General features: G+C 66.0%; 59 protein-coding genes (1 of these 59 cut by a window edge). 30 read left to right on the forward strand and 29 right to left on the reverse strand.

Annotated elements, in window-relative coordinates:
* Positions 1-127 precede the first annotated feature (127 nt).
* Positions 128-673, reverse strand: a complete 546-nt coding sequence (locus Mspo_RS09160; RefSeq protein ID WP_159728995.1) for a hypothetical protein — start codon at positions 671-673, stop codon at positions 128-130.
* Between the two features lie 268 nt (positions 674-941).
* On the opposite strand from Mspo_RS09160, the gene trpB reads away from it, so the two are divergent.
* On the forward strand, positions 942-2,180 hold the full coding sequence (trpB, locus tag Mspo_RS09165; RefSeq protein ID WP_159728997.1) for a tryptophan synthase subunit beta: 1,239 nt from the start codon (positions 942-944) through the stop codon (positions 2,178-2,180).
* 427 nt (positions 2,181-2,607) lie between these two features.
* Here trpB and Mspo_RS09170 read toward each other — a convergent pair whose 3' ends face one another.
* Entirely contained in the window at positions 2,608-3,507 is a 900-nt protein-coding gene (locus Mspo_RS09170; protein ID WP_159728999.1) for a dihydrodipicolinate synthase family protein, read from the reverse strand.
* An 8-nt stretch (positions 3,508-3,515) separates the two neighbouring features.
* Positions 3,516-3,968 carry a cupin domain-containing protein gene (locus tag Mspo_RS09175; protein WP_159729001.1) on the reverse strand — a complete coding sequence of 151 codons (453 nt, stop codon included), beginning with the start codon at positions 3,966-3,968 and terminating at the stop codon, positions 3,516-3,518.
* A gap of 111 nt (positions 3,969-4,079) precedes the next feature.
* Here Mspo_RS09175 and Mspo_RS09180 point away from each other — a divergent pair, with 111 nt between their 5' ends.
* The 11 genes from Mspo_RS09180 to Mspo_RS09230 all read left to right on the forward strand — a co-directional run bounded on the left by Mspo_RS09180 (position 4,080) and on the right by Mspo_RS09230 (position 15,515).
* Complete coding sequence (locus tag Mspo_RS09180) at positions 4,080-4,970, forward strand: LysR substrate-binding domain-containing protein (RefSeq protein ID WP_159729003.1); 891 nt, start codon at positions 4,080-4,082, stop codon at positions 4,968-4,970.
* Positions 4,971-5,042: 72 nt separating this feature from the next.
* Positions 5,043-5,939, forward strand: coding sequence for a tryptophan synthase subunit alpha (trpA, locus tag Mspo_RS09185; RefSeq protein WP_159729005.1), 897 nt, complete (start codon positions 5,043-5,045; stop codon positions 5,937-5,939).
* A complete protein-coding gene (gene accD, locus Mspo_RS09190) occupies positions 5,936-6,796 on the forward strand; it encodes an acetyl-CoA carboxylase, carboxyltransferase subunit beta (RefSeq protein ID WP_159729007.1) in 861 nt (286 codons plus the stop codon). The genes trpA and accD overlap by 4 nt, the downstream gene beginning before the upstream one ends.
* 114 nt (positions 6,797-6,910) lie before the next feature.
* Positions 6,911-8,215: a folylpolyglutamate synthase/dihydrofolate synthase family protein gene (locus Mspo_RS09195; protein WP_159729009.1), complete on the forward strand. Its 1,305-nt coding sequence runs from the start codon at positions 6,911-6,913 to the stop codon at positions 8,213-8,215.
* A 292-nt stretch (positions 8,216-8,507) separates the two neighbouring features.
* On the forward strand, positions 8,508-9,689 hold the full coding sequence (locus Mspo_RS09200) for a (5-formylfuran-3-yl)methyl phosphate synthase (protein ID WP_159729011.1): 1,182 nt from the start codon (positions 8,508-8,510) through the stop codon (positions 9,687-9,689).
* Complete coding sequence (locus Mspo_RS09205) at positions 9,667-10,446, forward strand: aspartate kinase (protein ID WP_159729013.1); 780 nt, start codon at positions 9,667-9,669, stop codon at positions 10,444-10,446. Before Mspo_RS09200 ends, Mspo_RS09205 begins: the two co-directional genes overlap by 23 nt.
* Entirely contained in the window at positions 10,443-11,012 is a 570-nt protein-coding gene (locus tag Mspo_RS09210; RefSeq protein WP_159729015.1) for a flavoprotein, read from the forward strand. The genes Mspo_RS09205 and Mspo_RS09210 overlap by 4 nt, the downstream gene beginning before the upstream one ends.
* Positions 11,005-12,399: a DUF6513 domain-containing protein gene (locus tag Mspo_RS09215; protein ID WP_159729017.1), complete on the forward strand. Its 1,395-nt coding sequence runs from the start codon at positions 11,005-11,007 to the stop codon at positions 12,397-12,399. The genes Mspo_RS09210 and Mspo_RS09215 overlap by 8 nt, the downstream gene beginning before the upstream one ends.
* Before the next feature lie 11 nt (positions 12,400-12,410).
* Positions 12,411-12,980, forward strand: coding sequence for a DUF447 domain-containing protein (locus tag Mspo_RS09220; RefSeq protein WP_159729019.1), 570 nt, complete (start codon positions 12,411-12,413; stop codon positions 12,978-12,980).
* Between the two features lie 170 nt (positions 12,981-13,150).
* A complete protein-coding gene (locus tag Mspo_RS09225) occupies positions 13,151-13,717 on the forward strand; it encodes a DUF4337 family protein (protein ID WP_159729021.1) in 567 nt (188 codons plus the stop codon).
* A gap of 205 nt (positions 13,718-13,922) precedes the next feature.
* On the forward strand, positions 13,923-15,515 hold the full coding sequence (locus Mspo_RS09230; RefSeq protein ID WP_159729023.1) for an ATP-binding protein: 1,593 nt from the start codon (positions 13,923-13,925) through the stop codon (positions 15,513-15,515).
* Between the two features lie 4 nt (positions 15,516-15,519).
* Here the strand turns inward: Mspo_RS09230 and Mspo_RS09235 are convergent, their stop codons facing one another.
* From Mspo_RS09235 to Mspo_RS09260, 6 genes are all read right to left on the reverse strand, one after another.
* Positions 15,520-16,542 (reverse strand): hydantoinase/oxoprolinase family protein, encoded by a 1,023-nt coding sequence (locus Mspo_RS09235; protein WP_159729025.1) that lies wholly within the window; start codon positions 16,540-16,542, stop codon positions 15,520-15,522.
* Positions 16,543-16,614: 72 nt separating this feature from the next.
* Entirely contained in the window at positions 16,615-17,124 is a 510-nt protein-coding gene (fae, locus tag Mspo_RS09240) for a formaldehyde-activating enzyme (RefSeq protein ID WP_159729027.1), read from the reverse strand.
* Between the two features lie 119 nt (positions 17,125-17,243).
* Entirely contained in the window at positions 17,244-18,134 is an 891-nt protein-coding gene (locus tag Mspo_RS09245) for an NAD(P)-dependent methylenetetrahydromethanopterin dehydrogenase (protein ID WP_159729029.1), read from the reverse strand.
* 227 nt (positions 18,135-18,361) lie between these two features.
* Complete coding sequence (locus tag Mspo_RS09250; protein ID WP_159729031.1) at positions 18,362-18,598, reverse strand: hypothetical protein; 237 nt, start codon at positions 18,596-18,598, stop codon at positions 18,362-18,364.
* A 107-nt stretch (positions 18,599-18,705) separates the two neighbouring features.
* The gene (locus Mspo_RS09255; RefSeq protein WP_244613274.1) at positions 18,706-19,032 is read right to left on the reverse strand and encodes a type II toxin-antitoxin system YafQ family toxin; all 327 of its coding nucleotides are present in this window, start codon (positions 19,030-19,032) and stop codon (positions 18,706-18,708) included.
* A complete protein-coding gene (locus Mspo_RS09260; protein ID WP_201281665.1) occupies positions 19,010-19,291 on the reverse strand; it encodes a type II toxin-antitoxin system RelB/DinJ family antitoxin in 282 nt (93 codons plus the stop codon). Before Mspo_RS09260 ends, Mspo_RS09255 begins: the two co-directional genes overlap by 23 nt.
* A 148-nt stretch (positions 19,292-19,439) precedes the next feature.
* Here Mspo_RS09260 and queF point away from each other — a divergent pair, with 148 nt between their 5' ends.
* Positions 19,440-19,901, forward strand: coding sequence for a preQ(1) synthase (queF, locus tag Mspo_RS09265; protein ID WP_159729033.1), 462 nt, complete (start codon positions 19,440-19,442; stop codon positions 19,899-19,901).
* A 9-nt stretch (positions 19,902-19,910) separates the two neighbouring features.
* On the opposite strand, the gene kdsA is transcribed toward queF, so the two are convergent.
* The 4 genes from kdsA to Mspo_RS09285 form a co-directional block, all read right to left on the reverse strand.
* Entirely contained in the window at positions 19,911-20,765 is an 855-nt protein-coding gene (kdsA, locus tag Mspo_RS09270) for a 3-deoxy-8-phosphooctulonate synthase (protein ID WP_159729034.1), read from the reverse strand.
* Between the two features lie 55 nt (positions 20,766-20,820).
* On the reverse strand, positions 20,821-21,321 hold the full coding sequence (locus Mspo_RS09275; protein ID WP_159729036.1) for a hypothetical protein: 501 nt from the start codon (positions 21,319-21,321) through the stop codon (positions 20,821-20,823).
* Positions 21,322-21,401: 80 nt separating this feature from the next.
* On the reverse strand, positions 21,402-21,701 hold the full coding sequence (locus Mspo_RS09280) for a hypothetical protein (protein ID WP_159729038.1): 300 nt from the start codon (positions 21,699-21,701) through the stop codon (positions 21,402-21,404).
* 326 nt (positions 21,702-22,027) lie between these two features.
* A complete protein-coding gene (locus Mspo_RS09285) occupies positions 22,028-22,687 on the reverse strand; it encodes a uracil-DNA glycosylase family protein (RefSeq protein WP_244613275.1) in 660 nt (219 codons plus the stop codon).
* A 210-nt stretch (positions 22,688-22,897) separates the two neighbouring features.
* On the opposite strand from Mspo_RS09285, the gene Mspo_RS09290 reads away from it, so the two are divergent.
* Together Mspo_RS09290 and queC are read left to right on the forward strand one after the other, a co-directional pair.
* Positions 22,898-24,454: a HAMP domain-containing sensor histidine kinase gene (locus Mspo_RS09290; protein ID WP_159729042.1), complete on the forward strand. Its 1,557-nt coding sequence runs from the start codon at positions 22,898-22,900 to the stop codon at positions 24,452-24,454.
* Positions 24,455-24,623: 169 nt separating this feature from the next.
* The gene (queC, locus tag Mspo_RS09295) at positions 24,624-25,349 is read left to right on the forward strand and encodes a 7-cyano-7-deazaguanine synthase QueC (protein ID WP_159729044.1); all 726 of its coding nucleotides are present in this window, start codon (positions 24,624-24,626) and stop codon (positions 25,347-25,349) included.
* A gap of 97 nt (positions 25,350-25,446) precedes the next feature.
* On the opposite strand, the gene Mspo_RS09300 is transcribed toward queC, so the two are convergent.
* The 4 genes from Mspo_RS09300 to Mspo_RS09315 form a co-directional block, all read right to left on the reverse strand.
* Positions 25,447-25,938: a GNAT family N-acetyltransferase gene (locus tag Mspo_RS09300; protein ID WP_159729046.1), complete on the reverse strand. Its 492-nt coding sequence runs from the start codon at positions 25,936-25,938 to the stop codon at positions 25,447-25,449.
* A gap of 27 nt (positions 25,939-25,965) precedes the next feature.
* Positions 25,966-26,307: a DUF1491 family protein gene (locus Mspo_RS09305; RefSeq protein ID WP_159729048.1), complete on the reverse strand. Its 342-nt coding sequence runs from the start codon at positions 26,305-26,307 to the stop codon at positions 25,966-25,968.
* A gap of 130 nt (positions 26,308-26,437) precedes the next feature.
* Positions 26,438-27,115 carry a peptidoglycan-binding domain-containing protein gene (locus Mspo_RS19880; RefSeq protein ID WP_244613276.1) on the reverse strand — a complete coding sequence of 226 codons (678 nt, stop codon included), beginning with the start codon at positions 27,113-27,115 and terminating at the stop codon, positions 26,438-26,440.
* On the reverse strand, positions 27,108-28,907 hold the full coding sequence (locus Mspo_RS09315) for an ATP-binding protein (RefSeq protein WP_244613278.1): 1,800 nt from the start codon (positions 28,905-28,907) through the stop codon (positions 27,108-27,110). Before Mspo_RS09315 ends, Mspo_RS19880 begins: the two co-directional genes overlap by 8 nt.
* Before the next feature lie 280 nt (positions 28,908-29,187).
* Between Mspo_RS09315 and Mspo_RS09320 the strand changes: the two genes are divergently transcribed.
* The 5 genes from Mspo_RS09320 (at position 29,188) to Mspo_RS09340 (ending at position 32,589) form a co-directional block, all read left to right on the forward strand.
* Positions 29,188-29,517 (forward strand): hypothetical protein, encoded by a 330-nt coding sequence (locus Mspo_RS09320; protein WP_159729050.1) that lies wholly within the window; start codon positions 29,188-29,190, stop codon positions 29,515-29,517.
* A gap of 81 nt (positions 29,518-29,598) precedes the next feature.
* The gene (locus Mspo_RS09325) at positions 29,599-30,021 is read left to right on the forward strand and encodes a SufE family protein (RefSeq protein WP_159729052.1); all 423 of its coding nucleotides are present in this window, start codon (positions 29,599-29,601) and stop codon (positions 30,019-30,021) included.
* A 141-nt stretch (positions 30,022-30,162) separates the two neighbouring features.
* Positions 30,163-31,149: an ABC transporter substrate-binding protein gene (locus Mspo_RS09330; protein ID WP_159729054.1), complete on the forward strand. Its 987-nt coding sequence runs from the start codon at positions 30,163-30,165 to the stop codon at positions 31,147-31,149.
* On the forward strand, positions 31,146-31,901 hold the full coding sequence (locus Mspo_RS09335; protein ID WP_159729056.1) for an ABC transporter permease: 756 nt from the start codon (positions 31,146-31,148) through the stop codon (positions 31,899-31,901). The genes Mspo_RS09330 and Mspo_RS09335 overlap by 4 nt, the downstream gene beginning before the upstream one ends.
* Positions 31,852-32,589 carry an ABC transporter ATP-binding protein gene (locus Mspo_RS09340; RefSeq protein ID WP_159729058.1) on the forward strand — a complete coding sequence of 246 codons (738 nt, stop codon included), beginning with the start codon at positions 31,852-31,854 and terminating at the stop codon, positions 32,587-32,589. The genes Mspo_RS09335 and Mspo_RS09340 overlap by 50 nt, the downstream gene beginning before the upstream one ends.
* A 31-nt stretch (positions 32,590-32,620) precedes the next feature.
* Here the strand turns inward: Mspo_RS09340 and holA are convergent, their stop codons facing one another.
* The 3 genes from holA to leuS all read right to left on the reverse strand — a co-directional run bounded on the left by holA (position 32,621) and on the right by leuS (position 36,897).
* Complete coding sequence (gene holA, locus Mspo_RS09345; protein ID WP_159729060.1) at positions 32,621-33,649, reverse strand: DNA polymerase III subunit delta; 1,029 nt, start codon at positions 33,647-33,649, stop codon at positions 32,621-32,623.
* A 76-nt stretch (positions 33,650-33,725) separates the two neighbouring features.
* Positions 33,726-34,214, reverse strand: a complete 489-nt coding sequence (locus Mspo_RS09350) for a hypothetical protein (protein WP_159729062.1) — start codon at positions 34,212-34,214, stop codon at positions 33,726-33,728.
* A gap of 67 nt (positions 34,215-34,281) precedes the next feature.
* Positions 34,282-36,897 (reverse strand): leucine--tRNA ligase, encoded by a 2,616-nt coding sequence (gene leuS, locus Mspo_RS09355; protein WP_159729064.1) that lies wholly within the window; start codon positions 36,895-36,897, stop codon positions 34,282-34,284.
* 408 nt (positions 36,898-37,305) lie between these two features.
* On the opposite strand from leuS, the gene Mspo_RS09360 reads away from it, so the two are divergent.
* Positions 37,306-37,980 carry a YggS family pyridoxal phosphate-dependent enzyme gene (locus Mspo_RS09360; RefSeq protein ID WP_159729066.1) on the forward strand — a complete coding sequence of 225 codons (675 nt, stop codon included), beginning with the start codon at positions 37,306-37,308 and terminating at the stop codon, positions 37,978-37,980.
* Here Mspo_RS09360 and Mspo_RS09365 read toward each other — a convergent pair.
* On the reverse strand, positions 37,965-38,525 hold the full coding sequence (locus Mspo_RS09365) for a L,D-transpeptidase (protein ID WP_159729068.1): 561 nt from the start codon (positions 38,523-38,525) through the stop codon (positions 37,965-37,967). The two genes, Mspo_RS09360 and Mspo_RS09365, sit on opposite strands and share 16 nt — an antisense overlap.
* Positions 38,526-38,597: 72 nt before the next feature.
* On the opposite strand from Mspo_RS09365, the gene Mspo_RS09370 reads away from it, so the two are divergent.
* The 4 genes from Mspo_RS09370 (at position 38,598) to Mspo_RS09385 (ending at position 42,113) form a co-directional block, all read left to right on the forward strand.
* A complete protein-coding gene (locus tag Mspo_RS09370; protein ID WP_159729070.1) occupies positions 38,598-39,269 on the forward strand; it encodes a winged helix-turn-helix domain-containing protein in 672 nt (223 codons plus the stop codon).
* A 47-nt stretch (positions 39,270-39,316) separates the two neighbouring features.
* A complete protein-coding gene (locus Mspo_RS09375; protein WP_159729072.1) occupies positions 39,317-39,757 on the forward strand; it encodes a cyclic nucleotide-binding domain-containing protein in 441 nt (146 codons plus the stop codon).
* A 373-nt stretch (positions 39,758-40,130) separates the two neighbouring features.
* Entirely contained in the window at positions 40,131-40,637 is a 507-nt protein-coding gene (locus Mspo_RS19595; RefSeq protein ID WP_201281666.1) for a hypothetical protein, read from the forward strand.
* Between the two features lie 144 nt (positions 40,638-40,781).
* Positions 40,782-42,113 (forward strand): DUF3422 family protein, encoded by a 1,332-nt coding sequence (locus Mspo_RS09385; protein ID WP_159729074.1) that lies wholly within the window; start codon positions 40,782-40,784, stop codon positions 42,111-42,113.
* A gap of 104 nt (positions 42,114-42,217) precedes the next feature.
* Here Mspo_RS09385 and Mspo_RS09390 read toward each other — a convergent pair whose 3' ends face one another.
* The 4 genes from Mspo_RS09390 to Mspo_RS09405 all read right to left on the reverse strand — a co-directional run bounded on the left by Mspo_RS09390 (position 42,218) and on the right by Mspo_RS09405 (position 46,150).
* Entirely contained in the window at positions 42,218-43,495 is a 1,278-nt protein-coding gene (locus Mspo_RS09390; RefSeq protein WP_159729076.1) for a site-specific DNA-methyltransferase, read from the reverse strand.
* Between the two features lie 9 nt (positions 43,496-43,504).
* Positions 43,505-44,368, reverse strand: a complete 864-nt coding sequence (locus tag Mspo_RS09395; RefSeq protein ID WP_159729078.1) for a bstEII — start codon at positions 44,366-44,368, stop codon at positions 43,505-43,507.
* Positions 44,369-44,561: 193 nt separating this feature from the next.
* A complete protein-coding gene (locus Mspo_RS09400) occupies positions 44,562-45,023 on the reverse strand; it encodes an META domain-containing protein (RefSeq protein ID WP_159729080.1) in 462 nt (153 codons plus the stop codon).
* A 131-nt stretch (positions 45,024-45,154) separates the two neighbouring features.
* The gene (locus tag Mspo_RS09405; protein WP_159729082.1) at positions 45,155-46,150 is read right to left on the reverse strand and encodes a D-glycerate dehydrogenase; all 996 of its coding nucleotides are present in this window, start codon (positions 46,148-46,150) and stop codon (positions 45,155-45,157) included.
* 243 nt (positions 46,151-46,393) lie between these two features.
* Here Mspo_RS09405 and Mspo_RS09410 point away from each other — a divergent pair, with 243 nt between their 5' ends.
* Positions 46,394-46,930, forward strand: a complete 537-nt coding sequence (locus Mspo_RS09410; RefSeq protein ID WP_159729084.1) for an SH3 domain-containing protein — start codon at positions 46,394-46,396, stop codon at positions 46,928-46,930.
* Positions 46,931-47,000: 70 nt separating this feature from the next.
* Here Mspo_RS09410 and Mspo_RS09415 read toward each other — a convergent pair whose 3' ends face one another.
* On the reverse strand, positions 47,001-47,381 hold the full coding sequence (locus Mspo_RS09415) for a VOC family protein (RefSeq protein ID WP_159729086.1): 381 nt from the start codon (positions 47,379-47,381) through the stop codon (positions 47,001-47,003).
* Positions 47,382-47,423: 42 nt separating this feature from the next.
* On the reverse strand, positions 47,424-47,879 hold the full coding sequence (irrA, locus tag Mspo_RS09420; RefSeq protein ID WP_159729088.1) for an iron response transcriptional regulator IrrA: 456 nt from the start codon (positions 47,877-47,879) through the stop codon (positions 47,424-47,426).
* A 200-nt stretch (positions 47,880-48,079) separates the two neighbouring features.
* On the opposite strand from irrA, the gene fabA reads away from it, so the two are divergent.
* The 3 genes from fabA (at position 48,080) to fabI (ending at position 51,236) form a co-directional block, all read left to right on the forward strand.
* A complete protein-coding gene (gene fabA / locus Mspo_RS09425) occupies positions 48,080-48,598 on the forward strand; it encodes a 3-hydroxyacyl-[acyl-carrier-protein] dehydratase FabA (protein ID WP_159729090.1) in 519 nt (172 codons plus the stop codon).
* 101 nt (positions 48,599-48,699) lie between these two features.
* On the forward strand, positions 48,700-49,923 hold the full coding sequence (fabB, locus tag Mspo_RS09430; protein ID WP_159729092.1) for a beta-ketoacyl-ACP synthase I: 1,224 nt from the start codon (positions 48,700-48,702) through the stop codon (positions 49,921-49,923).
* A gap of 491 nt (positions 49,924-50,414) precedes the next feature.
* A complete protein-coding gene (gene fabI / locus Mspo_RS09435) occupies positions 50,415-51,236 on the forward strand; it encodes an enoyl-ACP reductase FabI (RefSeq protein ID WP_159729094.1) in 822 nt (273 codons plus the stop codon).
* Here fabI and Mspo_RS09440 read toward each other — a convergent pair.
* Both Mspo_RS09440 and Mspo_RS09445 read right to left on the reverse strand, forming a co-directional pair.
* Positions 51,181-51,867, reverse strand: a complete 687-nt coding sequence (locus Mspo_RS09440) for a response regulator transcription factor (protein ID WP_159729096.1) — start codon at positions 51,865-51,867, stop codon at positions 51,181-51,183. The two genes, fabI and Mspo_RS09440, sit on opposite strands and share 56 nt — an antisense overlap.
* Before the next feature lie 3 nt (positions 51,868-51,870).
* A complete protein-coding gene (locus tag Mspo_RS09445) occupies positions 51,871-53,016 on the reverse strand; it encodes a sensor histidine kinase (RefSeq protein WP_159729098.1) in 1,146 nt (381 codons plus the stop codon).
* Between the two features lie 184 nt (positions 53,017-53,200).
* Here Mspo_RS09445 and addB point away from each other — a divergent pair, with 184 nt between their 5' ends.
* A protein-coding gene (gene addB / locus Mspo_RS09450) for a double-strand break repair protein AddB (RefSeq protein WP_159729100.1) crosses the window boundary here: on the forward strand, positions 53,201-55,063 show its 5' portion. 1,242 nt of this gene lie beyond the right edge of the window; the window shows 1,863 of its 3,105 coding nt (coding positions 1-1,863); it begins with the start codon at positions 53,201-53,203; its stop codon lies beyond the right edge, outside the window.

The following is a 55,063-nucleotide window of genomic DNA, read 5'->3' on the forward strand; positions in this document are numbered from 1 at the left end:
CGAATCATTCTCCGATGCTTCGGAACCCCAGAATCACGCAACTGCGGCGCGAACAAGAAACTTTTGGGTCAGGTTCTTACGAGGCCGAGCATCCGCAAACCACATGAGGTTTGCTGACCATCGCTAATCACGGCTCATGAATAACGCCATCCACCTTCACCTGCGGGGCAACATGCACCTGAACATTGTCCCCAATCACCTTCAGCCCCTTCAGCATCAACATAGCTCCGTTGACCGCCTGGCTATCGCTTGTAAACCAAGTCGGCCCGCTTATCTTGGAGTGGCTCAACTGAACGGCAGTAGTCCCATTATATTTAAATGTAACATTCTCGAACTGACAATCGGTGTACGAAAATCCATCGAGCAAAACTTCTCGATTCCGGAACACTTTTCCTACTATCTGCGTAGGAAAGTACGGCTCTGGCCAGCTGCTGGAGATTTTCGCTTCCGCTTGCGCCCCTCCCAAAACGTCAAATTCACGCAATAAATATATTGTCGTTCCAAGAGTGAGGCAGATCAACGGTATATAAGACCATAACTTGAAATTCAACAACGACCCGATAGAGCTTCCAAGCGAAGCCGTGCCTTTTATGGCAGCGTCAGCGGCAAGAACAATCGCAGCAACCCAGATTGAGCTGAACGCCAACCAATCCCAAGCTCCCCAGCCTTTCATTTCGACTCCTTGGATGCCGTGCGAAAATCAAACACAGTGCAATCACCTCGATACTACTATCGACTTATAGAATAAAAGCGCCTTCGACACTTGGCCAGCAGTTCGAAGCGGCATCTGGAAAAATCGGTGGATAATTGTCCGGGCGCGGTCCTATGTTCGATTTGAACGACGAAGGCTTCTGGCCCGAGGCCTGAGCGCGCTCTCCCGCTTTCATCGGAACGGCGGAGGGTCTAAGAGTGCGCCGCAGCCGAGGCGAGGAGGAACGACATTGAACGAGCACGCACCCAACTCCTTCCGCAACGGCCCGGACGAGAACGGCCGCTTCGGCCTCTTCGGCGGCCGCTTCGTCGCCGAGACCTTGATGCCGCTCATCCTCGACCTCGAGCGCGCCTATGGGGAGGCCAAGGCCGATCCCTCCTTCCAGGCCGAGCTGGACAGTCTGCTGAAGCACTATGTCGGCCGGCCGAGCCCGCTCTATTACGCCGAGCGCATGACCGAGCATCTGCGTTCCCTGGCTGGCGGGGAGGGCGGCGCCAAGATCTATTTCAAGCGCGACGAGCTCAATCACACCGGCGCGCATAAGATCAACAATGTGCTCGGCCAGATCCTGCTCGCGCGGCGCATGGGCAAGAAGCGCATCATCGCCGAGACGGGCGCCGGCCAGCACGGCGTGGCCACCGCCACCGCCTGCGCGCGCTTCGGCCTGGAATGCGTCGTCTATATGGGCGCGGTCGATGTCGAGCGGCAAAAGCCCAATGTCTTCCGCATGAAGATGCTGGGCGCGGAAGTCCGCCCGGTGCAGTCCGGCGCGCGCACGCTGAAAGATGCGATGAATGAGGCGCTGCGCGACTGGGTGACCAATGTCGCCGACACTTTCTATTGCATCGGCACCGCCGCCGGCCCGCATCCCTATCCCGCCATGGTGCGCGATTTCCAATCGGTGATCGGCAAGGAGGCGCGCGAGCAGATGTTCGAGGCCGAAGGTCGGCTTCCCGATTCGCTCGTCGCCTGCATCGGCGGCGGCTCCAACGCCATCGGCCTGTTCCACCCCTTCCTCGACGATGCGTCGGTCGAGATTTACGGGGTCGAGGCCGCCGGCCATGGGCTCGATGTCGAGAACGGCCATGCCGCCTCTCTGGCGGGCGGACGGCCGGGCGTGCTGCACGGCAACCGCACCTATCTCTTGATGGACGACGACGGCCAGATTCTCGAGGGTCATTCGATCTCTGCCGGCCTCGACTATCCGGGCATCGGCCCGGAACACTCCTGGCTGAGGGACGTCGGCCGCGTGACCTATCTCTCGGCCACCGACAAGGAGGCGCTCGCCGCCTTCCAGCTCTGCTCCAAGCTCGAGGGGATCATCCCGGCGCTCGAGCCCTCCCATGCGCTGGCCAAGGTCATGGAGCTTGCGCCGCAGAAGCCGCAGGATCACGTCATGGTGATGAATCTCTGCGGACGCGGCGACAAGGATATTTTCGCCGTGGCGGAGCATTTGGGCGGTATGTGAAGGAGCGGCGGCCGCCGGGCCGCCGCCGGGAGCGGCGTCTATGTGGTCGACGCGCCGGCGCGCGAAGCTCCTTCGACCGACGTCTCTCCCTTTTTCGTGAGCCGCCAGCGTCGCGTCATCCGCATGGCCGCGACGCAGCGCGGTCCGCAGGGATTATTGCAGCAGCCGTCCTCGACCTCGCCACGCAGCGCATAGAGTCTTTCCGTGTTTCATTGAAACACGGAAAGACTCTATGCTTTTGTTTTCACGCGTTTCCGACGCCGAACCGGCGTCCACTTCGGCTGGAAACGCTCTAGGTGGTCCAGAGCGCGCCGGCGATTCGCTCGAAATCCTCCTGCGAAAGGCCGAACTCGGCCCGCAGTCGGTCGCCTGTCGCCGCCGCCTCCTCGTTCGCCCGCGCGGGGCGCGGCGCGGGCCAACTCCGTGGTCATGCCGCCACCGGCTGGACGGCGAGCGCGGCCAGATATTCGGCGAGCTTCTTGCGATCCGCCTCGACGAGAGGCTTCAGCGGCGGCCGCGGCGCGCCGGCCGGCAGTCCGCGTAGCGCGAGGCCCGCCTTCACTGTCGTCGGCAGGCCGCCGACCACGATGAATTTCAGCACTGGCAGAATGTCGTAGAACAGCGTCCGCGCTCGCACGATGTCGCCCGCCTGCACCAGATCGAACAGGCGCGCCGGCCGATCGTCGAGCAGATTGGGCGCAGCGGTGCACCAGCCGGAGGCGCCGGCGGCGATCGCCTCCAGCGCCATGTGATTGGCGCCGTTGTAGAAGGGGATCGAGCCGCCCGACAGCTTGTGGATCGCATGCATGCGGTCGAGATCGCCGCTGCTCTCCTTGATGAAGCGCACCGTGTCGAGATCGCGCACCAGCCGCACCAGAAACTCCGGCGCCATGTCGACGCCGCTGGTGCCCGGATTGTTGTAGGCCATGATCGGCAGATCGGTCGCGGCCGCTATGGCCGCGTAATGATCGAAGATCTCGGCCTCGGTCAGCTTCCAATAGGACACGGGAATAACCATCAGCATGTCCGCGCCGATATGCTGGGCGTAGCGCGCCTTGGCGACGGCGGCGGCCGTGGTCAGCTCGGCGATGCCGACGATCACCGGGACGCGGCGGGCTACCGTCTCGACGCCGAGGCGGGCGCCATGGCGCCATTCCTCGTCGGTCAGATAGGCGCTCTCACCGGCGCTGCCGAGGAACGCGATCGCCGCAGGCTGCGAACGCAGCAGATTCTCCGTCACACGACGGAAGGCGTCGTCGTCGATCGCTCCGTCGGCGGAAAAGGGCGTGACGGGATAAGCGACAATGCCGCGAAGCAATTTGGTCATGGCGATCCTCACTCGGCTTCTTCGCGGATCGCGAGGCGACCGGCGTTCTGGAGCATGGGGGCGTTCTCGCAGGCGAGATAGCGCGCGGGCTTGTCGGGATCGGCGTTTACGTGATGGTGCCAAGCCCACACCGGAATATAGACGGCGTCGCCCTTCTCCCATTCGATGCGGCGGTCCTCGATCATCGAATAGCCGCGCCCCTCGAGCACATAGAGGATGGTCTCATAGGTGTGGCGGTGGCGGTTGGAGCGGCCGCCCGGCGTCAGCCCGCCGACCGTGAGGCTGATGGCGTGCGAGGGCAGATCGACGAAATGCACCGGATGCTTGCGCTCGGCCGAATAAGCGGCGCGTGCGTCGTCGCGCTCGACGCCGCGATGCGCGAGCCGTTCCGGCAAAATCACCTCGAACGTCGGCGGAGTCTTGTCGAAATCGGCCGAATGGAAAACCCGCTGGGCGGACATGGCCCGTCTCCCTTTTGGTTGCGACGGCTTTTTCTTCATTCAAATACTAGAATAGGTCCAAGACCTATTTTCGATACTGAAAATAGGAATTGCCTATGATATAGGAATCCGATGGATTTCCGACGGCTCCGCTATCTGATCCGCGTCGGCGAGGAGCGTAGCTTCACCCGCGCCGCCCGTTCGCTGAATGTTTCGCAGCCGACGCTCTCCCAGCAGATTCAGGACCTCGAGGCGGAGCTCGGCGTCACTTTGTTCACGCGGACTGCGCATAAGGTCGAGCCGACCGAGGCCGGCTTGCTGACGATCGACTGCGCTCGCCGGGTAATGGCGGAGGCCGAGCGGCTTCGCGAGGCGGTGCTCGAATACCGCGGGCTGAAGCGCGGCCGGCTCGGCATCGGCGTGACGCAGACCTTCAACGCCCTCTATCTGCCGGGAATCGTCACCGCCTTCGCGCGCGACTATCCGGCGATCGACCTGGAGATTCTGGAACTCGCCAATGACGAGATCGACGCCGGCGTCGAAGCCGGGGCGCTGCATCTCGGCGTCGGCCTTCCCCGCGCGCATACGAGGAGCCGGGCCGAGCCGCTCTACGCCGACACGCTGATGTTCGTCTGCGCGCGCGGGCACAGGCTGGCCGGGGCCGAGAGCGTCCCGGCGGCGCGCATCGCCGAGGAGAGCATTGCTCTTCTCGGCCACGGCTTTCGCACGCGCGCGGCGGTCGACGACTATCTCTCGGAAGCGGCGGTGACGCCGTTGCGCGTGATCGCTTTCAATACTTTCGCGGCCATTCTCAATGTCGTCGCCTCGGGCGACTATGTCTCCATCGTGCCGGCCGACGTGCGCCATGTCTCGGGCGTTGCCGCGCTGCATTTCGCGAGGCTGGAGCCCGGCCCCGACAGTCGCACGATCTGTCTGCTGAGCGCGCCACAGGAGCGGGCGACGCCGGCCGCCGCCTGCTTCGCCGCGCGCATCCGCGATTATTTCGCCGCGACGGCGCGATGAGACGGCGGAACCGCCGAGCTCCCCAATCCCCGCCATTCCCCTTCGCCCGGCCCTATGCTATCGCCTGCCGCCATGACCACACGCATCGACGCCCGCTTCGAAGCCCTGCGCGCCGAGGGCCGCGCCGCCCTCGTGACCTTCGTCATGGCCGGCGACCCGGACCTCGAGACCTCGCTCACCCTCTTGAAGAGCCTGCCGGGCGCCGGGGCGGATGTCATCGAGCTCGGCATGCCCTTCACCGATCCCATGGCCGACGGCCCCTCGATCCAGGCCGCGGGCCTCAGGGCGCTGAAGGCGGGGACGACGCTGAACAAGACGCTCGATCTCGTCCGCGCCTTCCGCGCCGGGGACGAGACGACGCCGATCGTGCTGATGGGCTATTACAACCCCGTCTATGTGCATGGCGTTGCGGCCTTCCTCGAGGAGGCGAAGGCGGCCGGCGTCGACGGGCTCATCATCGTCGATCTGCCGGCGGAGGAGGATGCGGAGCTCTGCCTGCCGGCGCGCGCGGCGGGGCTGAACTTCATCCGCCTCGCGACGCCCACCACCGACGACAAGCGCCTGCCCAAAGTGCTCGAAAACACGAGCGGCTTCGTCTATTATGTCTCGCTCACCGGCATCACCGGCGCGGCGCTCTCCGATTATTCGGGCGTGTCGGAAGCCGTCGCGCGGATCAAGCGCAGCACGCCTCTGCCGATCGCCGTCGGCTTCGGCGTCAAGTCGGCGGCGAACGCCGCCGCGATCGCGCGATATGCCGATGGCGTCGTGGTCGGCACGGCGCTGGTCGACGCTCTGGCGAAATCGCTCGACGCGGAAAATCGCGCCGGCCCGCGGACGGTCGAGGCTGTCGTCGATCTCGTCGCCGAACTGTCCCGCGGCGTGCGGGAGGCGCGGGAGCAAGGCGCGAAGAAGGAGCCGCCCTTCTCGCTGAAAACCGCCTTCGGAGCGCTCGCGAGGCTCTGGTCATGAACTGGTATTCCAACGTCGTTCCGCCCAAGATCAAGGCCCTCATCAAGCGCGAGGCGCCGGAGAACGCCTGGGTCAAATGCCCGGAGAGCGGTCAGCTCGTCTTCCACAAGGACATAGAGGACAATCTCTATGTCGTGCCGGGCTCGGGCTATCACATGCGCATTCCCGTGGAGGCGCGGCTCGCCAGCCTCTTCGACGATGGCGAGCACGAAGTCGTGCCGACGCCGGAAGTTCCGAGCGATCCGTTGAAGTTCCGCGACATCAAGCGCTATGTCGACAAGGTCAAGGAATATCGCCTGAAGACCGGCCATCAGGACGCGGTCACGATCGCCCATGGCAAGCTCGAGGGCGCGCCCGTCACCGTGGCGGTGCAGGACTTCGAGTTCATGGGCGGCTCGCTCGGCATGGCGGCGGGCGAGGCGATCATCGCCGGCATGACGCACGCCATCGAGAAGCGCGCGCCCTTCATCATCTTCACGGCGTCCGGCGGCGCGCGAATGCAGGAAGGCATGTTCTCGCTGATGCAGATGCCGCGCACCACCATCGCCGTGCGCCGCCTGCGCGAGGCGCGCCTGCCCTATATCGTGGTGCTCACCAATCCGACGACGGGGGGCGTCACCGCCTCCTACGCCATGCTCGGCGACATTCACATCGCCGAGCCCGGCGCGATCATCGGCTTCGCCGGCGCGCGCGTCATCGAGCAGACGATCCGCGAGAAGCTCCCGGAAGGGTTTCAGCGCGCGGAATATCTGCGCGATCACGGCATGGTCGACATGGTCGTGCCGCGCACAAAGATGCGTGAGACGCTGGCGCGGCTCTGCGCGCTGCTGACCAAGGCGCCGCGCCGCGCGGCCTAGAGCATGTTCCCGAAAAGTGTGAAGCGGTTTTTTGGAGAAGAACATGCGAGTTCAAGGAGCGCATTCGGACGTGATTCGTCCGAATGCGCTATAAAAAGAGCGAAAGCCATTCCCATGGATCAGCGCGACGCGATTCTGACGCGCTTGCTGGACCTTCATCCAAAGAAGATCGATCTGTCGCTCGGACGGACCGAAAGGCTTCTGGCCGAGATGGGCCATCCCGAGCGACGCCTGCCGCCGATCATCCATGTCGCCGGCACCAATGGCAAAGGCTCGACGCTCGCCTTTCTGCGCGCCATGCTCGAATCCGCGGGCCGGCGCGTGCATGTCTACACATCGCCGCATCTGCTGCGCTTCAACGAGCGCATCCGCCTCGCCGGAACGCTGGTGGACGACGAGCGCCTTCAGCGCGCGCTGGAGGATTGCGAGCGCGCCAATGGCCAGCGGCCGATCACTTTCTTCGAGATCACCACCGTCGCCGCCTTCACCCTCTTCGCCGATGAGCCGGCCGATTGGCTGCTGCTCGAGACGGGGCTCGGCGGCCGCTATGATTCGACCAATGTGATCGAGCGGCCGCAGGCCACGATCATCACCTCCATCTCGCGCGACCATCCCGAGTTCCTGGGCGACACGATCGAGAAGATCGCCTATGAGAAGGCCGGCATCTTCAAGCGCGGCGTCCCGGCGGTGATCGGCTTCCAGCAGGACGCCGCCCGCGACGTGCTGGAGCGCGAGGCGCGGCGCGTCGGCGCGCCCCTCACCATCGCCGGCGAGGATTTCCACATTCGCGAGGAGAATGGCCGCTTCGTCTATGAGGACGAGCGCGGCCTTTTGGACCTGCCGCTGCCGCGTCTGCCCGGACGCCATCAGCAGGCCAACGCCGCCGGCGCCATAGCCGCGTTGCGCGCCGTCGCGCCCGAGATCGGCCCCGAGCATATCGAGGCGGGCCTCACGCGCGCCGAATGGCCGGCGCGGCTGCAATTGCTCTCGCGCGGGCGCGTGGCGGAGCTGGTTCCGCCGGGCTCGGAGGTCTGGCTCGACGGCGGCCACAACGACGACGGCGGCCGCGTGCTCGCCGAGGCCATGGCGCAATTCGAGGAGAAATCGGCGCGGCCGCTCGTCTTCGTCTGCGGCGCGCAGGTGACGAAGGACGTGCGCGCGCTCATCAAGCATTTCGTCGGCCTCGCCCGCGAGGTCGTCGCCGTGCCGGTCGAGGGCGAGCACAAGAGCTGGCCGCCGGACGAGATCGCCGCGCTCGCCTGCGCCGAGGGCATGGGGTCCGCCGCGGCGGGAAGCGTCGAGGAGGCGCTGGCGATTATTTCGCGCCGAAATTACGAGACCCCGCCGCGCATATTGATCGCCGGCTCGCTCTATCTCGCCGCCGGCGTGCTGGCGCTGAACGGCTCCGTCATCGAGTGAGGTCCGCCGCCATCGCGAGGAGCGCAGCGACGACGCGATCAAGGGGCCGCCGCGCTCTTCCGGCCGGAAGCCCGGCTTGCGGCCGGTGTCGCCGAGCCGATCCTCAGAGGCGACGACGATGAGATTTCTCGTCGGTTTCTCCTGGCTTTGCGTGGGCGGCGCGAAAGAAAATGGCGCGCCCCCGGGGCGGCGGCCGCGCGAAAGAGTCGCTCTGCGCGCGAGCCTACTTGGATTCCCGGAAATTTTGCTCCACAAGCGCGCGGATGCGCGTAGCGCGGCCGGAGCGAAGTGAATGACCCTGATGTTGACGAGCGTCGCCTGCGTGGCCGAGGCCGAGATCGTTCTGGCCGGCGGCGCCGACCTCATCGACTGCAAGGACGCCGCGCGCGGCGCCCTCGGCGCGCTGCCGGCGGAGGCGATCGCCGCCATCGTCGCCGCGGTCGGGGGCCGCCGCGCGGTCAGCGCCGTCGTCGAGCTTCCGCACGATCCGGCGCAGGCGAGGGCGGCGATCGAGCGCGTGGCCGCGCTCGGCGTCTCCTTCGTCAAATTCGCTCTGCCGGCGACGCCCGACGCGGAGCGCATCATCGAGGCGCTGGCGCCGATCGCCCGGGCGACGCGGCTCGTCGCCGTCCTCTTCGCCGATCTCGGGCCGGATTTGGAGCTGCTGCCGCGCCTCGCCCGCGCGGGCTTTTCCGGCGCGCTGCTCGACACGGCGCATAAGGGCAAGGGCCGACTCATCGAGCATTTCGACATTGGCGCGCTCTCCGCCTTCGTCGAGCGTTGTCACGGGCTCGGCCTCGAGGCGGGTCTCGCCGGCTCGCTCGAGGCGCCGGACGTGCCGCGCCTTCTGGTGACGGGAGCCGATGTGCTGGGCTTTCGCGGGGCGCTGTGCCGGGGCCATGACCGCAAGGACGCCATCGACGGCCGAGCCGTCGCGCTGATCCGCGATCTCATCCCCGGCGGCCCGGCGCGCGCCGAGGCCGAGAGCGGGGGGCTTTCCGCCAATGTCGACTGGTCGCTGGTCGTCGGCCGCGGCTTTCTCGAGAACCGCGAGCGGACCCGCGAGATCGATCACGTCTTCGTGCGCGATCTCGTCATTCCGGTCGAGATCGGCGCCTATGATTTCGAGCGCGGCCGCATGCAGCGGGTGCGCTTCAACGTGGATGTCGATGTGACGCGCGTCTCCGCGGCCGGCGACGACATGCGCAATGTCTTCTCCTATGACGTCGTCATGGATGCGATAAAGATGATCCTCGCCTCGGGCCATATAGAGCTCGTCGAGACGATCGCCGAGCGTCTGGCCGAGCTGGTGCTGCGGCATGAGCGCGTGCAGGCGGTGAGCGTGCAGGTGGAGAAGCTCGATGTCGCGCCGGGCGCGGTCGGCGTGCGCATTCGCCGCGAGCGCCAGGCCGAGACCGCGCGGGTCCATCATCTCTTTCCGGGCCTTCCCGATGCCGCAGAGCCCGAGCGCTGAGCGTTCTCTCGTCGTCAAGCTCGGCGGCAGCCTCTGCGCCGCGCCGGCGCTGCGCGATTGGCTTTCGGCGCTGCGGCGCTACGCCGGGCCTCTGACGATCGTCCCCGGCGGCGGCCCCTTCGCCGATGCGGTGCGCCGCGCGCAGGAGACGCTGCGCTTCTCCGACGCGGCGGCCCATGAAATGGCGATCATGGCCATGGAGCAATATGGGCGCGCGCTGATCGACCTCGAGCCGGACCTCGTCGGCGCCTCGACGCCGCGAGAAGCCGCGGCGGCGCATGAGCGCGGCAAAGCGGCGCTCTGGCGCCCGGTTGCGATGACGCGCGCCGCTCCCCAGATTCCGGCGAGCTGGGACATGACGTCCGACAGCCTCGCCGCCTGGTATGCGCATGAAGCGGGAGCCGATGCGCTGCTGTTGGTGAAGAGCGTCGACCCGATCGGGTTCAGCCCCCTCCCTCATGCCGAGGAGGCTCCGAAGGAGCCGTCTCGAAGCACGCGGGATCGGGGGGCGTCGCTGAAGCTCCCCTCGTCCTTCGAGACGCCTGCTTCGCAGGCTCCTCAGGATGAGGGGAGCTTCAGCGGCGACACGATTGCGGCGCAGCCCATCGTCGATCCTTGCTTCGCGCATTATGCGCGAGGGCTCGCCGTGTTCATCGCCGGACCGGCCGATCTCGCGACGGCGGGCGAAACATTGCGCCGCGGCGGCATTCCCGGCGCGGGTTTCGATTTCGAAAGAGAGCAAAGCATCGCATCATGAAAAAGGTCGTCACGCCGCGGTGGGGCTGGGCGCTCACCGGCTCGGGGCATTTCTTCACCGAATGTCTCGACATCATCCGCTCGCTCGACCATGTCGACCTCTTCGTCAGCAAGGCGGCGGCGGAAGTCATCCGCATGTATAAGCATCGGCTCGAGGACATGCCGGACCATGTGCGCGTGTTCAAGGACACGACAGCCAGTTCCGTTCCGGTCGGCGGCTTCTATCACAATTACTATCACACGCTGATCGTCGCGCCGGCGACCTCCAATACGGTCGCGAAATTCGTCTATGGCATCTCCGACAATCTCGCGACCAATGTGTTCGCCCAGGCCGGCAAATGCCGCGTGCCGACCGTCGTCTTCGCCTGCGACACGGCGCCCGAGCTGGAGACCCAGGCGCCGGATCGCAAGGTGATGGTCTATCCGCGCCGCATCGACCTCGAGAACACCGACAAGCTCAAGGCGTTCGAATCGACGCAGGTCGCCGAGAGCCTCGCCGCTTTGCACGAGGCCGTCGAGCGGCGCCGGCGCGAGCTTTCCGCTCGGGAGCCGATCGGGAATGTCTGAGCGCCTGCTGTTCCTCACCGGCCATCTCGCTCTGCCGCGCCTCGAGCGCCTGCTGGCGGGCTTCGGCGAGGAGGCGAGGGACTGGCGCATCCACGACATTGGCGTGAAGGTCGCGGCGCTGATGACGCAGGAGATCATCCTGCGCCGCCTGCCGCGTCCTGTGGATGCGGATCGCGTGATCCTGCCCGGCCGCTGCCGCGCCGATCTCTCCGCTCTGGGGCAAGCCTTCGGCGCGCCTTTCGAGCGCGGGCCGGAGGAGATCGCCGATCTCCCCGCCTATCTGGGCAAGCGCGGCGGCAAGGCCGATCTCACGCGCCACGACATGCGCATTTTCGCCGAGATCGTCGACGCCTCCATCATGAGCGTCGACGAGGTCATCGCGCGAGCGACGATGTTGAAAGAAGCGGGCGCCGACGTCATCGATCTCGGCTGCCTGCCGGACACGCCCTTTCCGCATATGGAGGAGACGATAGGCGCGCTGAAAGAGCGCGGCTTTTCCGTCAGCCTCGATTCGGCCAAGCGCGAGGAATTGGAGCGCGGCGCGCGCGCCGGCGCCGATCATCTGCTCAGTCTCGACGAGCACAGCCTCGCGATCCTGCCCGACAATTCGCCGCTCGTTCCGATCCTCGTGCCCCATCCGCACGGCGATCTCGACTCTTTGCAGCGCGCCGCGCGCCTCGCGGAGAAGCGCGGCGTCTCTTACATTCTCGATCCGATCCTCGATCCCATTCATTTCGGCCTCGCCGCCTCCATAGAGCGCTATGTCGAGACGCGCCGCCGCGAGCCCGCCGCCGAGATGATGATGGGCACGGGCAATCTCACCGAATTGACCGACGCCGATTCATCGGGCGTCACCGCGGTTCTGCTCGGCCTCTGCTCGGAATTGAACATTCGCCATCTCTTGACCGTGCAGGTGAGCCCGCATACGCGCCGCACGGTGCAGGAGCATGACGCCGCGCGGCGCATGCTTCACGCCGCGCGCGCCGACGGCGCTCTGCCCAAAGGCTACAGCGACGCGCTGCTGCAGATCCACGACAAGCGGCCCTATGCCGCGAGCCCGGACGAAATCGCCGAGCTCGCGCGGCAATTGCGCGACGAGAATTTCCGCATCGAGGTCGCCGAGGACGGCGTTCACATCTATGCGCGCGGCTTTCATCGCGTGGCGCAGGACGCCATGTCCCTCTTTCCAGAGCTCGGCGTCACGAGCGACGGCGCGCACGCCTTCTATCTCGGCGCGGAACTCATGAAGGCGGAAATCGCTTTTCGTCTCGGCAAGCGTTATCGCCAGGACGAGCCTCTCGACTTCGGCTGCGCTTCGGATCGGCTGGAGGAGGACGAGACGCGCCTGCGCGACGCGGGCCATACCTTGCGCAAGGCGAAAGACTAGAGGACCGGTCGATGCCGATGATTCGCGAATGCGTCGTCACCACGGTCGGCCCCAACGGCCAGCCCCATCTCGCGCCGCTCGGCCTCATCGAGGAGGGCGCGTTCTGGGTGATCGCGCCATTCCGCCCCTCGACGACGCTGACCAATCTCGAGGCCGCGCCCTTCGCCACGGCGAGCTTCATCGACGATGTCCGCATCATCGCCGGCTGCGTCTGCGGCAAGGGCGACTGGCCGCTGGAGAGCGTCCCCGACTGGTCGGCGCCGCGCCTTTCCGCCGCGCTCTCACACGCCGAGCTCGAGGTCGCGCGCAACGAGGCCGATCCGCGGCGCCCGCGCTTTTTCTGCCGGGTGAGAAAAATCGTCTGCCATAAGCCGTTTTTGGGGTTCAATCGCGCCCAGGCGGCGGTCGTCGAGGCCGCCATTCTCGCCACGCGGCTCGGCATGCTGCCGCGCGAAAAAATCGACACGGAATTGGCCTATCTCCGCATCGCGGTCGACAAGACGGCCGGAGCCGCCGAGCGCGAGGCGTGGGAGCTGGTGACGGCCAAGATCGAGGCTTATCTTCAAACCCAGCCGAAATGACCGATTCGGCTTTCGAGCGTTTCCCGCCGAAGTGGATGCCGGTTCGGCGTCGGAAACGCGTCGAAACAAAAGTTCAGAATCTGCCCGTGTTTCAGTGAAACACGGGCAGACTCTGGGCCGGAACGGCGGCGCGCGCATTTTCGACGCGATTTTTTCACGAAGGATGGACCATGTCGGAAGCAATGACCACCGAGCATCTCGAGCATGCGGAGCACGCCGAGCATGTCGCCCATGAAGGCACGCCCTTCCTGACGCAGGTGTCGATGACCATCGCAATATTCGCGGTCATCGCCGCGACCATCGGCAGCCTGGAGACGATCGAGACCGCGGCGACTCTCGGCGCGCAGAACGCCGCCGCGCTCAGCCAGAACAAGGCCAGCGACCAATGGGCTTTCTTCCAGGCCAAGAGCATCAAGAAGAGCGTGAACGAAGTGGCCGCCAAGCAGGGCGGCGCGCAGGCCGAGCAGCTCGCCCGCGAGGCCAAACGCTATGACGACGAGAGCAAGGCGATCAAGACAGAGGCGGAGGGGCTCGAGCATCGTGTGGAGGAGCATCTGCACGAGGCCGAGCATCACGAGCATCGCCATCACATTCTGACGACGGCGGTGACGCTGCTGCATGCGGCGATCGCCATAGCGACGATCGCGATCGTCACCAAGGGCCGCAAATGGCCATGGTATTCCGGCCTCGGCCTCGCCGCGGCGGGCGTCGTCCTCGCCGGCTACGCTTATATCTGAGCGCGGGCCGGACTTCGGCCGGGCTTCCGCCGCCCGGCCGAAGTCCGGCCGAAATCCGCGCCTTGCCGAGCTTCGTCGGCATTTCGAAAACTCGTCCCGTCTTTCGCGCCCATTGGCTTCCTGAAGGAAGCGGCTTCGCCGCCGGTCCGGCGCGGCTTGTTTTTTCGGCCTCCGTCGCAATCTCTCGATTGATGGAGTGCCTGAAATGTCTGCATTGACCGAATGGCTCCTCGGCGCCGACAGCCTGACGCCTCACGGCTTCTGCCTTTTGTGGGAGCCGGGGCTGATCTGGCTCTTCGCGATCTCCGACGGCCTGATCGCGCTGGCCTATTTCTCCATCCCGCTGGCGCTGGTCATCATCGGGCAGAGACGCGCCGACCTCGTCTTTCGGCCATTGTTGTGGCTGTTCGCCGCTTTCATCCTGCTCTGCGGCGCGACGCATTGGCTCGATGTCGTCACGCTCTGGAAACCGGTCTATGGCGTGCAGGGAGTCGTCAAAGCGGCGACCGCGGCGGCCTCTCTCGGCACCTCGGTCGCACTGTGGTGGTGGCTGCCGAAGTTTCTCGATCTGCCCTCACCCGACCAGCTGCGCAAAGCCAACGCCGCTTTGCTGGAGAGCGAGGAGCGGCTGGCCCATGCGCAGAAGATGGAGGCGATCGGGCGGCTGACGGGCGGCGTCGCGCATGACTTCAACAATGTGCTGCAAGTCGTCACCGGCTCGCTCGGCGTGATCGAGCGCCAATTGGAGCGAGCGCGTTTCGATCAGATCGGCGCCTCCGTCGCGACGATCCGCAAAGCCACGACCTCCGCCTCCAATCTCATCGATCGGCTGCTCGCCTTCTCCCGCCGGCAGACGCTGCTGCCGCGCGTGATCGAGCCGGACAGGCTCGTGGTCGGCCTGGAAGATATGCTGCGGCGAACGCTGGGCGCCGGGATCGAGCTCGATCTGCGCCTCGGGCGCTGCCGTCGCAGCGTGCTCTGCGACCCTTCGCAGCTCGAGAGCGCGCTGCTCAATCTCGCGATCAATGCGCGCGACGCCATGCCGGCCGGCGGCGTCTTGGAGATCGCGACGGCGGATCGACGGTTCGACGCCGATCCTTCCGATCCGGACGTCGCGCCCGGCGATTATGTCGAGATCTCGGTGAAGGACAATGGTTCTGGCATGAGCCGCGACGTGCTGGCGCGCGTCTTCGAGCCTTTTTTCACGACCAAGCCCATCGGCCGCGGCACCGGCCTCGGCCTTTCGCAAATCTACGGTTTCGTGAAGCAATCGAACGGCTTCGTGCGCGTCGACAGCGAGCCGGACAAGGGAACGAGCGTGCGGCTCTATCTGCCGGGACGCGATCGGCCGTCTTTCGAGCCGGCGGCGGAGGCGAGCGCCGCTGCGCCAGAGGCACTCCCGCAGGGCGGCGTGACGACGCAAGGCGGAAAAACGCTGCTGGTCGAGGATCAGCTCGACGTGCGCCTGCAGATCGCCGACACGCTCGAGGAGATCGGCTGCGAGGTCATAGAGGCCGACGACGGCGCCGCCGGGCTGAAAGTGCTGGAATCGGACGAGAGATTGCGTCTGCTCGTCACCGATGTCGGCCTGCCGGACATGTGCGGCCGCCGGCTCGCGGAAACCGCTCGCTCCACTCGGCCAGATCTCCCGATACTGCTCATCACGGGCTATGCCGGAAAGTCGCTCGACAGCCTCGAGGTCGCTTCGAACATAGAAGTGCTGCGCAAGCCCTTCACGCTCGACGAATTCGCCGCGCGCGTGCGCGCCTTGCTGGCGCGAACGGCGGCCGTAGACTGAAGTCTCAACCGGCGAGCAGAGCGACCGCGCAGGCCGGGGCGCAGTCGGCGGCGGCCTGCGCGACCTCCGGCGTCGCGTCGATGAGCTCGCAAATGTCGCGATAGGGGCGGCCTTCCGCCTGCGCCAGGCGGGCGACGAGCGCGCGGCCGACGCCGGCGCCGACGATGGGCGCGCTTTCCGTGATCGCCCCGCGCGAGCACAACAGGGCGATCTGATCCTCGACCGAGCGCATCTGCGCGCGCGCGAGGAAAGCGGCGAAGGCGCGCCATTGCGCGGGCGACGCCTCCGCGGCGTCGCGTCCGGCGAGACGCGCGAGACGGGCGATCGACTCGGCGACGCTTTTGCCGCGCCCGTCGGCGGTCGGCTCGGAGTCGGCGTCCGCGGCGAGATCGCCGAGCGCCCGGCGCACATCCGCCATCGTCGCGAAACTCTCGCGCGCGAGCGGCGTCCAGCGGCCGGCGAGCGGCGCCAGGGCCACGCCGGCCAGCGGATCGCCGCGCGACAATCCCGTGTAGACGAGCTCGCCATTGGCGAGCCGCTCCGCGTCGTCGCCGCCCAGCGCGCTCACCCGGCCGCCGCAGACGGGGACGAGGTCGGTGGTCGTCGAGCCCATGTCGACGAAGAGCGCGTCCGCTATGCGCCGCGCCACGAGCTCCGCGCTCGCCCGCCAATTGGCGGAGGCGATCGCCTGCTCCGCCCCGCGAACCTCGGCCGAGGAAAGGAAGCCGGCCTCGCCGGCGTAGAACAGCGTCTTTGCGCCTTTCGTGCGCTTCGTGACGGCGGAGGCGACCGTCGCGACGCCGACCGCGCGCGTCTCGAAAGCGTCGGAGAGCTCGGCGGTCATGGTGACGGCGAAACGATCGGCCGCGCCGAGGCGGGCGATCGCCTCTTCTATCGCGCCCTCGAGCCGCGCCAGGCCGTAATGCGGATTGCACGGCAGCAGCAGCACGTCGACGATCCGGCCGTCACGCGCGCGCGCCGCCTTCAGATGCGCCCCGCCGATATCGAAGCCGATGACGCTCGTCACAGCCGTTCTCTTTTAAAAAACAAAGGGGAGCCGCGAAGGCTCCCCGATGATCCGCAGCCCTGGGCGAAGCCGTCAATTGGCGCCGAAGGGATGCTTGACGTCGTTGCGCTTGGCGACGACCTCGGCGGCCTTGGGCTCGCCCTTGATGGCGCGGGCGAGGGCTTCCTTCGTGGCCTGATAATTATAGTCCTGGATCTTCTTGTCGTCGTTCGCGTCCCAATGGATGAACACGCCGACCGAGATGAAGAGGTCGTCGGCCTCGGCGAGCGGGATCACGCCTTCGGCGACCGAATCGGCGACGGCCTTGGCGACGCCGGCCTGAGCCGGTCCGAACATCTGAACGGCCTGCTTGGCGTTCTTGATCGTCACCTTGTTGAAGAGGATCGTGTTCGGCTTGGCGAGCAGGTTCGGCGCGACGACGGCGAGCAGCGTGGTGAAGCCGTCCTTGTTGTTGACGAGCGCATTGGCGAAGGCGGTCTCGGCCGCGCTGCCGCGCGGTCCGATCAAGAGGTCGATGTGAGCGACTTCATTGCCTTCGCCGACGAGCGACTCGCCGACCAGGAGCTTGTTGATGAGGGCCATTTTTCTTTTCCTTTTTCGGGAGTTCGAGCGAGAAAGACGCGCCGCCGTCATCAATCATTTTCGCATGACGGCGGCAAGTCGGGGCGAAACCGTCGGGACGAAACCGTCCTGCGCTCTACTCAGACAAGACTGCGCGCCAGCGCGAAAGCGTGGCGGAAGTCGAGACGCAGCGGCTTGTCGGAGGTGGTCATCTGTTTGAAGAGGCCGGCTTCCGTCCCGTATTTGATGTCGCCGATGGCGAGCGCGCCGATGCCGAGCGCGCCGGAGGGCAGCTCGACGCCCTTGTCGTGCAGGTTGACGCCCTCGACGCCGAGCGGCGGCACCGCATTGACGTCGGCGGCGATGAGCAGCGACTTGGCGGCGGCGAGATCTTCCTTGGAGAGCACCTGCACGCCGGCGCGGGCCGCGCAGAGCGCGATCTCATGCTCGACGAGAAGCGCGCGCACCTGCTCGGCCTTGCTGCCGTCGGCGGGCGTCACCTTCACGCCGAAGCGCTTCGCGATCTCCTCGGCCTGGACCGTCACGCGCTCGAGGCCGCTATAGCCGACGATGGTCACTTCGGCGCCCTCGAGGGCGGCGATCACCGCGGAGGAATAGCCGACGACGCCGGTCGCGCCATAAACCACGATCTTCGCGCCCTTCAGCTCGCGGCCCTTCTTCTCGCGCAGCACCTTCTCGACGAAGGCGACCATGGCGCCGGCCGTGGTGAAGGAGCCGTAGGGATCGGCGAAGAGCGAGACCTCGAAGGGCTTCAGCAGCGCCTTCTCGGCGGCGTCCAGCATGTCGAGCGCCAGCACGGCGTCGCGGCCGGCGAAGAAGATGCCGGTGCGCAGCGCGGCCGAGGGGGCGCGGGAGAACATGGCGTCCTGCACCAGCGCCGTCACCTCGTCGAGAGTCACATTCGTGTAAGGGATCGCCACGTCGAAGCCCGCGTCGAGCGCCATGTTGACGTCGAACGGGCTCATATGCTTCAGCGTGCTCAACATATGAAGGATCGATTTGGCGGCCATGAGAAATTCCTAACCTTTCTTTGCGCGCCCGCGCGCAAAGGCGCAGCGCCAGCGTGACGCCCGAGCTTGGAGAAGCTTTTGGATGAGCGATACCGGGACGGCGGGCGCGGGCGGAGCCCCGGTCTCGAATGGCGAGACGCATAGACCGCAGAATGGGGCGAATGTCCAGCCTCTTGTCCCGGCGCTGGACGGGCCGACGAAGCGCCTCGGAGCGCGCGGCGGGGGCCTCAATTGCCGTAGGGCGAAGGCGCGAAGGGAGCGGCCGCAGGGGGATCGAAGCGATAGCCGTTCGCGCCCCAGACCGGCGCGGCGCGCAGAGGCTCCGCCGGCGCGACATAAACGGGCCGGGGGGGCGGCGCGAAGGCCGGTCGATGGCTCGGCCGCTTCGCCTCGGCGGGCGCGACGAGAGCGCCGGCGATGATCCCGCCGGCGAGGAAGACGATCGCGAGGCCGCCGAAATTCATGAGACGATTTCCATTCCCTCGAGGCTGCGGCGACGCCGCGAGGAGGGAAATCGGGCGATGTGCGGCGACGTCAAGGCGCCGCGCCGAGAGCGTAAGCGTCGAGCCGCCTACTCGTCGAAAAGGTCGGCGTGAGAGCCGGCGCGAACGAACACGACGAGACCGGTCTCGTCGCCATCGTCCACCTTGTAGACCAGCAGAAAATCACCGCCGATATGACATTCTCGGTGGCTCGACCAGTCGCCTTTCAGCGGATGGTCGCGCCACTCCGGTCCGAGCAGGGCGCTGTTGGCGATCAGCAGCAACATGGCCTCCTCGAGGCGGTTCATGTCGAAGCGACCGGAGCGCGACAGTCGTTCCCAGTCCTTCAGGAACGATTTCGCGTAATCCGCTGCCCGAGGCGGTTGCGCCCTCTTACTTGCCGCGGGCTTTTTCAAGATCGGCGAATAGTTCGTCGGCGGTCGCGAAGCGGGCGCGGCGAGTCCGGGCTATTTCTTCGGCCTGCGCCATGGCTGCGCGCGTTTCGGCGTTGGGCGCCTTGAGCTCCAGCGGGAAGGCTTGGTCCGCCACTACTCTACGCAGGAAAAGGCGCACGGCCTCGGAGACGGACAGGCCCATGGCGCCGAGCGCGGCGGTCGCCTGTTCCTTGGTTTCGTCGTCCACCCGAACATGCAGCATCGAAGTGCGCGCGGCCATTGTCGCTCTCCCTACTCCCCGGAACGCGTATCGCATTTGAGATACACAGGCAAGTGAGCCATGGAGGGCGGCGCCGATCTCAATCGTCGTCAGCCCATCCTGCGGTTCCCGATTGACGCGCGCGGGTCTGGCGCTAAGAGCTTTGTCCATGACGAACACGCACAAGGGCGCCGCGCTTCTCGGGCAAAAGGCGGCGCTGCCCCAATCGCCCGACGAGGCCGAGCTCGACCTCGTCGCCAATCCGCATCCGGGCGAGACCTATCTCGTCCGCTTCGTCGCGCCGGAGTTCACCTCGCTCTGCCCGGTGACCGGCCAGCCGGATTTCGCCCATATCGTCATCGATTACGCGCCCGCGGAATGGCTCGTCGAGTCGAAGTCGCTGAAGCTCTATCTCGGCAGCTATCGCAATCACGGGGCCTTCCACGAGGATTGCACCCTCCGCATCGCCAAGGAGCTCGTCGCCGCGCTGACGCCGCGCTGGCTGCGGATCGGCGGCTATTGGTATCCGCGCGGCGGCATACCGATCGACGTCTTCTGGCAGACCGGCGCGCCGCCTTCGGGCCTCTGGCTGCCCGATCAGGGCGTGCCGCCCTATCGCGGCCGGGGCTGATGCGCGCGATCACGCGGACCGCGCTTTCGCCAAGCGGTCGAAAGGCAGCAATTCCTCGATCAGCTCCGGCAGCTCGCGCAGCGGGATCATGTTCGGTCCGTCGGAGACGGCGTGGTCGGGATCTGGGTGGGTCTCGATGAAGAGACCGGCGACGCCGACGGCCACCGCCGCCCGCGCCAGCACGGAGACGAAGCGCCGCTCGCCGCCGGACGCGGCGCCCCGGCCGCCCGGCTGCTGCACGGAATGGGTGGCGTCGAAGACGACCGGAACGCCCGTCGTCTCGGCGAGAATGGGCAGCGCGCGCATGTCGGAGACGAGCGCGTTATAGCCGAAGCTGGTTCCGCGCTCGGTCGCCAGCGCCCCGGCGGCGCCTTCGGCGCGCAGCTTGTCGATCGCATGGCGCATGTCCCAGGGGGCGAGAAACTGGCCCTTCTTCACATTGACGACGCGCCCCGTCCTCGCCGCCGCGGCCAGCAGATCGGTCTGCCGGCAGAGAAAGGCGGGGATTTGCAGAATGTCGGCGACCTCCGCGACGGGCGCGCATTGCGCGGTCTCATGCACGTCGGTGAGGATGGGCAGGCCGTAGCGCTGCTTGATCTCGGCGAAGACGGGGAGGGAGGCGGAAAGGCCGAGCCCCCGCCCGGAGGCGCCGGAGGTGCGGTTGGCCTTGTCGAAGGAGGCTTTGAAGACGACGCCGAGCTGTAGCCGCGCCGCGAGCTCGACCAGCGCCGCGGCGATCTCGAGCCCCTGCGCGCGGCTCTCCAGCGCGCAAGGGCCGGCGATGAGGGCGAGGGGCAGGCGATCGCCGAACGCGACGCCGCGCGCGTCCCCGACTTTCACGGTAGAGAAATCGATCGCGCCCATTCGGCTTCCGTTGTTCGTGCTCATGGGATCAGCGAAGCGTCGCTGCTTCGGCGCGTCAGTCGATCACCACGATTCCGGCCGCATTCAACGCGAGCACCGCACGCTCGAACGCTTGAACCCTGTCTCGCGCGAGCTTCTTGTGATCTGCGGTCGCTTGTCCATCGGCTTCGATGTCGGCCAATTGCGTCTTGGCTTCGGCGAGTCCTTGCTTGGCTTTTTTCAGGAGCTCCAACCGCTTTCGTTCTTCTTTGCTGGACTTCCACCACATTGTGACCTCGGCGACGAGGAAGGTCCAAATTTTCGTGAGGACGATCCCGATCGACGGAGCGGCGACGATGAGCAGGCTCTTCCACTGCTGGCTCTCGACGAATGTGTTCGCCAAATAGGCGATCAGGCCTCCGCCGCCGCCCGTCACCACGGCGAGATGCGCCATGGTGACGGATGCGCCCGCCCGCAAGGGCTCCGAGGGGACGACGATCTGTTGCTGCGCGACCTCGATCTCGTCCGAAGATCCCGCTTTCAGGCCCTGCAGCCGGATCGTTTCGCGTTCGGTCATAATAGCCTCGGACAAACTAAAAATCAGGCCACCTCTTCGGTGGCCTGGAATAATTCGAATTCAATGGCTTTGCCTCGGATCTAAATGCCGACGAACTCGCGCTCCCGGCGGTTTCCGTCGTCATCCTTCCAGGCTCCCACATGCATTCCCGCTTTCTTTGCGTCGGTCGCCGCCCCCAGGAACTCGATTGCGAATCGGAGCACATCGGCCTTCGACGATTCGTTTTCGGCCGCGATGCGATCCACGATCGCATTCAGCCGTTGTGAGAGATCGAGCGTCAGTCTGACCCTTGCAGCTTCAGACGAGGCGTTCGGCTTTCCGCTTTCTTTCGACATCGGGCCTGATCCTTTCTCCTCCTCACAGCCATCTTGTTTCTTCATTTTCGGCCGTGGATGCGCCTGAAAATTTATGCCTGCTATACATTAAATAGGCATAAAGAGACATGCGCAAGGTGGGCTGTCCAACTTTTCTCGTCCACGCTTTTGATGAGCATTGCCATTCTCCCGAGCTTGAAATTCGAACTGCCGCTCCAGCCTTCGACCATTTTTTCATATGGTCTAGAATGGCGGAAAATATCAACCAATTTACAGTAAAATAGGTTGAGTATGGGCGCTCAGCAACTATCTTACCAATTGCGCGGCGGCATGCGTTATGGTCGTGAGATTATCGGTCTCGACGATCTTCAACATTTTTTGCATGGGAATTCTCAGGTCTTTCCATCCCACCCGGCCAGCCTCCCTACCTCCGCTCGCACCACCGGCAAGAGCTCCTCCGCGAACCAAGAATTGCGCTTCAGCCAGGCGCTGTTGCGCCAGGAGGGATGCGGCAGCGGGACGATCTTGGGCGTAAGCGCGGAAAACTCCCGCCAACGGCCGACCGTCTCGGCGACGCTCGCGCTCCGCGGCAGCGCGACGCCGAGCCGGCGAAGGTGATAGGCTTGAGCATATTTGCCGACGGCGAGGATCGTCTCCACCTGCGGCAGGGCTGCAAAGAGCGGGTCATGCCAATGCCTCGCGCATTCGCGGCGCGGCGGCAGGTCGCCGCCATGCGCGTCATAGCCCGGAAAGCAGAAGCTCATGGCGGCGACGCCGATGCGGGAGACGTCGTAGAAGGTCTCGCGATCCACTCCCATCCAGCCGCGCAGCCGGTCGCCGGAGGGGTCGTCGAAGGGAAGGCCGGAGCGATGCACGCGCATTCCGGGCGCCTGGCCGGCGATCAGCAGCCGCGCTTTCGCCGAGACGCGCGCCACCGGCCGCGGCTCGTGGGGCAAGGGCGCGCCCTCCGGCCGCTCGACGCAGATGCGGCAAGCGCCGATGCCGGCGACGAGCGCGGCCAGCGCAGCTTCGCTTCCGGCGGAACGGCTCACTTTCGCGCCTCCCTTACGGGTACGATCCATACAATGCGACAAATGTCGTCAGTCCCCCGTTAACGTTTCCGCCCCATTATCGGCGCCGCTCGACCTGACGCCTAGATTGCGGAAAATGTATTCGGCTTCTGGAAAGGGTCGTGGCGGCGTTTCGCCCATGCGGGCCGTCGATCGAATGCGAGACATCGTCATTTCCGGGTCCTGCGTAACATGGATGACATAACCGCCGAGATGATCGTGCGCGGCCGGGGCAAGGATCCGCGCGCCGTCGCCGAGCGTCGCCGCCGCAGCGCCAAAGTGCGCAAGGCGCGCGAGAAGCTCACCACCTCGGACACCGGCCATCGCGGCTGCGACGTCGGCCTCTTGCGCGCCTACGCCTCCGCACGAATCCATTCCGCCGTCCCGGCGACCGCGCTCATCGCCATGGTGGCGACGCTCACCCGCTATTGGATGGACGGCGAGATCGACATCATCTGGACCGTGCTCGCCTTCTCGAGTCTGCTGCTCTGCTACGGCCTCGCCAGGAAGCTCGAACGTCTCGCCGACGACGAGATCAATGTCGTCGGCTGGCGGAGCAAATTCGTCGCCGCGGAATTCGTGCACGGCCTCGTCTGGGCCGCCATGGCGCTGCTGCTGCTGCAGGCGACCGATCCCAACGCCAAGGCTTTCGTCACCGCCATGCTGATGCTGGCGGCGGCCTTCAACACGATGGTCACGGCGACCATCCCCTTCGCCGTCTATGCGACGATCACGCCCATCTCGCTCGCCATCGTCGCCTGCCTGCGCATCGACGGGATAGAGGATACGAGCCTCTCGCTGCTGGCGCTGGTCGGCGCGGCGCAGGTCTTCTTCGTCGTGCTCGCCAAGCGCTTCCATCATGTGACGCGCGAGAGCCTCTTCTTCCGCATCGAGAAGGACGATCTCATCGGCGAGCTCGAGCAGGCCAAGGCCAATTCCGACGAGGCGCGACGGCGCTCGGAGGAGGCCAATCTCGCCAAATCGCGCTTCCTCGCCACGATGAGCCATGAGCTGCGCACGCCGCTCAACGCCATTCTCGGCTTTTCGGAAGTATTGAAGAACGAATTGTTCGGCGTCCATGCGGTGAAAGCCTATAAGGATTATTCCAACGACATTCACTCGAGCGGCCAGCATCTCTTGATGCTCATCAATGAGATCCTCGATCTCTCGCGCGTCGAGGCGGGCCGCTACGAGCTGAAGGAGGAGAGCGTCTCGCTCGCCGGCGTCGTCGAGGACTGCCGCCATCTCCTTACCATTCGCGCGCAAAAGCGCGGCATAGAGATGATCGAGGTCAAGGAGCCCGATCTGCCGCGCATCTGGGCGGATGAGCGCGCCGTGCGGCAGATCGTGCTCAATCTCTTGACCAACGCCATCAAATTCACGCCGCAGGGCGGGCAGGTGACGCTGAAGATCGGCTGGACCAGCGCCGGCGGCCAATATGTGGCGATCAAGGACACCGGGCCGGGCATTCCGGAGGAGGAGATCGCCGTCGTCATGTCCTCCTTCGGCCGCGGCACGCTGGCGCAGAAGAATGCGGAAGAGGGCACCGGCCTCGGCCTGCCGATCGTGAAAGGCCTCGTCGATCTGCACGGCGGCATGTTCAAGCTGAAGTCCAAGGTGCGCGAGGGCACGGAGGCGATCGTCGTCTTCCCGCCGGAGCGCGTGATGAACGCGCTGCCGAAATTCGAGGAAGAGGAGGAGACGCCGCATTACATCGCCGCCGATCGTCGGCGGAACGCGGCGGCGTGAGCCCAGGAGAGCGGCTCGACCGAGAGAGCGGCTCGACCGAGCCCGTTACGTCTCGGGAGAACACAGCCCGATGCTGGAAGAGGCGCTCTCGCCGCAATATAAATTGTCTTTGACGGAGGGCGAGGCGCAGACCGGGCCACGCTCGCGAATCTTCAGACGGTAGTCCAGCATGTCGTCCCCCTCCCACGGCGCCGCCACCGACGCCGCCCTCGTCCTCTTCTCCGGCGGGCAGGATTCCGCCACCTGCCTCGCCTTCGCGCTCTCGCGCTTCGCGCGCGTCGAGACGGTGGGCTTCGATTACGGCCAGCGCCATCGGGTCGAGCTCGAGCAGCGCGGCAAAATCCGCGAGGGGCTCGCGCGCCTCTCGCCGCTCTGGGCGGAGCGGCTCGGCGAAGATCACACCATCTCGATCGAGGCGCTCGGCGCCATTTCCGACACGGCGCTGACGCGCGAGGCGGCGATCGCTTTCGACGCCTCGGGCCTTCCCAATACTTTCGTGCCGGGGCGCAACATCCTCTTTCTCACCTTCGCCGCGGCGCTCGCCTATCGGCGCGGGATCGGCCATCTCGTCGGCGGCATGTGCGAGACGGATTATTCCGGCTATCCGGATTGCCGGGAGGCGACCATCCGCGCGGTCGAAAAGGCGCTGACCCTCGGCATGGACCGGCCGCTCGAGATCGATACGCCGCTCATGTGGATCGACAAGGCCGCGACCTGGAAGCTCGCCGAGGAATTGGGCGGCGAGCCCTTGGTGCGGCTGATCGTCGAGGAGAGCCATAGCTGCTATCTCGGCGAGCGCGGAACGCGATTCGACTGGGGCTATGGCTGCGGCGAATGTCCCGCCTGCCGCCTGCGCGCCGCCGGCTGGGAGAAATATCGCGCCGCTCAGGCTTAGAGCATGTTCCCGAAAAGTGCGAAGCGGTTTTCGGAAAAGAACATGCGAATCCAAATAACTTTAGAGCGCCTTCGGACATGATTTGTCCGAAGGCGCTCTAGGACTCGCCCAGCTGACGGAACATCACCAATGCGTCGACGAAGCCGAATGCCGGATGATGGAAGGCGCGCGGCAGCCGGCCGACGATTTCAAACCCCGAGGATCGCCACAAATCGACGGCGCGGGCGTTCGTCTCGACGACGAAGTTGAACTGCATGCCGCGAAAGCCGCGTTTGCGCGCATGATCGAGCGAATGCGCGCACATGGCGCGCGCGACGCCGCGACCCGTGGCGTCGGTGCTCGTCATATAGCCGCAGTTGCAGATATGCCTGCCGCCCCCGGCCTGATTGGCGCGGATGTAATAGGTTCCGACGATCGCGTCCTTCTCCTCGGCGACGAAGGTCTCGCGATCCTCGCCCAGCCAATAGGCGATCGCGTCGGCCTCGGTCATATCCCGGTCCAGAGCATAGGTCTCGCCGGCCCGGATCGTCGGGCCGATGATGCGCCAGATCGCCGGCGCGTCGCTCATTCGGGCGGGGCGAATATGCATGAGGAGAGTCATCCTCGCTGAACGCGGTTACGACACGGCCTCGACGAAGCCGCGCCCGTCGCGGTCCTCGATCTCGACCAGCCAGAGATCGGGATCGAAGGCGATCTCCTTGCGCGCGCGCTCCTCGGCCTCGAGCGGCGTGACCCATTCCTCCTTGTGCAGACGCGCGAAGAGGCGATCGACGCCCTCGGGCGGATCGAGGCTCTGCGGGGCCGGGCCGAGCAGCGCTGCGCGCCCGTCCAGCCGATCGATCTTCACGAAGATCGCGCCGGCTTGCTCGGAGCCGCGACGGCGCAGCATGGCGACGGCGCCGGCGGTCTCGGCGCGGCGGATCAAAGCGGAGACGAAAAAGTCGGAGCGCAGGCGCATGAGACGGGCTCGAGGGCGGAGAGAAGCGAGCCTGAAGGCTCGCGGCTCGCGGTCCATTTCGCGCCCTGGAACGCGAGCCTTCAGGCTCGCACCTTCAAGCCGCTCGACGCCGTCCGCGCAAGCCCTTTCGTCAATGCGCGGCGACGCTCGCCTGTCCCTGCAGCTTGCGCAAGAGCTTCGGCGTCACTTCTCCCGTGACGGGGAGCCGGTTGTCGCGCTCGAATTTCTCGATCGCCTGCCTGGTCGCGCCGCCCATCTTGCCGTCCGCATGCAGCGCATAGCCGAGCTTGGCGAGCGCGCGCTGGATGTTCATCACATTTTTGTCCGTTCCGTCCGTCTTGGGCGCGTCCTTATGCGCCTCCTTGCCGATGAGAGCGCCGATCGCGTCGCGCTTCTCGGCTGGCGCCGGCTCCGGCTTGAGCACGGACCTGGCCATGGCCGGAGCATGTGGGGCGGACGCGGGCTGCGCCGCCTGCGGCTGGACCGGAGTCGCCGCCACGGCTTGCGGGCGCGCCGGCGGCAGCGGCGTGGGCGCCTGCGCGCGCGGCTCCGGCGCGAAGGAATGGAACAGCGGAGCGGGATGGCGCCCGTCCTGGAAATAGAGCGCGTTCAAGGGCACGCCGATGGCCGCCGCGCCGGCGAGGCTGAGGAAGACGATCCCGCGCCGGCGCCCGCCGAACAGCTTCGTCAGCGCGCCATTTTTGGCCTTGACCTTGTCCTTGGCGCCGCGGCCGCGCCGCTGCGACTCGCCGCGATCCTCGTCGCGGAGCAGGAAATCATGATTGGTGGCGGCGAGAGCTTCACGCAATTTTCTTCACCCTGTCTTCGGTCGCCGCGCGCTCGTCGGCCGGACGAATCGCGCCGCGGCGGGCGATCGTCTCGATTCTGGCGAGGGCGGGGGCCTTGGCCTGATAGGGACGGCAATCGAGCGGCAGGCGCACGGTGACGCTGGTGCCGCAGCGCGGCGCGCTCTCGACGGCGATGGTTCCGCCATGCAGCCCGACGAGTCCGCGCACGACGGAGAGGCCGAGGCCGGTCCCCTCATAGGCGCGGTCATGGCAGGCGCTCGCCTGGAAGAAGGGATCGCCGATCCGGCCGAGATCGGAGGCGGAAATGCCGATGCCGCTATCGCTGACGGCGAGCGCGAGGCAATTGCCGTCGGGATAGAGCCTGATTCTCACGCGGCCGTTCGCCGGCGTGAACTTCACCGCATTGGACAGAAGATTGATGATGATCTGCTTGCAGGCGCGCTTGTCGCCGACGATCTCCTCGAGCCGATCCGCATAGTCGCGCGACATGACCACATCGCCCTGCTCGGCCTTGAGCTGCATCATGCTCACGCATTGATCGACGAGCTCGGGCAGCGAGAAAGGCTCGGGCGTAATCTGCATCGAGCCCGATTCGATCTTCGACATGTCGAGGATCGTGTTGACGACGGCGAGCAGATGCTGGCCGGAATTGCGGATGATCTCCGCATATTCGCGGCGCTTGGCCGGATCGACCGGCGCGAGCTGCTCGCTCGACAGCATCTCGGAGAAGCCGATGATGGCGTTGAGCGGCGTGCGCAGCTCATGGCTGACATTGGCGAGAAAGCGCGTCTTGCCGGCGGCGGCCAATTCGCTCTCGCGACGCGCCGCCTCGATCGTCTCGGCGGCGTGGCGCTCGGTCGTCACATCGCGCAGAATGCAGACGACGCTCGCCCCGCGTTCGCCCTCGGCTACGGTCTCCACCAGGCTGCTGCGCGCCTCGAAGAAATGGAACACCGGCTCCATGAACTGGCCGGCCTCGTTGCGCGCATCGCCGATGCGCAGGCGCAGCGTCGCCCGCATCGTCGCACCGGTCGCTATGGCGTCGGAGACGAGCTTCAAGAATGACGGACGATCGGCGACATGGACGCGCTGGAAAAAGCCGCGTCCCATCAGCTCGCGCGCCTCTAACCCATAAGCCTTGGCCGCCTCGCCGATGATCGAGCAGACGGCGCCGCCCTCGTCGAAGGCGATGACGAGATCGCCGGCCGCCTCGGAGACGAGGCGCAGGTCGCGGGCGCTTCGCGCCTCGGCGCGCGCGCGGAGCTGCTCCACCCGGACGCCGCCGCGGGCGAGCAGGACGACATAGGCGACGAGCGGCGCCGCCAGCAGCGCCGCGAAAAAGCCGCCGCCATTCGCCGCGGTCAACGCCGCGACGGCCAGAACGGCGAGCGCGGCGGCGGCGACCGCGGACACGAGCGCGAGATCGGCCGCGAGAGTCGCCTCTATCAGGGCGAGCGCTCCGAGCGGCGCCGTCGCGCCGGAATGCTCGCCGGTGGCGAGGCAGGCCGCAGCGAGCGCGAGCCAGCCGAAGGCGGCGATGGATCGCGCGATCTTCAGATCGTCGAGGCGCAGCAAAGCGACGACCGAGAGCAGCGGCGCTTGCGCCAGAGCGAAAATCGCGCTCTCGCCGAGCGTCGGCGCGCCATTGACGACGATCCACAGCGGGGCGGCGACGAGAACGGCGGCGGCGAGAACGAGATGCGACAAAAGGAAGGCTTCGCGCCGCGCGCGCTCCATCGGATCGACGGCGCGTCTGGATTGCGCCAGACGCTCGATCCATTCGCTCGACACGGCCGCCCAAGGTGCAGTTGACTTACGCAAAATCACGCTCCCGATTGCCGACAATGTGACAAATCGGTCTTAAGTGACTGCTAAACCGAGCTCGGAAATGGTAGATTTCCGAGATCGGCGCGGTTGTTCGCGGGATATGGTTTGTGACTTCTTAGCCCCGCCGGCCGCGCTCTCGCCTGTGGCTTCCCGCGGCGACAGACGCATTTACGAAGCGGAAAGGGGCGCAGGCGATCGTTTCTCGCGCGGCGGGCGCCCCGTCGCGCGAGAAAAGGCGGCGGCCGTGGGATTTCTGTTCAAGACCCTGTTGTTCCTGGGCGTCGTTTTTCTCCTCGTGAGCCGCGACGCCGAGCGGCGTCCTGCGCCGCGTCCGTCTGTCGCGGCTTCGCCGACGCCCCAGGCTGCGCCTTTCGAGACCGCGACCTCCCCGATCGTGGCGGCGCGCGAGGCGCTCGCCGAGCTCGCCGACGAGGCCGCCGGCAAAATCGCCGCCATGGCGCGGGATCATTGCATGGCGCATCCGTTGGACTGCCTGCAGGCGGCTGAAAAGATCGGCCGGGCGACGGCGGTCGAGCCGCCGAAGCGGCCCGCCGGCCTCGGCGCGGCGCCGTGATTGCATCTGCTTCGACGATTGCGCCAAAACGGACAGTTGCCATATAACTGCCGAAAGGCGTCTCGAGCGGGCGAGCGGACAATGGTGATAGACGAGATCATCGGCAATTTCGAAATGCTCGACGAGTGGGAGGATCGCTATCGATATCTCATCGAGCTCGGCCGCACTCTGGAGCCGCTGCCGGACGAAGCCCACACCGAGGAGAACAAGGTTCGCGGCTGCGCGAGCCAGGTGTGGCTCGAGAGCAAGGTGATCCGCGAGGGCCGCGGCGCGCCGATCCTGTCGCTGCGCGGCGACAGCGACGCCCATATCGTGCGCGGCCTCGTCGCGCTGATCCTGGCGCTCTATTCCGGCCGCCCGGCCGACGAGATCGCCGGCCTCGACGCCATGCCGCTGTTCACCGAGCTCGGCCTCGCCCAGCATCTGACGCCCCAGCGCACCAATGGCGTCCGCTCCATGGTCGAGCGCATCAAGAACGAGGCGCGCGCCGCTCTGGCGGCGTGACGCCTCCTCCCGGCCGCCGCCCTCGAGCGCCCCCTCCCCAGCCCTCCCCTCGCTGCGCGGGAGAGGGCTGGGGAGGGGGCCTTCCCCGCGAATTATGCTATTCTGCCTCGTGAACAGATGAACCTATGAGGCAGGACCGCCTTGCGGCCGATCTTCCGAAAGCTCCTTCTCGCGGCTCTGCTCGCGCTTCTCGCCCTCGCCCCTGCGCAGGCCGCCGATCGTCTGCGCCTCGGGCTGCAGAAGACCGGCTCCGGCGTCTGGGAGATCGCCGTCATCGCCGCTTTCGGTCTCGATAAACAAGCCGGGCTCGAGCTCGCCGTGACCGAGCTCGCCAACACCGACGCCGCCAAGATCGCCATTCAGAGCGGCTCGGTCGATATCGTCGTCTCCGACTGGCTGTGGGTGGCGCGTCAGCGCGCCGAAGGATCGAAGCTCACCTTCTACCCGCATTCGACCGCCATTGGCGCGCTGATGGCGCGAGATCCTTCGGTGCGAAGCCTCGCCGATCTCTCGGGCAAGAAAATCGGCGTCGCCGGCGGGCCGCTCGACAAGAGCTGGCTGATGCTGCGCGCTTTCGCGCAGCGGCAGGGCGTCGATCTCGAGAAGACGGCGACGATCGTCTATGGCGCGCCGCCGCTCATCGCCGAGAAGACCGCGCAGGGCGAGCTCGACGCTTCGCTCGATTTCTGGAATTTCGCCGCTGATCTCGAGGCGCGCGGCCTTTATCGCGTGCTCGATCTTCGCCGCGTGGAGACGGCGCTCGGCGCCAAGGGCGCGCCCGTCGTCACCGGCTATGTCTTCGACGAGGGCTTCGCCGCCAAAAACGCCGAGGCGCTGGCGCGCTTCTTCGCCATGATCGACAAGGCGCGGAACATGATCGCGACCTCGGACGCCGCCTGGCGCGTCGCGATGGAGCGCATTCCGGCCAAGACTCCGGCGGTGCTCGCGCTCTATCGCAAGAGCTATTCGGAGGGCATTCCCTCCCGCAGCCTCGAGGAGGAGCGGGCGGACGCCGCGACGCTCTTTGCGACGCTCGCCGAGATCGGCGGGACGGCGCTGGTCGGCCGCGCGACGAGCCTGCCTGCGGGAACCTTCTACGACGCCGCCCCGGCGAGCGCGGCGCGGTGATCCGCCTTCTGTCGCTGATGCTGCTGCTGGCGCTCTGGCAGGGCGCGGCGGTTTTCGCCGATCCACGCCGCCTGCCGGGGCCCGTCCCCGTCTTCGAGGCGATCGCGCATGAGGCCGAGACCGGCGCGCTCTTCGCCAATCTGGCGGCCACGCTCGCCCGCGTCGCCGCTTCCTTTCTCCTCGCCATGAGCCTCGGCGCGGCGCTCGGCTACGCCATGGGCCGGCGGCCGGCGCTCGACCGGCTCTTCGATCCCTGGCTCGTCATTCTCCTCAATCTGCCGGCGCTCGTCGTCATCGTGCTCGCCTATCTCTGGGCCGGCCTCACCGAGGCGGCGGCGATCGGCGCCGTGGCGCTGAACAAGCTGCCCAACGCCATTGTCGTGATGCGCGAGGGCGCGCGCGCGCTCGACCCTGAGCTCGATGAAATGGCCGAGGTCTTCCGCCTGCGCCCGGCGGCGCGGCTCCGGCATATCGTGGCGCCGCAGCTTTCGCCCTATCTCGCGGCGGCGACGCGCTCGGGCCTCTCGCTCGTCTGGAAGATCGTGCTGGTGGTCGAGCTCATCGGCCGCTCCAATGGCGTCGGCTTCGAGATCAATATGGCGTTTCAGCTTTTCGACGTGCGTTTGCTGCTCGCCTATGCGATTCCCTTCGTCCTGCTGATGCTCGGCGTCGAAACCTTCCTGGTGCAGCCCTTTGAACGACATGTCTCGCGATGGCGCCGCCGCCCTGCTCGAGGTCAGGGTCGCGCATAAGGATCATGCGAGCGCCGGCGGCAGGCCGCAGCGCGTGCTGGAAAATCTCTGCTTCTCACTGCCGGCCGGGCGCGCCGGCGCGCTCGTCGGGCCGTCCGGCTGCGGCAAGACGACTTTGCTGCGCATCATCGCCGGGCTCGATGCGGCGTTTTCCGGCGAGGTCACGCTTCCGGCTGGCGGGCGGCTCGGCATGGTGTTCCAGGAGCCGCGGCTGCTGCCCTGGCGCAGCGTGATCGACAATCTGCGCATCGCCGCGCCGCGGGCGAGCGAAGCGGCGCTTTCCGCCCTTCTCGCCGCGTTCGAGCTTTCCGAACATGCGCTGCATTTTCCCGGCGAATTGTCCCTGGGGCTGGCGCGCCGCGTCGCCATCGCGCGGGCGCTGGCGATCGAACCCGATCTGCTGCTGCTGGACGAGCCTTTCGTCTCGCTCGACGATGCGCTGGCGCGCGATCTGCGCGCGCGCATCGCCGCGCTGATCGACGAGAGCCATGTGACGACTTTGATCGTCACCCATGATCTGCGCGAGGCGATCGAGCTCGCGGATGTGGTGTTTCTCCTGTCGCCACGCCCGGCGCGCGTCGGCGCGACGCTCACGATCGAAACGCCGCGGCGTTCGATGACGAAAGAGGCCGCAGACGCGCTGGAGACGCGCGCGCGCAAGGAGATAGAGGCGATGCGCGGGCGGTGAGGCCCCGCATCGCTGAAGAGGGAGGGGGTCTTCAGCGCCGCCCGGCCTGACTGGCGATGCGCAGGAGCGCGCGCCCGGCCTCCATTTCGGCCAGCGCGGCGTTGGCCCGGGCGCGCTGATTGGCCTCGCGCAGCGACGGCAGCAAAGCGGCGAGCTTCGCCGCCGGCCAGAGGCGCAAATGCTGCTCCAGCTGCGGCCGCTGCGAGAAGCCGAAGCCGCTGCGCATGAGAATGCCTATGCCCGCATCCGGCAGCCCCTCGCGATCGACGGTCGAGCGCGCGCGGTGCAGCGCCATCGCATAGCGCAACGCGCCGCCCAGCAATTGGCCGGCGTCGCCGCCGCCGGCGATCACGCGGTCGAGCGCTTCGCCCGCGGCTCCCGCCTGCCCCGAGAAGGCGTCGAGCACCAGCCGGTCCGCGGCGATGTTGGAGGCGTGGGCGACGATATCCTCGACGTCGCCCGCGTCGACCAGCTTCGCCCCATGCTTGTAGAGGATCAGCTTGGCGAGCTCGGAGCGGCTCATGCGGCGATCCTCGCCCAGCGCCGTCTGCAGCAGAAGCCGCGCCTCGGGCGTCGCGGAAAGGCCGGCGTCGCGCAGGCTCTGGTCGATCAGCGCATGAAGATCCTGCTCATCGTCGGGATTGCACTCGATCGCCGCGGCGAGCTTCGACGGCTCGATCAGCTTGCGCAGCGGGGCGTCGCGCTTCAACGCGCCGGCGGTCAGCACAATGGCGCAATCCTCAGGCGGCGCGGCGAGCAATTGCTCGAGCGGCGAGACAATGGATTTCGCGCCCGCCTCGATGAGGATCGCCCGCCTGCCGCCGAAGAGCGGGATCGTATTGGCCTCGTCCAGCAGCGACAGCGGATCGGCGGCGATGGCGTCGCCGCTCATCTCGACGCATTGAAACGGATCGCGGCGATCGTCGACGCGCTGCGCGACAATGGCGAGCGCGCGTTCGCGCACGAGGCCGGCGTCGGCGCCGTGGAGAAGGAACAGGAAGACCGACGCCGGCGGCGCCTTTACGAAGCGCTCGGCGTCGCGGTTCTTGATGGCGACCATGTTTCAGTGAGTGAGTGGTGAGTGGTGAGTAGTCGGTGGTGAGTCGTTGTCCCACTCACTACTCACCACTCCCTACTCACTTCGCCAACGCGGTCGCCACGCGCGTGCGGATCATATCCGCGATCACTTTCGCGTCGCGGATCTCGCCGTCGCTCGCGGCGCGGACATTGGCGAGGCGGTTGCTGAAACGATCATAGCTCGCGACGCCGAAGGCGACGCCGGAGGTGATGACATGCTCGTCGGCGATATCGATCAATTTATACTCGGCGTCGACGATCACCGTCGCGGATGTCGCGCGGCCCGTGACCGTGTCGAGAATGGGCGTCTGCACGCGCTCCTTCAGCGCGACGCTCAGCCGATAGCGCGGCGGCATGTCCGACCCCGTGCCGTTCAAGGCGAAGATCAGCTCGTTGCGGACATAATGGCCGAGGCGCTCGGGAATGAGATCGACCGAGACCGCCTGCAGCTCCGCCGCGAGCGGAGCGTCGCTTCCGATCGGCCCATAGAGCGGCTGCACGGTGCAGGCGGAGAGCGCCAGCGAGACGACGGCGGCGGCCAGCATCATAAACCGCGAGCCTACAGGCTCGCAGCGCCGAGGGCGAGCCTGTAGGCTCGCGGTCCGGGGACGCCGTTCAAACGACCACATTGACGATCCTCTTGGGAACGAGAATGAATTTCCTCAACGGCTTGCCTTCCATGGCGCGTTGCACGGCGTCCTGCTTCAGCGCCTCCTCGCGGATCGTCGCCTCATCGGCGTCATGCGCCACGAGGATCTCGGCGCGTTTCTTGCCGTTGACCTGCACCGGCAAGCTTATCATGTCCTGCGCGACGAGAGTAGGATCGGCCTTCGGCCAGGGCGCCAGCGCGACGATCTCTGAATGGCCGAGATCGCTCCAGCATTCCTCCGCCACATGCGGCGTCATCGGCGCGATGAGCTGGACGAAGACGTCCGCCGCCTCGCGGAAGGCGAAGGCGAGATCGGCGGAGATTTCGGGCGTCTCCACCTTGTCGAGCGCTGTGGTCAGCTCATTGGCGTATTCGCGGATGCGGGCGATCGCCGTGTTGAAGCGCAGACGTTCGATGTTGTCGCCGACCGCGGCGATGGTGCGATGCGTCGCCTTGCGAATGTCGAGCGCCGCCGCGCCGAATTCGGCCGGCGCGCCGGCGCCGACGGGCGCCGCGACATTGGCGAGCTCGCCCGTCAGACGATAGACGCGCTGCACGAAGCGCCAGGCGCCCTGAACGCCTTCTTCCGTCCACACCACATCGCGATCGGGCGGCGAATCGGAGAGCACGAAGAGACGCGCGGTGTCGGCGCCATAGCTCGCGATAATGTCGTCCGGGTCGACCGTGTTGCGCTTCGACTTGGACATTTTCTCGATCGCGCCGATCGTGACTTCCTCGCCGCTCTCGATGAGGAAGGCGCGGCGGCCCTTCTCGCCCGCCTCGAAGCGCAACTCGCCCGGCGCGATCCATTTGCCGGAGGCGGCGCGATAGGTCTCATGCACCACCATGCCCTGGGTGAAGAGCCCGGCAAAAGGCTCGGCGACGCCGCCATGGCCGGTGTCGCGAATGGCGCGCGAGAAGAAGCGAGAATAGAGGAGATGCAGAATCGCGTGCTCGATCCCGCCTATATATTGGTCGACCGGCAGCCAGCGCGCGAGCTGCTCGGGCGCGGCGGGCGCCGTCTCATTGTGCGGATCGGTGAAGCGCGCGTAATACCAGGACGAATCGACGAAAGTGTCCATTGTGTCGGTTTCGCGCCGCGCCGCGGTCCCGCATTTCGGACAGGCGACATTTTTCCATGTCGGATGATGGTCGAGCGGATTGCCCGGTCGGTCGAAAGTGACGTCCTCCGGCAGGCGCACGGGCAAATCGGCCTCCGGCACGGGGACGACGCCGCATTCGGGGCAGTGGATGATGGGGATCGGACAGCCCCAATAGCGCTGGCGCGAAATGCCCCAGTCGCGCAGCTTGTAATTGATCTTGCGCTCGCCCTGCGGCCGCCCGTGCAATTGCGCGGTCTCCAGGCGCTTGGCGATCTCCTCCTTCGCCTTCGCGACGGTGAGCCCGTCGAGGAAGCGCGAGTTGACGAGCCGTCCCTCGCCGTCGAAGGCCGTCTCGCCGATCACGAGCGTCGCCGGATCGACGCCCTCCGGGCAGATGACAGGCGTCGCGCCGAGGCCATAGGCTCGGGAAAAATCCAGATCGCGCTGGTCATGCGCCGGGCAGCCGAAGATCGCGCCCGTGCCGTAATCCATCAGGATGAAATTGGCGACATAGACCGGCAGCGTCCACTCGGGATCGAAGGGATGAACGACGCGCAGCCCCGTGTCGTAGCCCTTCTTCTCGGCCGTCTCGATCGCCGCCACCGAAGTGCCGATATGGCGGCATTCCTCGGCGAAGGCCGCGAGGGCAGGGTCCTTCTCCGCCGCCGCGCGGGCTATCGGATGGTCCGGCGCGAGCGCGACGAATTTCGCGCCGAACAAAGTGTCCGGCCGCGTGGTGAACACCTCGATCTCGCCCGAAGGATCGTCGGCGAGGGCGAAGCGCGCCAGAAGCCCCTCGGAGCGGCCGATCCAATTGCGCTGCATCAGCCGCACCTTGTCCGGCCAGCGGTCGAGCGTGTCGAGCGACGTCAGCAGATCGTCGGCGTAACTGCCGATGCGCAGGAACCATTGCGTCAGCTCGCGCTGCTCGACCAGCGCGCCGGAGCGCCAGCCGCGCCCGTCGACGACCTGCTCATTGGCGAGCACGGTGTGATCCACCGGGTCCCAATTGACCTTCGATTGCTTGCGGTCGACGAGGCCGCCGGCGAGGAAATCCAGGAACAGCTTCTGCTGATGCTTGTAATAGGCGGGATCGCAAGTGGCGATCTCGCGCGACCAGTCGAGCGAGAGGCCCATGGATTTGAGCTGGGCCCGCATCGTGGCGATATTGGCGTAGGTCCAGGTCGCCGGATGCGAGCCGCTCTGCTGGGCGGCGTTCTCGGCCGGCAGGCCGAAGGCGTCCCAGCCCATGGGATGCAGCACGTCGAAGCCCTTGGCGCGCTTATAGCGGGCGATGACGTCGCCCATGGAATAATTGCGCACATGGCCGACATGGATGCGCCCCGAAGGGTAGGGGAACATCTCGAGCACATAATATTTCGGCTTCGTCGCGTCGCCGGAGCCGAATACCTGCCGCTCGTCCCAAATTTTCCGCCATTTGGGCTCGGCCGCGGCGAAGTCGTAGCGTTCTGGTCTCATGGGTCCGAGCGGTCCTGATCGAATTTCCGGAATTTCGCCTGTAATGCCGGGCGAGGCAGGGCTTGTCAAAGGCCGCCCTCGCCGGGAAGCGGGGCGCGTGCTATATCCGGGCCATGTCGGCGCAAGCGCTCTTCAACCCTCCGACCCGTGAAGGGTTTTCGCCCGAGCAGGGCCTCCGGCATCAGCCTGATCTCTGCGGAGGAGCAATCGCCGAGCTCGAGCGGGAGACGCGGGAGCCCGCGTGTCTGCAGGATCTGAGAAAAGCGATTTTCGAATCAGAAGCGCGCGTGAGACGCGCGATCGTTCAGGCGAAGAACGAGACGCTGCGTTGGATGTTCGGAGGCCTCGTCGCGCTGATCGGCGCGACGTTCATCATCGTCAAATTCGTCCGCTGAGGCCGAAATCCCCATGACCGTCGTCGATCGGCTGAACGCCGCCAAGGACGCCATCGCCCTGCGCGCCCGCGATTGCGGCCGCGATCCCGCCGATGTCACCCTCGTCTGCGTCACCAAGACCTTTCCGGCCGAGGCTGTCGTCCCGCTGCTCGAGACCGGCCATCGCGTCTATGGCGAGAACAAGGTGCAGGAGGCGCGCGCCAAATGGACGGAGCTGCGCCAGCGCTTTTCCGGCGTCGAGCTGCATCTCATCGGCCCGCTGCAGTCCAACAAGACGCGCGAGGCCGTGGAGACCTTCGACGTCATAGAGAGCGTCGACCGCCCCAAGATCGCGGAGGCTCTGGCGGGGGAAATGCGCCGGCAGGGCAAGCGCCCGCGCCTTTTCGTGCAGGTCAACACCGGCTCCGAGCCGCAGAAGGCCGGCGTCCTGCCGCAGGAGGCCGACGCCTTCATCGCCGAATGCCGCCAGAGCCATGGGCTCGAGATCGCCGGCCTCATGTGCGTGCCGCCGGTCGGCGAGCAGGCCTCGCCGCATTTCGCGCTGCTCGCCGAGATCGCCGCCCGCAATGGGGTGACGCAGCTCTCCATGGGCATGAGCTCCGATTACGAGCTCGCCATTCAGCTCGGCGCGACGCATGTGCGCATCGGCTCGGCCATAATGGGCGAGCGCGACTATTCGAAACCCTGACCGACGACGATCTGAACGCCCTTCGATAGACGCGGCAGCAGCCGCGCCATGTCGCGCGGGCGCAACGCCACGCAGCCTGCGGTCGGGCCGAGAGCCTCCGTCGCTATATGGAAGAAGATCGCGCTGCCCGATCCCAGCACGCGCGGGCGGATGTTGTAGTCGAGCACGCCGATGACGTCATAGAGTCCGTCCTGCCGCCAGAGCCGCTCGTGGCTCAGCCGCGTGGGTCCGCGCAATGGCCGATTGTAGAGGAAGGACCGCGCATCGTCGCACCATTTGTCCTCGCGCCCGACGCACCGCGCCGGAACGCCGCGGGGCTTCGCCGCCCGCCCGCGCCGCAGATAGACATAGAGCAGCGCGAAGCGTCCCGCCGGCGTCGCGCCGTCGCCCTCGCGCTTGCGGCGCGTCACGCCCGCGCGGCCGAGCGCGCAGGGCAGGACCAGATCTCCCACGATCAGCCGGCCCTCGTGCGGCCGGCCTCCGATGCGCCGGGCGACCTTCAGCTCCGCGACGCCGCCGCGGCGGCGGGAAAAACCCTCTCTCATCGCTCTCCCCTTCGCGTCGCGGCTCGGGCCGCGCCTTGAACGGCGCGCGCCCTTCGTCGATCATATCCGCCCATGAAGGAAGCGCCGACGCCGCATAAGCGCAAAATATTGCTCCTCGCCGCTGCGGGACTGCGCGCCTCGCTGTTGGAGCAGCTCGGCCGCTATCCCGAATTCGCGATCTTCCTCGCCGCCTCTGCCGAGGAGGCGACGCGCCTGCTCGCGGCCGGCGGCTGCGATATTCTGCTCGTCGACGCCGACATCGGCGAGGCCTTCGTTCATGCCGCCCGCAAAGATTTCCACGGTCCGATCCTCGTCATCGGCGCGGCGAAAGCGCCCGCGACGCCAGAGCCGTCCGCCGAATATATCGCGCGGCCGTTTCGCTTCGCCCGCCTTCTCGCGCGGCTGCGCGCTCCCGCGCGCGCCGAGCGGGAGCGCGCGGTCGCCATCGGCGCCTATCGCTACCGTCCCGGCGCCTTCGAACTCGCCGACGCCGCCGACCGGCGTGTGCCGCTCACCGAGAAGGAAGCCGAGATTTTGACCCGGCTCGCGGCGGCGCGCGGCGCCGTCGTCACGAAAGACGTGTTGCTGCGCGAGGTTTGGGGCTATCATCCCACAGTGACGACGCGCACGCTGGAGACCCATGTCAGCCGGCTGCGGCGCAAGATCGAAACAAATGCGACCGACGGCCGCCTTCTTCTGACCGAAAAGAACGGCTATCGGTTGATCGTCTCCCCGGCGCGGTGACGGCGCGCGCGCCGGGAGAGCCGCCCCGAAGAGAAGGCATCCGAGACATGGCTCTCGACGACGACATCGCCAATCTCCAGAGCATCGCTCTGTTCGAGGATTTCGAGATCGAGGCGCTGCGCCTCTTGACCTTCAGCGCCGAGACGAAATTGCTGCGCGCCGGCGACGCGCTGTTTCGCCGCGGCGACGCCTCCGACGGCGGCTTCATTTTGACGCACGGCTCCATCGCGCTCGAGAAGCACGACGACGGACGTCCCGCCGAGAAAGTGCTGCGGCCCTTCACGCTGATCGGCGAGATCGCGCTCGTCACAGAAACCACGCGTCCGGTCACCGCGATCGCGCGCGAGCCGGCGACGATACTGAAGATCACGCGCGCGCTGTTCCTGCGCATATTGGAGGAGTTTCCGGTGACGGCGACGCGCGTGCGCGCCCGCGTCGCCACGCGCCTGACCCGATTCGCGCAGGAGCTGAAGTTCGAAAAGACCTAGTGGCTTGCGTCAATGCAAGTGAAGACGCTCGAGCCCCCTCCCCAGCCCTCCTCCGCTGCGCGGGAGAGGGAGCGGACTCGGCGTTTCATCGAAGCTTCGCGAAACGTCGACGCCCCCTCTCCCGCGCAGCGGGGGGTGGGGGAGGGGGCCTTCGGGTCTTCGGTTTGAATGACGCAGACCACGAGAGTCTTTTCGTGTTCCGGTGAAACACGGAAAGACTCCAGGCTTTTGTTTTGACGCGTTTCCGGACGCCGAACCGGCGTCCGCTTCGGCTGGAAACGCTCTCTTTCGCCTTGCGTCGGCCGCTCGCCGCCGAGCGATCGGCCACTATTTGAATAAAGTCGTCTCATTGCGTCGCAGCATGGAGGAGAAAATGCGTAATCCGTTGAAGTCCGGCCTGTTCGCCGCGATCGGCGTGACGATCGCCCTCGCTTTGTCTCCGGCGGAGGCGCTCGCCGGCGTCACCAGCGTCGCGAGCAAGTCGATCGTCTCGCCGCCGAGCGCGATCGAGCAGGCGCATTACAGCCGCTATTCGCACCGCCATTATGTGCGCTACACGCGTCATTGCCGCCCTCTGCGCCGGCATCATGCGCTGCGCTACTACCGCTATGGCTATGATCCGGCCGCGGCGGTCGTGACCACGGCGGCCGCCGGCCTCATCGCGGCGGGCGCCTATGGGTCCTATTATCGCCGCCCCTATTATGACTATGGCTATTACGGCTATCCCTATCGTTCCTACGGCTATGGATGGGGCGGCCCGGTCGTCTATGGCGGCGGCTGGGGCTATCGCCCGCATTTCGGCGGCTGGGGCGGCGGCTATCATCGCGGTGGATTCCATGGTTTCCATGGCTTCCATGGCGGGTTCCATCACTGGCGCTGATCGGCGCCGACGGCGCGGCGGCGGCGGCTCGCCTTTTCGTTCGTTTTGTCGCATTCCCGGAACGGGCCGCGCCGCTATTCTCACGGCGATTCGGCGCGGCCGGCGAGCGCGACCCGCGCGGGAACGAAAGACGAGAAGACTGTGATGGGAACTGCCGAAGAACGCCCCGCGCCTCACCTCGAGCGCTTCGCCGAGCACGAGGCGCGGGCCGCCGTCCTCGCCGAGCTTCATGCGCGGCCTTTCCTGCCGATCGCGCTGCCGCAGCGCGTCTATCATTTCGCCTTCGCGACCAATGAGGAGGAGGCGCGCGTCGACCGCGCGGCGCTGGCGGAGCTCTGCCGCGCCAATATGCTGGTTCCTCCACCCGGCGACGCCAAATTCCAGCGCCTCTCCATCGGCGACTGGCGGCTGCGCTGGGAACAGCATACGGAATTCACCACCTATACTTGGTCGACGCAGAAGGAGGCGGGCGAGCCCTTCACCCATCCCGACCCGCTCGGAACCGGCGACATCGCCTTCCGCGCGCCGGGCCGGCTCATCGTCGCCGCCCAGCTCTGCGCGATCGAGAGCGGCCATTCGCACGAGCCCTTCGCCGCTCTGTTCAACTCGCAGAGCCTTTGCGTGATTCGCGCCGCCAAAGGCGCGGCGCATGTGATGACCGATTTCGCGCCCGACCCCTTCGGCTTCACGCGCCTGCTGGTCAAGACCAATGGCGTCGGCGCGCTGGAGACGGGGCGGCTCATCCAGCGCGTGCTGGAGATCGAGACCTATCGCACCATGGCGCTGCTCGGCCTGCCCGAGGCGCGCCGGGCCGCACCGGAGCTGCGCGCCATGGAGCGTGAAATCTCCGACATCACCCAGTCGCTGAGCCAGACGCAGGACATGCGCACCAGCCGCGAATTGCTGAAGCGCCTCAGCGACCTCTTGGCGCAGAGCGAGGCGCTGTCGACGCGCACGGCCTTTCGCTTCGGCGCGAGCCGCGCCTATCACGCCATCGTCAAGAACCGCCTGAATCTGATTCAGGAGGCGAAGGAGAGCCAATATACGACGATCTCGGCCTTCTTCAGCGCGCGGCTCGATCCGGCGATCGAGACCTGCAACGCCTTCGAGACCAGGCAGGCGCGGCTCGCCCGCCAAGTGGAGCGCGCGACCGATCTGATGCGCACCGGCATCACTTTCGAGCTCGAGCAGCAAAATCGCGATCTGCTCGACGATATGAACCGCAGGGCGCGACTGCAGATGCGCCTGCAGAAGCTCGTCGGCGGCCTCTCCATCGCGGCGCTCAGCTATTATGTCGCCGGCCTCGCGCTCTATCTTTTCAAGGGCGCGAAGGACGCCGGCGTCCTGCCCTTCGGCCTCACCGGCGAGGAAGCGGCCGCGGTGGCCATACCCTTCGTCATCTTCGGCGCCTGGGCCTTCTGGCAGCGCGTGAAGCGCCTCTCCGCCAAGGCGCAGGAGGAAGAGAAGGTGAGCTGACGGCGGCGACTTGCACAAGTCCCTGTCCGCCCATCTGCTCGATTTCAAAACGTCCATCGTGGCTATCTTGGCCACCCGACTGCGCCGGCCAAGATAACTAAATGTTATCCGTCGCCTTGCGGAAACTGCAGTTCTTTGCCGGCCTCTACGAAGCAAATGAAATCCTCGATAACCTGATGGAGCAGGATGGACCGCGCTTGATGTTCTTCTTCGAACAATACGCCTTGGGGAGACGCTTTTTTCACAAAGTCACCCATGCGCTGTGTGCCATGCTGGAAGCGGTGGAGCATTGTGCGAATCGCCTCCGGCGAATTATCGGCGCCAATCCAGCGGCGCTTGAGCATGTCAGCAGCGACAAGCGTTGTCCCGGAACCAGCGAAGCAATCGAGAACAAGATCGCCGGGATTTGACGAGGCCTCGACAATTCGCATTAGAAGCTCATATGGCTTTTCAGTTGGATACCCCGTAATGGAAATGTTCTGGTTCTGCGCATCGACAAAGTCCATCCAGATATCCTGGGCCGGCACGCCGGGGTTTGTGTCTAGATAGACTTTTCGGCGCGGATTGCCGTTCTTCGACCAAAATATTTCGCCGCGCGCGTCCATTTCATCAAGTGCCTCGGGCGTATACTGCCAATGTTTCCCCGGCGGCGGCTTCATGCCGCGCCAGAGGCCGCCAGTAGCACCATGTCGAATGCCGGGCGCATGAACAGGAACCTTCATAAAGCGCCGGCCGGTGCCGGGCTCAACATACTGATATTCGCGCGCACGATGCTCGGTCCAGGGTTCGATGACACGGTTCCAAACATAGGACGCGCTTTTCGAGTAGAAGAGGATATAGTCGGAGACACTGCCAAATTGCTTGCGTGTGAAGTTTTTTGGATTGGATTTTCGTCTAGTTATGCAATTACGAAAGTTGTCTGCTCCAAATATTTCGTCCATCAGAATCTTGACGTGGAACAGCATTTTCGCGTCGAGGTGTACGTAAATTGTGCCGTTATCAGCAAGCAGGGAATGCAGAAACAGCAAACGCTCGCGCATGAATTCAAGATATTCACATTGCTCGTAAATATCCTCATACGCGTGCTTCAACTCACGTGAATGAAACACTGTCTGCGTCGCATACGGTGGGTCGATATAGGCGAGGCGTACCTTCCCACGAACAGCGGGATCCTGATTCAGGTGGGTCAATACCGAAAGATTGTCTCCAAAATAAAGACGATTGGCGCGACCACTTTTCGTCGTGATTGGCGCGATTTCAAAGATGCCTGGTGCTGTAGCAAGAATGTTAACTGCGTCCCGCCTACCAGGGTAGGAAAGCTGAACAGGTTGACCGTTCGTGACGATCTTGCGCTTCGGCCTGCGAGGAACTCCCGTCGCCATATCGATCTCCTAGGACCGAAGCCAATCGAGTGTTAGGCGGTCAGGAAGCATTCTGAGCGTCGTGACCATCACGCGCCCCAAATACAGGCCTTCGAGTGAGGCATAGTCATTCCACATCGACCCCAGCAGCAAGCCGGGACCATCATTTAGAAAAACAACTTTAATGCTGAGGTCCTGTGCATTGGCGTAGCTGATAACCTCCGAGGCGCAATCCCGATATTGACCCGTGCGGTCATCTTCTTGCGCGCCGCCGCGGTCTGAATCATAGCGCGCGAGACCGACCGCCAAAACGGTATCACCCTCGCAAATTAGAAAATCTACCGGACGATCCGGCTTCGGATAGTTCGGAAAAATCTTCCCGAGAAGTATATCCTTCCCGGCGCGCTCAGGCCCGCTTACGATGAGCGTAGGAAACTGCTCGCGCAGAATGATGAAAAGGCGTTCCGTGAGATCATAGCCTTTTTTCCCGCGGTCTTTATATTCCCAAAGCACAGCGCATAGAGCTTCGTCGGGCATTGGGCGCGTCATGAATCGCTTTTGTACCTCGGCAATATTGCGGAATTTTTGCCCAAACTGCTCACAAATCTGGGCGGCAGCACGCTTTCTCTTCAGCATTTCAACGGGCGTTTCCGGACTGACGTATTTGCGGAAGACGCGAGCGAGTTGGACGCGCATCCACTGCTCTGAGATTTCGGATATCGCCATAAATAGGTTTGTCGAAGAATGGGCCTCTGCGAGCAGCTTTCCAAACATGACAAGAACGGGCTTATATAAATCGCAAGCGAGCGGCAAAATATCTGGATAATAATCCCCAGTCGATAGCGTTATCCACGCGTGACCCTCGGCCTTATAATCCTTAAATGACTTAGCCATGCCTTAGATCAGCCCCGAATGACAGAACTTCCGATTCGGCAAATGGTAGCATAAGCGGCAACCTCCGAACTAGAGCTACATCCTGATCTGCCGTTACGACGTGAGCTGCGGGAGGATCAGCTCCCGCAGCGAGCGATAGCCGTAGACCACGAGGATCTCGAGCATTGCGCGATCCTCACGTCGGCCGCACCGCTCAGAGCGAGCGGGTGAAGCGCAGGACGCCGCCCTTGGCGCCTTTGAGGATGAGGTCGGAGCCCTGCGTGTCCCAGAAGGGGCCGGAGAGCAGCACCTGCCAGAAGTCGCGCTCGACCGCCTGCAGAGCGGGGTCGCATTTGGCGTCGGCGACGGCGGGCATGGCCTTGGGGCCGAGCCGGTTGGCGCCGACGACGAAGACGCCCGACCAGGACTTGCAGCCGGAGAAGCCCGCGCCGCGCATCGTCGAATCGATGCGGATCCAAATGTCGCCGGGCGCGGCCTTTCCGTTGATGTCCTTGAGATTGAAAATGTAATTATGCGGGAACGGCTTGTAGCTCGGGATCGGCTCCTGCGCCGTCGCCTCCTGCTGATCCTTCTCTTTTTGCGCCGGCTTTCCCTTGGCCAGCGCGGGGCCGCAGGCGGCGAGGCCGACCAGAAGCGCGGTCAGAGTTCGTCTCATCCTTCGATCCTTCTACAAACGACCCTCATGCGAATCGTTTCGGGAGAATTGCGCGCGCCTTGTGGTTTTTTTCCGAACGCGCGCGCCGGCGCTGCTCTCGACGCATGGGCGGGCGAAAAGCGAAAACGCCGTTACAACATGCTGGGCAGCACGCGGTCGGGCGGGCGGTGCCCGTCCATGAAGGTCTTGATGTTGATGATGACCTTCTCGCCCATGTCGACGCGGCCCTCATTGGTGGCCGAGCCCATATGCGGCAGCAGCGTGACCTTGCCGGCCTTGGCGAGCTTCACGAGCTTGGGCGAGACGGCCGGCTCATGCTCGAAGACGTCGAGGCCGGCGCCGGAAATCTCGTCCGCTTCCAGCATCCGAATCAGCGCGTTCTCGTCGACGATCTCGCCGCGGGCGGTGTTCACGATGATGGCGTGCGGCCGCAGCTGCTTCAGCCGGCGGGCCGAGAGCAGGTGATAGGTCGCCGGCGTGTGCGGGCAGTGGATCGACAAAATGTCGATGCGGGCCAGCATCTGATCGAGCGATTCCCAATAGGTCGCCTCGATCTGATCCTCGATCTCGGCCGGCAGGCGGCGGCGGTTGTGATAGTGGATGGAGAGGCCGAAGGCGCTGGCGCGGCGCGCGAGCGCCTGGCCGATGCGCCCCATGCCGACGATGCCGAGCCTTTTGCCGGTGATGCGATGGCCGAGCATCCAGGTGGGCGACCAGCCGCCCCAGGCGCCGTCCGGTATCGTGCGCGCGCCCTCGACGAGACGCCGCGCCACGGCGAGGATGAGGCCCATTGTGAGATCGGCCGTGTCCTCGGTGAGGACGCCCGGCGTATTGGTGACGGTGATCGAGCGGCGCAGCGCGGAGGCGACGTCTATATGGTCGACGCCATTGCCGAAATTGGCGATGAGCTTCAACTGGTCGCCGGCCTGGCCGATGAGGCCGGAATCGATGCGGTCGGTGATCGTCGGCACCAGAACATCCGCGGTGCGGACGGCCTCGACGAGCTCCTCATGGGTCGCCGGCCGATCGGTCACATTGAGGCGCGTGTCGAAAAGCTCGCACATGCGGGTTTCGATCACCTCGGGGAGCCGACGTGTCACCACGACGAGCGGCTTCTTTTTCGCCATCTTCCCCTTCGTCCTCCCGCCTCGGTCGAATAAGCTGCGCGGCCGCCGGGGCGGAACCTGTCCGCCGATCGAGCCCCGGGGCGGTTTTACGTCTCTTCAACCAGGTCTTAACGACGATGGATGAAAAGAGCGTCTCGCCGCCCGCGCCCCTTTCCCATCGAACTTCCTAGCAGATGGCGGGACAAAGACAAGACGAGGCGTCGTTCGCAGCCGCGGGAGCCGCCTTCCGGGAGAAGTGTAGAAATGGACGAGAAGCCCTTTCCGAGCCCGAGACGCGCGGCCGCAGCGATCCGTTTCGCCGTCGCCGCTCTGCTCGCCTGCGCTCCGACGGGCGCCGGCGCGCAGCAGCAGGTCGGCTCGGCGTCGGGACTGCCCCTGCCGCGTTATGTCAGCCTCAAATCGGATCGCGTCAATCTGCATGAGGGGCCGAGCAAGGAGCATCCGACGCTATGGGTGTACGAGCGGGCCGGCCTGCCGGTGGAAATCACCGCCGAATTCGAGACTTGGCGCAAAATCCGCGATTCGGAGGGGACCGAGGGCTGGGTGCTGCATTCGCTGCTCTCCGGCCGCCGCACGGCGCTCGTCGCGCCCTGGAAGAAGGAGCCGATTCTCGCTTACGCCGGCGATCGGACGACGCCGTTGGCGAAATTGTCGCCCGGCGTCGTCGCCAATCTGCGCCGCTGCGACGGCTCCTGGTGCCGCGTCTCGGGCGACGGTTTCGACGCCCATGTGAAACAGGAGGGGCTGTGGGGCGTCTATCCCGGCGAGAAGATCGAGTGACGGCCGAGAGTCTTTCCGTGTTTCATCGAAACACGGAAAGACTTTCGGCTTTTGTTTTGACGGAAGCGCTCTAGTCGCCGTGATGCACGGCCTCGATATTATGGCCTGCCGGATCGATGACGAAAGCGCCATAATAATCAGGGTGGTAGTGCGGGCGTAGCCCGGGCGGGCCATTGTCCCCGCCTCCCGCCGACAGGGCCGCCGCGTGGAAGGCGTCGACATCGGAGCGGCTCTCCGCGCGAAAAGCGATATGCAGCGGCGACGTGGGGTCGTCGCCGGCGGCGATCCAGAAATCCGGCTTCGGCGGGACGCCGAAGCCCACAATGTCCCGTCCGACGGAGGCCACGGAGAATTCCCGCAGCACGACATAGCCCAGCGGAGCGAGCGCCGCCGCATAGAAAGCGCGCGCTCGGGCGAAATCTCTGACGACGAGGCTCAGATGATCGATCATGCGGCGGCTCTATCGATCATGCGGCGGCTCTATGTGGAGGGGTTAGTCGTCATCCTTGCAGAGGCGGACGACGACGTCGACGCGGGCGATCTTCATGCCGGGCGGCGGCGGCGGCAGGTTTGCCACATCGACATGAGCGCCCGGAATGTCGACGAGCCCCACGCCGTCGAGCAGAAAATGGTGATGTTCCGAGACATTGGTGTCGAAATAGACGCGCGCGCCATCGACCGCGATCTCGCGCAGCAGGCCGACGTCGGTGAATTGATGGAGCGTGTTATAGACGGTGGCGAGCGACACCGGCAGTTCGGCGGCGAGCGCCTCCTCGAACAGCTTCTCGGCCGTCACATGGCGGTCGCCCTGGCCGAACAGCAGCCCGCCGAGCGCGACGCGCTGGCGCGTCGGCCTCATGCCGGCCGCGATCAGCCTTATGCGCAGGCGCCGAATGACGTCGCCGGGCGCGCGTTTGGCAGTCTCGATCTTGGCTTGCTCGACCGTCATTCGCTCTATGTTCCCGCCCCGCTTCGAGTCTCTCTTTGCGTACAATAGGGAAGCGCGCGCGACGAGACAACTTTTTCCTCGCCGGCGCGCAGCGAGAGGCTCGCCCCCTTTGACCCGGCCGGCGCCTATGTTACGGAATGCGGCTTCCGGCCGGCGGCGCGACCGGGCATCGTCACGTCAGAGGCGCAAGAAGGAACATCATGAGCGAACGGCGCTCGTCTTTCGGATATGAGGATCTGCTCGCCTGCGCGCGGGAGGAGCTTTTCGGCCCCGGCAATGCGCAGCTCCCGCTGCCGCCCATGCTCATGTTCGACCGAATCACCGAGATCTTCGAGGACGGCGGGGGGCACGGCAAAGGCTATGTGCGCGCCGAGCTCGACATCGACCCGAGCCTCTGGTTCTTCGACTGCCATTTCAAGGGCAATCCGGTAATGCCGGGGTGCCTCGGGCTCGATTCGCTCTGGCAGCTCACCGGCTTTTTCTTGGGCTGGCTCGATTTGCCGGGCCGCGGCATGGCGCTCGGCGTCGGCGAGGTGAAATTCAGCGGTCAGGTGCGGCCGCACAATAGGCTGGTTCGCTACGGCGTCGATTTCAAACGCGTGTTCAAGTCCAAGCTCGTCCTCGGCATCGCCGACGGCTGGGTGGAGGTGGACGGGGAACGCATCTATGAAGCGAAAGACCTGAAGGTCGGACTCGCCAAGCCCGAAGCCGCCGCTTAAAGGCCCGACGGGACGCGCGATCGAAGCGCGCGACAAGGCGGGACGCCGCCAAATTCGGACGGGAACGTAAGAGATCCCGCCGGCGCGAGGGAGTTTTTGACATGAGACGAGTGGTCGTGACCGGCATGGGCGTCGTGTCGTCCATCGGCAATAATACCCAGGAAGTGGTCGCCTCTCTGCACGAGGCGAAGTCCGGCATAGTGAAGGCGGACAAATACGCCGAGCTCGGCTTCCGCTGCCAGGTTCACGGCGCGCCGACGCTCGACCCTTCGACGATCCTCGATCGCCGCGCCATGCGCTTCCACGCCATGGGCACGGCCTGGAATCACGTCGCCATGGATCAGGCGATCCTCGATTCCGGCCTCGCGCCGGACGAAGTCTCCAATGAGCGCACCGGCATCATCATGGGCTCGGGCGGCCCTTCGACCAAGGTCGTCGTCGAATCGGCGGACATCGCCCGCGCCAAGGGGCCGAAGAAGGTCGGCCCCTTCGCCGTGCCCAAGGCCATGTCCTCCACCGCCTCGGCGACGCTCGCCACCTGGTTCAAGATCAAGGGCGTCAACTATTCCATCTCCTCGGCCTGCGCGACCTCCAATCATTGCATCGGCGCCGCCTTCGAGCAGATTCAATGGGGCAAGCAGGATGTGATGTTCGCCGGCGGCTGCGAGGAGCTCGAATGGGAGCTCTCCGTGCTGTTCGACGCGATGGGCGCCATGTCCTCTTCCTTCAACGATCGTCCGGCCACGGCCTCGCGCGCCTATGACAAGAACCGCGACGGCTTCGTCATCGCCGGCGGCGCGGGCGTGCTGGTGCTCGAGGAATATGAGCGGGCCAAGGCGCGCGGCGCGAAGATCTACGCCGAGATCGCCGGCTATGGCGCGACCTCCGACGGCCATGACATGGTGCAGCCCTCCGGCGAGGGCGCGATGCGTTGCATGCGTCTGGCGCTGGCCGGGGTGAAGGCGCCGATCGACTATATCAATCCGCACGCGACATCGACTCCGGTCGGCGATCTCAAGGAGATCGAGGCGATCCGCGAGGTGTTCGGCCGCGGCGACAAATGCCCGCCGATTTCGGCGACGAAATCCTTGACCGGCCACTCGCTCGGCGCGACCGGCGTGCAGGAGGCGATCTATTCGCTGCTGATGATGCAGAACGGCTTCATCTGCGAGAGCGCCAATATCGAGGAGCTCGATCCGGAATTCGCCGACATGCCGATTTTGCGCGAGCGGCGCGACAATGTCGCGCTGCGCGCGGTGCTCTCCAATTCCTTCGGTTTTGGCGGCACCAATGCGTCGCTGGTGTTCAAGCACCCGGACGCCTGATACGAATTCATGATCGCTTCGCGCGGCGCCGATCGCCCCTTCTCCCCGCGCGCGGGGAGTAAGGTGAGGATGAGGGGCGCGGGGCGTTTGTCATCGCGGTTCGGCCCCGGGCCGTCACACTAGCGGCCTGCGTCAATGAAAGTGAAGATGTTCGAGCCCCCTCCCCAACCCTCCCCGGCTGCGCGGGAGAGGGAGCAGATTCGGCGCTTCATCGAAGCTTCGCGAAATGTCGTCGCCCCCCTCTCCCGCGCAGCGGGGGAGGGTGAGGGAGGGGGCCTTCGGGGCTTCGGTTCGAATGACGCAGACTGCTAGAGCGTTTCCAGCCGAAGTGGACGCCGGTTCGGCGTTGGAAACGCGTCGAAACAAAAGCCTAGAATCTTTTCATGTTTCAATGAAACATGAAAGACTCTAGCCCGCTCCCCGCAAGCGAGGAGAGGGAAAAGGCGGCGAGCCGAGCCGCAAACAGCATGACGAGACAGGAACATCGCCAAATGACGGTTTCAACGGGCCTCATGCAAGGCAAGCGCGGCCTTGTCATGGGAGTCGCGAATGATCATTCCATCGCCTATGGCATAGCGAGAGCGCTGGCGCGGCACGGCGCCTCGCTCGCCTTCACCTATCAGGGCGAGGCGCTGGGCAAGCGCGTCCGCCCGATCGCCGAGGAGCTCGGCTCCGATCTGGTGATCCCCTGCGACGTGGAGGATATCGCTTCCGTCGACGCCGTCTTCGCGCGTCTTGCCGAGCAATGGGGCGAGCTCGATTTTCTCGTCCATTCCATCGGCTATTCGGACAAGAGCGAATTGAAGGGCCTCTACGCCGACACGACGCGCGAGAATTTCATCCGCACGCTCGTCATCTCCTGCTTCTCCTTCACCGAGGCGGCGAAACGCGCCGCGGCGCTGATGAAGAACGGCGGCTCCATGCTCACCGTCTCTTTCGGCGGCGGCACGCATGTGATGCCGAATTACAATGTGATGGGCGTCGCCAAGGCGGCGCTCGATTCCTCCGTGCGCTATCTCGCCGCGGATTATGGCGCGCGCGGCATTCGCGTGAACGCCATCTCGCCCGGTCCCGTGCGCACGATGGCGGGCGCCGGCATCACCGGCGCGCGGGCGATGGGCGCGTTTCAGAAGGCCCATGCGCCGCTGCGCCGCATGATCACGCTGGACGAGATCGGCGGCTCGGCGCTCTATTTCCTGTCGGAGCTCTCGGGCGGCGTGACCGGCGAAATCCATCTCGTCGACGCCGGCTACAACATCATGCTGCAGCCGCGCCCCGAAGATTTGAACGGCGGCGCCGCAGGGGCGGATTAGGCTCGCGCGCCTCGACCGCCTTGGCGCTCGCGGCGATGACCGAGAGCCGCGCGAGCTCGACCAGCGTGTCGATATTGGCCTTGGCCATGATATTGGCGCGATGCAGCTCGACGGTTCTCAAATCGAGACCGAGCCCTTGCGCGATGTCCCGGCTCGGGCGGCCTTTGGCGATGCCCGCCAGCACGCGCCTCTCCTCCGCGCTCAGCGAGCCGAAGCGGGCGAGAATGGCGCGCGTCTCCGCGTCGTTGTCGCGCTCGCCGCGCCTTGCGGCGAGCGCGCGCCGCACGGAGGCGAGCAGCGCCTCGTCGTCGAAAGGTTTTTCCAACAGATCGCTGGCGCCGGCCGCGAGCGCCTCGACGGTGAGCGAGGCGCCGGCCGATGCGGTGATGATGACCACGGGCGGCGTCGCTCCGAGGGCGCGCAGGCGCCGCGTGAGCTCGACGCCGGTCATATCCGGCAGTCGCATATCCGCGACGACGCACCCCGAAGTCAGCGGTCCCGCGTCGGCGAGGCATTCGTCCGCCGCGCAATAGGCGCGCGGGCGAAAGCCGCGCGAGCGGAACATCAATGTCAAGGCGTCGCGGATGGCCGGATCGTCGTCGACGAGATGCACGAGCGGCGGGAGTCTCATAGGCTAGAGCCTTTCCGCGAGAGGAAGTGTGAAGCTGAAAATCGCGCCGCCTTGCGGATTGGGCTCGGCCCAGATGCGTCCGCCATGCGCCTCGACGATCGAGCGAGAGATCGAAAGGCCTATGCCCATTCCGGTCGCCTTCGTGCTGCGGAAGGGCTCGAACAGCGCGGCGGCCGCGCCGTCCTTCAGCCCATGGCCGGTGTCGGCGACGTCGAGCCGCGCAAAGCCGTCCGCGGCGGAGGTGGAGAGCGAGAGCTCGCGCCGGGGCGCGCCGTCCATCGCCTCGACGGCGTTGCGCATCAGATTGACGATGACCTGCTGGATCTGCACGCGGTCGGCGAGGACATGGTCATTTTCCGTTTGGGCGGCGACGCGCACGCGCGCGCCGATCTGGCGCGCCCCCGCCACGCCGAGCGATTTCGCCTCCTCGACGAGCTCGGCGAGGCTCTGCACGGTCTTCACCGATTCGCCGCGGGTGACGAATTCGCGCAAGCGGCGGACGATATCGCCGGCCCGCATCGCCTGCGCGCCGGCCTTGTCGAGAATCTCCTCGATCTCCTCGCTCTGCTTCTGCTTGCGCTGCAGCAGCCAGCGGGCGGTGCGGACATAGGTGGCGATGGCCGAGAAGGGCTGGTTGATCTCATGGGCGAGCGCCGCGGCGAGCTCCCCCATGGCGGCGAGCCGGCCGGCATAGGCGAGCTCCGAGCGCAATTCGCAGAGCAGCGCCTCCGCGGCGCGCTCCTCGGTGAGATCGCGAATGACGGCGACGCGGAAATGCGCCGCGCCGCGCGCCTCCTTCACCGTGAGCGCCGCCGGAAACGTCGAGCCGTCGAGCCGCCGCGCGAGGGCCTCCGTCTTGCGCTCGCTGGCGGAAAGCGCGTTCTCCGGCAGAAGCCGCGCGGCTTCCGCGCCCAGCAGCGCCTCGCTCGAACAGCCGAACAGCGCCCCCGCCGCGGCGTTGGCGGCGACCACCGCGCCCTTATTGTCGATCGACAGGACCGCGTCTGAAAGACATTCGAGGATGGCTTCGAGCCGCGCCTCGATCAGACGCGAGGACTCGTCGCCCGCGACCGCCTTCCGCCGCAATAGCGGCGTCGACGCGGAAGTCTCTTCGAGCCCGGCGCGCGAATCGCTCGACGATTGTTCCATCGGCGAGTTCCCTCGAAACTTATGCGCTCTCAAAAAATGCCGGCGCGCCGCCCAACCATCGCCACGGTCGCCGCCTCGGAGTATTCTCGGTTACGAGCGGGTTTCAATTCGCAATGACGCGCAATACACAGAAATAGTTTGTGAATTGCTCCGCTCGTGCTTACTTTCCGCCCGCGGGAGAAAAATGGCGTCTCGCAAGGTTTTTTCCATTGCCCCCGGCGCCTCATTTCTAGGCGCATTCACCAATGCTCTGCTCGATGGGGCGATCATCCCGGGCCTTTCCCGCGAGAGCGGGCCGCTCGCGCTGGCGGCGACGACGATCTATGTCCCGACCCAGCGCGCCGCGCGGGCGTTGGCGACGCAATTTTCCACGGCGATCGAGGCGCCGGCGGCGCTGCTGCCGCGCATTTTGCCGCTCGGCGATCTCGACGAGCAGGAGGCTTCGGCGCTGTTTCACGCCGATCTCGACGCAGGCGAGGCGGCGCTCGCTCCGGCGATAGAGGAGCTCGACCGCCGGCTGATCCTGGCGGAGATGGTGCTGCAATGGGCGCGCGCGCTGCGCCAGGCGATCGTCTCCATCGACCCTTCCGGCGCGATCGAGCACGACCCGCGTGAGATGCTGCTGGTCGCGCCTTCCGCCGCGAGCGCCTATGCGCTTTCGGGCGAGCTCGCGCGGCTCATCGACGAATTCGCCATAGAGAAGCTCGACGCTCGCGCGCTCGCCGGGCTCGCGGACGAGGCCTATGACCGGTTTTTCGCGATCACCGCGAATTTTTTGAAGATCGCGCTCGAGGACTGGCCCAAAATTCTCGCCGACCGGGGCCTCATCGATCGCGCCGCGCGGCAGACGGCGCTGATCGAGGCGCAGATCGCCCATCTCGAGCGGGGCGGGGCGCGCGGGCCGGTGATCGCGCTCGGCTCGACCGGCGCGCATCCGGCGACCGCCCGCCTGCTGGCGGCGATCGCCCGAATGGAACGCGGCGCGGTGATTTTGCCCGGCCTCGACGACGCGCTCGACGCAGAAGCCTGGCGCAAGGTGGGCCATGACGGCGACGGCGAGCGCGACGAGCCGAGCTTCACCCATCCTCAGAGCTTGCTGAAGCGTCTCCTCTCGATGATCGGCGTCTCGCGCGAGGAGGTTCGGTCGATCGGCTCGGCCCCGCCCGCGTTGCTGGCGCGGACGCGGCTGCTGGCCGAGGCGCTGCGCCCGGCCGATTGCACCGACTCCTGGCGCGACTTTTGCGCCGCCGAGGTGGAGGGTTTTGCGGCCGCGCTCGCCGGCGTCTCCTTCGTCGAGGCCGCAGATGAGCGCGAGGAGGCGCTCGCCCTCGCCCTCGCCATGCGCGAGGCTTTGGAGACGCCGGGCCGCACGGCGGCGCTCATCACGCCCGATCGCGACATCGCCCGGCGCGTCTCGGCCGAGCTCGCGCGGTGGGGAATAGAGGTCGACGATTCCGCCGGCCGTCCGCTCGCCGCGACGCCGATCGGCGCGCTGGCCCGGCTCGTCGCCGCGACGGCGGAAGACGGCGCCGCGGCCGTGGACGCCGCCGCGCTCCTCGCCCATCCGCTCGCGCGCTTCGGCCTCGAGCGCGCCGAGATCGACCGGCTCGCCCCGCTCGTCGAGATCGCCGTGCTGCGCAATGTCGAGAGCGGCGGCTCCTTCGCCGCAATGGCGGCGCCGGCGCGCCGGCTCGCCGAGGAGCCGCACGCCCATCCGGCGCTGAAACGCATTTGCGAAGAAGACTGGCGCGCGATCGAATATCTGCTCGCGCGTCTCGACGAGGCCCTCGCTCCGCTCGCCGTTCTCACGCCCGAGGCGCGCCTTTGCGAAAGAGCGCGCGCCCATGCGCAGTCTCTCGAGACAATCGCCGGCGAAGCGCCGGCGGGAGACGGCGTCGAGCAATTGTTCCAACTCTTCGACGCGCTGGAGAGCGCCGACAGCGCGCTCCTCTTCGACGCCGGCGGCTACGCCTCCTTCTTCGATCGCCTCGCTTTCGAGACGACGGCGCCGAGCCCGCGACGCGCCCATCCGCGCCTCAAAATCCTC

Source organism: Methylosinus sp. Ce-a6 (assembly GCF_009811655.1).
Lineage (GTDB): Bacteria > Pseudomonadota > Alphaproteobacteria > Rhizobiales > Beijerinckiaceae > Methylosinus.

Coding starts and splice junctions, on each gene's coding strand:
- Mspo_RS09160 (WP_159728995.1), bottom strand. CDS start 673: ATGAAAGGCTGGGGAGCTTGGGATTGGTTGGCGTTCAGCTCAATCTGG.
- Mspo_RS09170 (WP_159728999.1), bottom strand. CDS start 3,507: ATGACCAAATTGCTTCGCGGCATTGTCGCTTATCCCGTCACGCCCTTT.
- Mspo_RS09175 (WP_159729001.1), bottom strand. CDS start 3,968: ATGTCCGCCCAGCGGGTTTTCCATTCGGCCGATTTCGACAAGACTCCG.
- Mspo_RS09180 (WP_159729003.1), top strand. CDS start 4,080: ATGGATTTCCGACGGCTCCGCTATCTGATCCGCGTCGGCGAGGAGCGT.
- trpA (WP_159729005.1), top strand. CDS start 5,043: ATGACCACACGCATCGACGCCCGCTTCGAAGCCCTGCGCGCCGAGGGC.
- accD (WP_159729007.1), top strand. CDS start 5,936: ATGAACTGGTATTCCAACGTCGTTCCGCCCAAGATCAAGGCCCTCATC.
- Mspo_RS09195 (WP_159729009.1), top strand. CDS start 6,911: ATGGATCAGCGCGACGCGATTCTGACGCGCTTGCTGGACCTTCATCCA.
- Mspo_RS09200 (WP_159729011.1), top strand. CDS start 8,508: ATGACCCTGATGTTGACGAGCGTCGCCTGCGTGGCCGAGGCCGAGATC.
- Mspo_RS09205 (WP_159729013.1), top strand. CDS start 9,667: ATGCCGCAGAGCCCGAGCGCTGAGCGTTCTCTCGTCGTCAAGCTCGGC.
- Mspo_RS09210 (WP_159729015.1), top strand. CDS start 10,443: ATGAAAAAGGTCGTCACGCCGCGGTGGGGCTGGGCGCTCACCGGCTCG.
- Mspo_RS09215 (WP_159729017.1), top strand. CDS start 11,005: ATGTCTGAGCGCCTGCTGTTCCTCACCGGCCATCTCGCTCTGCCGCGC.
- Mspo_RS09220 (WP_159729019.1), top strand. CDS start 12,411: ATGCCGATGATTCGCGAATGCGTCGTCACCACGGTCGGCCCCAACGGC.
- Mspo_RS09225 (WP_159729021.1), top strand. CDS start 13,151: ATGTCGGAAGCAATGACCACCGAGCATCTCGAGCATGCGGAGCACGCC.
- Mspo_RS09230 (WP_159729023.1), top strand. CDS start 13,923: ATGTCTGCATTGACCGAATGGCTCCTCGGCGCCGACAGCCTGACGCCT.
- fae (WP_159729027.1), bottom strand. CDS start 17,124: ATGGCCCTCATCAACAAGCTCCTGGTCGGCGAGTCGCTCGTCGGCGAA.
- Mspo_RS09245 (WP_159729029.1), bottom strand. CDS start 18,134: ATGGCCGCCAAATCGATCCTTCATATGTTGAGCACGCTGAAGCATATG.
- Mspo_RS09250 (WP_159729031.1), bottom strand. CDS start 18,598: ATGAATTTCGGCGGCCTCGCGATCGTCTTCCTCGCCGGCGGGATCATC.
- Mspo_RS09260 (WP_201281665.1), bottom strand. CDS start 19,291: ATGGCCGCGCGCACTTCGATGCTGCATGTTCGGGTGGACGACGAAACC.
- queF (WP_159729033.1), top strand. CDS start 19,440: ATGACGAACACGCACAAGGGCGCCGCGCTTCTCGGGCAAAAGGCGGCG.
- kdsA (WP_159729034.1), bottom strand. CDS start 20,765: ATGGGCGCGATCGATTTCTCTACCGTGAAAGTCGGGGACGCGCGCGGC.
- Mspo_RS09275 (WP_159729036.1), bottom strand. CDS start 21,321: ATGACCGAACGCGAAACGATCCGGCTGCAGGGCCTGAAAGCGGGATCT.
- Mspo_RS09280 (WP_159729038.1), bottom strand. CDS start 21,701: ATGAAGAAACAAGATGGCTGTGAGGAGGAGAAAGGATCAGGCCCGATG.
- Mspo_RS09290 (WP_159729042.1), top strand. CDS start 22,898: ATGGATGACATAACCGCCGAGATGATCGTGCGCGGCCGGGGCAAGGAT.
- queC (WP_159729044.1), top strand. CDS start 24,624: ATGTCGTCCCCCTCCCACGGCGCCGCCACCGACGCCGCCCTCGTCCTC.
- Mspo_RS09300 (WP_159729046.1), bottom strand. CDS start 25,938: ATGCATATTCGCCCCGCCCGAATGAGCGACGCGCCGGCGATCTGGCGC.
- Mspo_RS09305 (WP_159729048.1), bottom strand. CDS start 26,307: ATGCGCCTGCGCTCCGACTTTTTCGTCTCCGCTTTGATCCGCCGCGCC.
- Mspo_RS09325 (WP_159729052.1), top strand. CDS start 29,599: ATGGTGATAGACGAGATCATCGGCAATTTCGAAATGCTCGACGAGTGG.
- Mspo_RS09340 (WP_159729058.1), top strand. CDS start 31,852: ATGTCTCGCGATGGCGCCGCCGCCCTGCTCGAGGTCAGGGTCGCGCAT.
- holA (WP_159729060.1), bottom strand. CDS start 33,649: ATGGTCGCCATCAAGAACCGCGACGCCGAGCGCTTCGTAAAGGCGCCG.
- Mspo_RS09350 (WP_159729062.1), bottom strand. CDS start 34,214: ATGATGCTGGCCGCCGCCGTCGTCTCGCTGGCGCTCTCCGCCTGCACC.
- leuS (WP_159729064.1), bottom strand. CDS start 36,897: ATGAGACCAGAACGCTACGACTTCGCCGCGGCCGAGCCCAAATGGCGG.
- Mspo_RS09360 (WP_159729066.1), top strand. CDS start 37,306: ATGACCGTCGTCGATCGGCTGAACGCCGCCAAGGACGCCATCGCCCTG.
- Mspo_RS09365 (WP_159729068.1), bottom strand. CDS start 38,525: ATGAGAGAGGGTTTTTCCCGCCGCCGCGGCGGCGTCGCGGAGCTGAAG.
- Mspo_RS09370 (WP_159729070.1), top strand. CDS start 38,598: ATGAAGGAAGCGCCGACGCCGCATAAGCGCAAAATATTGCTCCTCGCC.
- Mspo_RS09375 (WP_159729072.1), top strand. CDS start 39,317: ATGGCTCTCGACGACGACATCGCCAATCTCCAGAGCATCGCTCTGTTC.
- Mspo_RS19595 (WP_201281666.1), top strand. CDS start 40,131: ATGCGTAATCCGTTGAAGTCCGGCCTGTTCGCCGCGATCGGCGTGACG.
- Mspo_RS09385 (WP_159729074.1), top strand. CDS start 40,782: ATGGGAACTGCCGAAGAACGCCCCGCGCCTCACCTCGAGCGCTTCGCC.
- Mspo_RS09390 (WP_159729076.1), bottom strand. CDS start 43,495: ATGGCGACGGGAGTTCCTCGCAGGCCGAAGCGCAAGATCGTCACGAAC.
- Mspo_RS09395 (WP_159729078.1), bottom strand. CDS start 44,368: ATGGCTAAGTCATTTAAGGATTATAAGGCCGAGGGTCACGCGTGGATA.
- Mspo_RS09400 (WP_159729080.1), bottom strand. CDS start 45,023: ATGAGACGAACTCTGACCGCGCTTCTGGTCGGCCTCGCCGCCTGCGGC.
- Mspo_RS09405 (WP_159729082.1), bottom strand. CDS start 46,150: ATGGCGAAAAAGAAGCCGCTCGTCGTGGTGACACGTCGGCTCCCCGAG.
- Mspo_RS09410 (WP_159729084.1), top strand. CDS start 46,394: ATGGACGAGAAGCCCTTTCCGAGCCCGAGACGCGCGGCCGCAGCGATC.
- Mspo_RS09415 (WP_159729086.1), bottom strand. CDS start 47,381: ATGATCGATCATCTGAGCCTCGTCGTCAGAGATTTCGCCCGAGCGCGC.
- irrA (WP_159729088.1), bottom strand. CDS start 47,879: ATGACGGTCGAGCAAGCCAAGATCGAGACTGCCAAACGCGCGCCCGGC.
- fabA (WP_159729090.1), top strand. CDS start 48,080: ATGAGCGAACGGCGCTCGTCTTTCGGATATGAGGATCTGCTCGCCTGC.
- fabB (WP_159729092.1), top strand. CDS start 48,700: ATGAGACGAGTGGTCGTGACCGGCATGGGCGTCGTGTCGTCCATCGGC.
- fabI (WP_159729094.1), top strand. CDS start 50,415: ATGACGGTTTCAACGGGCCTCATGCAAGGCAAGCGCGGCCTTGTCATG.
- Mspo_RS09440 (WP_159729096.1), bottom strand. CDS start 51,867: ATGAGACTCCCGCCGCTCGTGCATCTCGTCGACGACGATCCGGCCATC.
- Mspo_RS09445 (WP_159729098.1), bottom strand. CDS start 53,016: ATGGAACAATCGTCGAGCGATTCGCGCGCCGGGCTCGAAGAGACTTCC.